The organism is Shewanella sp. SR1 (genome assembly GCF_020447145.1).
Classification (GTDB): Bacteria; Pseudomonadota; Gammaproteobacteria; order Enterobacterales; family Shewanellaceae; genus Shewanella; species Shewanella baltica.
This window is the reverse complement of sequence record NZ_JAJAEF010000020.1, coordinates 1-57671: the sequence shown is the minus strand read 5'-3', so window position 1 is coordinate 57671 and position 57671 is coordinate 1. Positions and strand designations below refer to the sequence as shown.

Annotated in this window: 49 protein-coding genes and 1 other annotated feature (1 of these 50 running past the window's edge); of the genes, 30 read left to right on the top strand and 19 right to left on the bottom strand. The window is 47.1% G+C overall.

Annotated elements, in window-relative coordinates; translation table 11 throughout:
• From KV201_RS17000 to purF, 8 genes are all read left to right on the top strand, one after another.
• Positions 1-626, top strand: the 3' portion of a protein-coding gene (locus tag KV201_RS17000; protein ID WP_226059997.1) for a 4-phosphoerythronate dehydrogenase. It extends 505 nt beyond the left edge of the window; 626 of the gene's 1131 nt are visible here — the last part of the coding sequence; the start codon falls outside the window, past its left edge; the stop codon is at positions 624-626.
• A gap of 2 nt (positions 627-628) precedes the next feature.
• Positions 629-1645 (top strand): aspartate-semialdehyde dehydrogenase, encoded by a 1017-nt coding sequence (locus KV201_RS16995; RefSeq protein WP_006085463.1) that lies wholly within the window; start codon positions 629-631, stop codon positions 1643-1645.
• A gap of 178 nt (positions 1646-1823) precedes the next feature.
• Positions 1824-5264 (top strand): FimV/HubP family polar landmark protein, encoded by a 3441-nt coding sequence (locus KV201_RS16990; protein ID WP_226059996.1) that lies wholly within the window; start codon positions 1824-1826, stop codon positions 5262-5264.
• 102 nt (positions 5265-5366) lie between these two features.
• Positions 5367-6152, top strand: a complete 786-nt coding sequence (truA, locus tag KV201_RS16985; protein WP_226059995.1) for a tRNA pseudouridine(38-40) synthase TruA — start codon at positions 5367-5369, stop codon at positions 6150-6152.
• 44 nt (positions 6153-6196) lie between these two features.
• The gene (gene folC, locus KV201_RS16980; RefSeq protein WP_063884762.1) at positions 6197-7468 is read left to right on the top strand and encodes a bifunctional tetrahydrofolate synthase/dihydrofolate synthase; all 1272 of its coding nucleotides are present in this window, start codon (positions 6197-6199) and stop codon (positions 7466-7468) included.
• Positions 7461-8213, top strand: coding sequence for a cell division protein DedD (gene dedD / locus KV201_RS16975; RefSeq protein ID WP_226059994.1), 753 nt, complete (start codon positions 7461-7463; stop codon positions 8211-8213). The genes folC and dedD overlap by 8 nt, the downstream gene beginning before the upstream one ends.
• Before the next feature lie 115 nt (positions 8214-8328).
• Positions 8329-8817 (top strand): CvpA family protein, encoded by a 489-nt coding sequence (locus KV201_RS16970; protein ID WP_006082220.1) that lies wholly within the window; start codon positions 8329-8331, stop codon positions 8815-8817.
• 269 nt (positions 8818-9086) lie between these two features.
• On the top strand, positions 9087-10601 hold the full coding sequence (gene purF / locus KV201_RS16965) for an amidophosphoribosyltransferase (protein ID WP_006085457.1): 1515 nt from the start codon (positions 9087-9089) through the stop codon (positions 10599-10601).
• A gap of 193 nt (positions 10602-10794) precedes the next feature.
• Here the strand turns inward: purF and KV201_RS16960 are convergent, their stop codons facing one another.
• On the bottom strand, positions 10795-11082 hold the full coding sequence (locus KV201_RS16960; protein ID WP_226059993.1) for a hypothetical protein: 288 nt from the start codon (positions 11080-11082) through the stop codon (positions 10795-10797).
• Positions 11083-11248: 166 nt separating this feature from the next.
• Between KV201_RS16960 and KV201_RS16955 the strand changes: the two genes are divergently transcribed.
• The gene (locus KV201_RS16955) at positions 11249-13375 is read left to right on the top strand and encodes a DNA topoisomerase III (protein WP_226059992.1); all 2127 of its coding nucleotides are present in this window, start codon (positions 11249-11251) and stop codon (positions 13373-13375) included.
• A gap of 248 nt (positions 13376-13623) precedes the next feature.
• Entirely contained in the window at positions 13624-14793 is a 1170-nt protein-coding gene (locus tag KV201_RS16950) for a porin (protein ID WP_226059991.1), read from the top strand.
• A gap of 113 nt (positions 14794-14906) precedes the next feature.
• On the opposite strand, the gene KV201_RS16945 is transcribed toward KV201_RS16950, so the two are convergent.
• Positions 14907-16433, bottom strand: a complete 1527-nt coding sequence (locus tag KV201_RS16945) for a sigma-54-dependent Fis family transcriptional regulator (RefSeq protein WP_226059990.1) — start codon at positions 16431-16433, stop codon at positions 14907-14909.
• A 165-nt stretch (positions 16434-16598) separates the two neighbouring features.
• On the opposite strand from KV201_RS16945, the gene KV201_RS16940 reads away from it, so the two are divergent.
• Genes KV201_RS16940 through KV201_RS16930 form a run of 3 tightly spaced genes read left to right on the top strand, consistent with a single transcriptional unit; the run spans position 16599 to position 20256 of the window.
• The gene (locus tag KV201_RS16940) at positions 16599-18152 is read left to right on the top strand and encodes a flavocytochrome c (protein ID WP_226059989.1); all 1554 of its coding nucleotides are present in this window, start codon (positions 16599-16601) and stop codon (positions 18150-18152) included.
• A 40-nt stretch (positions 18153-18192) separates the two neighbouring features.
• Positions 18193-19830: a histidine ammonia-lyase gene (gene hutH, locus KV201_RS16935; protein WP_226059988.1), complete on the top strand. Its 1638-nt coding sequence runs from the start codon at positions 18193-18195 to the stop codon at positions 19828-19830.
• Between the two features lie 42 nt (positions 19831-19872).
• The gene (locus KV201_RS16930) at positions 19873-20256 is read left to right on the top strand and encodes a cytochrome c3 family protein (RefSeq protein ID WP_226060007.1); all 384 of its coding nucleotides are present in this window, start codon (positions 19873-19875) and stop codon (positions 20254-20256) included.
• 214 nt (positions 20257-20470) lie between these two features.
• Here KV201_RS16930 and KV201_RS16925 read toward each other — a convergent pair whose 3' ends face one another.
• A complete protein-coding gene (locus tag KV201_RS16925) occupies positions 20471-21760 on the bottom strand; it encodes an alpha/beta fold hydrolase (RefSeq protein ID WP_226059987.1) in 1290 nt (429 codons plus the stop codon).
• A gap of 255 nt (positions 21761-22015) precedes the next feature.
• On the opposite strand from KV201_RS16925, the gene KV201_RS16920 reads away from it, so the two are divergent.
• The 12 genes from KV201_RS16920 to KV201_RS22655 all read left to right on the top strand — a co-directional run bounded on the left by KV201_RS16920 (position 22016) and on the right by KV201_RS22655 (position 34143).
• A complete protein-coding gene (locus KV201_RS16920; RefSeq protein WP_226059986.1) occupies positions 22016-22660 on the top strand; it encodes an MBL fold metallo-hydrolase in 645 nt (214 codons plus the stop codon).
• Positions 22661-22806: 146 nt separating this feature from the next.
• Positions 22807-24546 (top strand): methyl-accepting chemotaxis protein, encoded by a 1740-nt coding sequence (locus KV201_RS16915; RefSeq protein ID WP_071939561.1) that lies wholly within the window; start codon positions 22807-22809, stop codon positions 24544-24546.
• A gap of 389 nt (positions 24547-24935) precedes the next feature.
• Entirely contained in the window at positions 24936-25952 is a 1017-nt protein-coding gene (locus tag KV201_RS16910) for an XdhC family protein (protein ID WP_226059985.1), read from the top strand.
• Entirely contained in the window at positions 25952-26689 is a 738-nt protein-coding gene (locus tag KV201_RS16905) for a nucleotidyltransferase family protein (protein WP_226059984.1), read from the top strand. The genes KV201_RS16910 and KV201_RS16905 overlap by 1 nt, the downstream gene beginning before the upstream one ends.
• Positions 26690-26692: 3 nt before the next feature.
• A complete protein-coding gene (locus tag KV201_RS16900; protein ID WP_226059983.1) occupies positions 26693-27211 on the top strand; it encodes a (2Fe-2S)-binding protein in 519 nt (172 codons plus the stop codon).
• Between the two features lies 1 nt (position 27212).
• Positions 27213-29459, top strand: a complete 2247-nt coding sequence (locus tag KV201_RS16895; RefSeq protein WP_226059982.1) for a molybdopterin cofactor-binding domain-containing protein — start codon at positions 27213-27215, stop codon at positions 29457-29459.
• Between the two features lie 211 nt (positions 29460-29670).
• Positions 29671-30162: a DUF1097 domain-containing protein gene (locus KV201_RS16890; RefSeq protein WP_006085447.1), complete on the top strand. Its 492-nt coding sequence runs from the start codon at positions 29671-29673 to the stop codon at positions 30160-30162.
• 104 nt (positions 30163-30266) lie between these two features.
• Positions 30267-31721: a methyl-accepting chemotaxis protein gene (locus KV201_RS16885; RefSeq protein WP_071939555.1), complete on the top strand. Its 1455-nt coding sequence runs from the start codon at positions 30267-30269 to the stop codon at positions 31719-31721.
• Between the two features lie 678 nt (positions 31722-32399).
• Positions 32400-32861, top strand: a complete 462-nt coding sequence (locus KV201_RS16880) for a hypothetical protein (protein WP_226059981.1) — start codon at positions 32400-32402, stop codon at positions 32859-32861.
• Positions 32795-33610 carry a hypothetical protein gene (locus KV201_RS16875; protein WP_226059980.1) on the top strand — a complete coding sequence of 272 codons (816 nt, stop codon included), beginning with the start codon at positions 32795-32797 and terminating at the stop codon, positions 33608-33610. The genes KV201_RS16880 and KV201_RS16875 overlap by 67 nt, the downstream gene beginning before the upstream one ends.
• Positions 33611-33709: 99 nt before the next feature.
• Entirely contained in the window at positions 33710-33928 is a 219-nt protein-coding gene (locus KV201_RS16870) for a hypothetical protein (RefSeq protein ID WP_226059979.1), read from the top strand.
• Positions 33929-33936: 8 nt separating this feature from the next.
• Positions 33937-34143 (top strand): KTSC domain-containing protein, encoded by a 207-nt coding sequence (locus KV201_RS22655; RefSeq protein WP_220773395.1) that lies wholly within the window; start codon positions 33937-33939, stop codon positions 34141-34143.
• A 292-nt stretch (positions 34144-34435) separates the two neighbouring features.
• Here the strand turns inward: KV201_RS22655 and xthA are convergent, their stop codons facing one another.
• From xthA to KV201_RS16785, 16 genes are all read right to left on the bottom strand, one after another.
• Positions 34436-35248 (bottom strand): exodeoxyribonuclease III, encoded by an 813-nt coding sequence (xthA, locus tag KV201_RS16860; RefSeq protein WP_226059978.1) that lies wholly within the window; start codon positions 35246-35248, stop codon positions 34436-34438.
• Positions 35248-35547 carry a YciI family protein gene (locus KV201_RS16855; protein WP_006082200.1) on the bottom strand — a complete coding sequence of 100 codons (300 nt, stop codon included), beginning with the start codon at positions 35545-35547 and terminating at the stop codon, positions 35248-35250. Before KV201_RS16855 ends, xthA begins: the two co-directional genes overlap by 1 nt.
• Positions 35547-36092 carry a septation protein A gene (locus tag KV201_RS16850; RefSeq protein ID WP_012587356.1) on the bottom strand — a complete coding sequence of 182 codons (546 nt, stop codon included), beginning with the start codon at positions 36090-36092 and terminating at the stop codon, positions 35547-35549. The genes KV201_RS16855 and KV201_RS16850 overlap by 1 nt, the downstream gene beginning before the upstream one ends.
• A 120-nt stretch (positions 36093-36212) precedes the next feature.
• Positions 36213-37337, bottom strand: coding sequence for an IucA/IucC family C-terminal-domain containing protein (locus KV201_RS16845; protein ID WP_226059977.1), 1125 nt, complete (start codon positions 37335-37337; stop codon positions 36213-36215).
• A 141-nt stretch (positions 37338-37478) separates the two neighbouring features.
• On the bottom strand, positions 37479-39704 hold the full coding sequence (locus KV201_RS16840; RefSeq protein WP_226059976.1) for a TonB-dependent siderophore receptor: 2226 nt from the start codon (positions 39702-39704) through the stop codon (positions 37479-37481).
• A gap of 95 nt (positions 39705-39799) precedes the next feature.
• Positions 39800-41728 carry an IucA/IucC family siderophore biosynthesis protein gene (locus KV201_RS16835; RefSeq protein ID WP_226059975.1) on the bottom strand — a complete coding sequence of 643 codons (1929 nt, stop codon included), beginning with the start codon at positions 41726-41728 and terminating at the stop codon, positions 39800-39802.
• Between the two features lie 9 nt (positions 41729-41737).
• Positions 41738-42448 carry a GNAT family N-acetyltransferase gene (locus KV201_RS16830; protein WP_226059974.1) on the bottom strand — a complete coding sequence of 237 codons (711 nt, stop codon included), beginning with the start codon at positions 42446-42448 and terminating at the stop codon, positions 41738-41740.
• Positions 42448-43953, bottom strand: coding sequence for a lysine N(6)-hydroxylase/L-ornithine N(5)-oxygenase family protein (locus KV201_RS16825; protein WP_226059973.1), 1506 nt, complete (start codon positions 43951-43953; stop codon positions 42448-42450). Before KV201_RS16825 ends, KV201_RS16830 begins: the two co-directional genes overlap by 1 nt.
• Before the next feature lie 871 nt (positions 43954-44824).
• Positions 44825-45109 (bottom strand): DUF2798 domain-containing protein, encoded by a 285-nt coding sequence (locus KV201_RS16820; protein WP_006082193.1) that lies wholly within the window; start codon positions 45107-45109, stop codon positions 44825-44827.
• A gap of 236 nt (positions 45110-45345) precedes the next feature.
• Entirely contained in the window at positions 45346-45756 is a 411-nt protein-coding gene (locus KV201_RS16815) for a glycerate kinase (protein ID WP_226059972.1), read from the bottom strand.
• Between the two features lie 383 nt (positions 45757-46139).
• A complete protein-coding gene (gene trpA / locus KV201_RS16810; protein ID WP_226059971.1) occupies positions 46140-46961 on the bottom strand; it encodes a tryptophan synthase subunit alpha in 822 nt (273 codons plus the stop codon).
• 5 nt (positions 46962-46966) lie between these two features.
• Entirely contained in the window at positions 46967-48157 is a 1191-nt protein-coding gene (gene trpB / locus KV201_RS16805; RefSeq protein ID WP_226059970.1) for a tryptophan synthase subunit beta, read from the bottom strand.
• Positions 48158-48353: 196 nt separating this feature from the next.
• Entirely contained in the window at positions 48354-49841 is a 1488-nt protein-coding gene (gene trpCF, locus KV201_RS16800; protein ID WP_226059969.1) for a bifunctional indole-3-glycerol-phosphate synthase TrpC/phosphoribosylanthranilate isomerase TrpF, read from the bottom strand.
• Between the two features lie 4 nt (positions 49842-49845).
• The gene (gene trpD / locus KV201_RS16795) at positions 49846-50919 is read right to left on the bottom strand and encodes an anthranilate phosphoribosyltransferase (protein ID WP_226059968.1); all 1074 of its coding nucleotides are present in this window, start codon (positions 50917-50919) and stop codon (positions 49846-49848) included.
• Positions 50916-51518: an aminodeoxychorismate/anthranilate synthase component II gene (locus tag KV201_RS16790; RefSeq protein ID WP_226059967.1), complete on the bottom strand. Its 603-nt coding sequence runs from the start codon at positions 51516-51518 to the stop codon at positions 50916-50918. Before KV201_RS16790 ends, trpD begins: the two co-directional genes overlap by 4 nt.
• A 9-nt stretch (positions 51519-51527) precedes the next feature.
• Positions 51528-53222, bottom strand: coding sequence for an anthranilate synthase component 1 (locus KV201_RS16785; RefSeq protein WP_226059966.1), 1695 nt, complete (start codon positions 53220-53222; stop codon positions 51528-51530).
• A gap of 98 nt (positions 53223-53320) precedes the next feature.
• Positions 53321-53428: a sequence feature (Trp leader region), on the bottom strand.
• A gap of 210 nt (positions 53429-53638) precedes the next feature.
• On the opposite strand from KV201_RS16785, the gene KV201_RS16780 reads away from it, so the two are divergent.
• From KV201_RS16780 to rluB, 5 genes are all read left to right on the top strand, one after another.
• On the top strand, positions 53639-54499 hold the full coding sequence (locus KV201_RS16780; RefSeq protein WP_041411197.1) for a PHP domain-containing protein: 861 nt from the start codon (positions 53639-53641) through the stop codon (positions 54497-54499).
• Positions 54496-55116 carry an L-threonylcarbamoyladenylate synthase gene (locus KV201_RS16775; protein WP_006082184.1) on the top strand — a complete coding sequence of 207 codons (621 nt, stop codon included), beginning with the start codon at positions 54496-54498 and terminating at the stop codon, positions 55114-55116. Before KV201_RS16780 ends, KV201_RS16775 begins: the two co-directional genes overlap by 4 nt.
• A 159-nt stretch (positions 55117-55275) precedes the next feature.
• On the top strand, positions 55276-56064 hold the full coding sequence (locus KV201_RS16770) for a ScpA family protein (protein ID WP_011847143.1): 789 nt from the start codon (positions 55276-55278) through the stop codon (positions 56062-56064).
• 3 nt (positions 56065-56067) lie between these two features.
• On the top strand, positions 56068-56664 hold the full coding sequence (gene scpB, locus KV201_RS16765) for an SMC-Scp complex subunit ScpB (protein WP_226059965.1): 597 nt from the start codon (positions 56068-56070) through the stop codon (positions 56662-56664).
• Positions 56657-57532: a 23S rRNA pseudouridine(2605) synthase RluB gene (gene rluB, locus KV201_RS16760; RefSeq protein ID WP_226059964.1), complete on the top strand. Its 876-nt coding sequence runs from the start codon at positions 56657-56659 to the stop codon at positions 57530-57532. The genes scpB and rluB overlap by 8 nt, the downstream gene beginning before the upstream one ends.
• Positions 57533-57671 lie beyond the last annotated feature (139 nt).

The window sequence follows — 57671 nt, the reverse complement described above, 5'->3', positions numbered from 1 at the left end:
CCGATATCATCAGTTTACATGTGCCCATCACGCGCACTGGCGAGCATAAAACCAAGCATTTGTTCGATGAGGCGCGCTTAAAGGCACTCAAACCCAATACATGGTTAGTGAATTGCTGCCGCGGTGATGTGATAGATAATCAGGCGCTTATTAAAGTGAAGCAGCAACGTGACGATCTTAAATTAGTGCTCGATGTGTGGGAAGGCGAGCCAACACCTCTGCCCGAGTTGGTACCATTGGCAGAGTTTGCTACGCCGCATATCGCAGGTTACAGTTTAGAAGGTAAGGCGCGCGGCACTTTTATGCTCTACCAAAAATTATGCCAGTTGTTGAATATTACTGCCGATAAAAGCCTGCTGGATCTGTTGCCAACCTTTAACATTAAGGCGGTCGAACTTGCGACCGCGCCGAATGAAAAAGCGTTATTGCAGCTCGCGCGTTTTGTCTATGATTTGCGCGATGATGACAAGATGTTCAGAAATACATTCTTAAATGAGAATGGCTTCGACACTATGAGAAAAAATCACCAACATAGACGCGAATTTAGTGCATTGGCGCTGGCTTATGACGGTCAATCTGAGGTAGATTGGTTGTCCAATTTAGGTTTTTCAGGAGTCGGTCAGTAGCTATGTCACAGGAATTTAATGTTGTCGTTTTAGGTGCATCGGGCGCAGTGGGTCAAACAATGATAGAGATCCTCGAAGAGCGTAATTTCCCGGTTGCAAATTTGTACCCTTTAGCCAGTAGCCGCAGCGCCGGTGAAACGGTCAGCTTTCATGGCAAACAAATTACCATTCTCGACGTAGAAACCTTCGATTGGACCCAAGCTCAAATTGGTTTCTTCTCCGCAGGGGGTGATGTTTCCGCCAAATGGGCACCGATTGCGGCTGAAGCGGGTTGTGTTGTTATCGATAACACCTCGCATTTTAGATACGACATCGATATTCCTTTGGTCGTACCCGAAGTGAATCCACATGCTATCGCCGATTTCCGCAATCGCAATATCATCGCTAATCCAAATTGCTCAACCATTCAAATGCTAGTGGCGCTTAAGCCTATTTATGATGCCTATGGTATCAGCCGCATTAACGTGGCAACGTACCAGTCAGTTTCGGGTACAGGTAAAAAAGCCATTGAAGAGTTAGCGCATCAGTGCACTAAACTGCTGCAAGGTTTGCCTGCTGAAGCCGAAGTTTATCCAAAGCAAATTGCTTTTAACGTATTGCCGCAAATCGATAAATTTATGGATAATGGCTATACCAAAGAAGAAATGAAAATGGTCTGGGAAACCCAGAAAATTTTCGGTGACGATGAGATTTTAGTGAATGCAACCGCCGTACGTGTACCTGTGTTTTATGGTCACTCGGAAGCCATTAATATCGAAACTCGTCAGCCTGTCGATGCAGAAGACGTTAAAGCTTTACTGCGTAATGCCGAAGGAGTGGTATTGTTTGAGTCAGATGATGACTATCCAACGGCTGTAACCGATGGTGCTGGTACCGATCCGGTTTATGTTGGCCGCATTCGTAAGGATATCTCTCATTCTCACGGGATTAACCTGTGGGTGGTGTCAGACAATATTCGTAAGGGCGCAGCCTTGAACAGTGTGCAAATTGCCGAGATCTTAGTGAGAGATTATTACTAAGCACGAGATTGCATTTTATGCCCATTGAAAAAGCCTGCTGTCAGCAGGCTTTTTTTGTTTTACAATTGTGAACAGTAGCAGGGCAGGGATTTCTGGTTTATAGTAATCTCAATAAATACAATTGCCTAAAGCCTGTTATCAGCGAGATAACTTTATAGCGCTTCAAAGGGAAGGATTGATGAAATTTCGCACTTCGTATCTTGTGGGTCTAATGGCCACTGTTTTAGCTGTTTCTTCTACCGCTTATTTTATTGATCCCGCCGTTGCAGCAGATACGCCAAGATTAAAACCCTTAAAAATCATGGGGCCAGACGGACAGATCCGTCAAGTTAATCATCAATATGGCCCAACGACATCCAGAGACACTTTTTGGAGCATAGCGCAAAAAGTCCGTCCCGATGCCAGTGTTAGCGTCTATCAAGTGATGGCCGCGCTATATGATGCTAACCCCCATGCGTTTAACTCTTCCAGCTACAACAGTTTAGAACGTGGCATGATCCTGCTGATCCCGTCTAAAGAAGTCATGCTGTCGATTCCCAACAGTATGGCGATAGCAAGAGCAGAGCAAAGCGACAGACAATCCCGTGCGCCAGCGAAAGCGGTGCAGAAACCTGCTGCTAAAGTCACCACGCAAGCGCCTGTTACTGCTCCTGTCGTGATTGCTGAAACCAAAGTGATCACTGAAACCAAAGTGACGCCGCCTAAAGTGCCAGTGGTAGAAACGCCGGCGCCAGACAAGCCTAAGATGCTGAGCTCTGATGTAACGTCGCGCTTAGAAGCGGCTGAAAGTAAAAATCTGTCATTAACCGATGAATTAGCTCGCACCCAAGATCAACTCACTGTCCGCACTTCAGATGTTGAAGCGCTAAAAGTGAAAGTTGAAGAATTGAATCAACGCATTGCCGTGCTAGAAGAAACCCTGCAAGCCAGCAAACTGCAAAATCAAGCTTTGAAAGCCGAAGTTGAAGCCGCCCAAACGCCAGAGATGGCAACGGGAACGGCTGAAGCTGAGACTCAGGCGCCTGCTGAGCCCGATGATTTATGGCGTAATATCCTCAACAGTCCAGTGTTAATGATTGCTGCTGCTGTGATCCCTGCCTTGTTCTTGTTACTGGCGGTGTTCTGGTTGCTGCGCCGTAAGCGTAATAAAGAACGTCGTGAAATGCAGGCGCAAGAAGCGGTGATGGCCGCGGGTGCTGCTGGCGTTGCAGGTACTGCCATCATGGACATGGATGATGACGACTTAGATGATATGGCGGTGCATTTAGATACCGACCATGCCGACTCTATCGATAGCTTGCTTGATATGGGCAGCGTCGATTTACAACCTGAGCAAGATTTGACTGACTCAAACGATCAGATGGATATGGCGTCTGAAATGTTTGTCGATCCGGGTCTCTCTGCCGAAGCTGAGGTTGAAGACGAAGGGCAATCTCTTGATGACCTGTGGGCCGAAGCCATGGGCGATCAGGAAGAGGATATTGTTGAGGAGAAACCTAAATCTGACAATATTCTTGAGGAAGCCGATCTCGATGCACTATTAGCGGGCCTAGGTTCAGAAGACAGCACTGAAGCTGAAGACGATTTAAGTGAATTAGAGCGAAACTTTGCTAGCGATTTAGCTGAAGAAGACGTTGAAGTAGAAGATACTCAAGCTGCCAATGAAGCCGTCGCCGATGACGATGATCTCGATGCCTTACTTGCCGAGTTTAGTGTTCCTGCTGAAGATCCAGAAACGGCAAAAGAACCTGCAACAGCATCTATTGAGTCTGACGATGAAGATCTTAGTGCCGCCATCGCCGCAGAACTCGATGATGAGCTAGATGATGAACAGGGCGGAGAAGAGGTTGATGATATCGATGCCCTATTGGCCGATTTCGATAAACCAACGCCAGCCGCAGAACCTGAAGTCGAATCTGATCTTGGCGCTGAAATTGCCGCCGAGTTAGATGCCGAACTTGATGAGCTGGGCGTAGAAGATACCGATGACATCGATGCCTTGTTAGCAGATTTCGATAAACCAGCAGAACCTGAAGTTGAGCCAGATCTTGGCGCTGAAATTGCCGCTGAGTTAGACGCTGAGCTTGATGAACTGGGCGTCGAAGACACTGACGATATCGATGCGCTGTTAGCGGATTTTGATAAACCAGCAGAGCCCGAAGTCGAGCCTGATCTGGGGGCTGAGATTGCCGCCGAGTTAGATGCTGAGCTTGATGAACTTGGCGTCGAAGACACTGACGATATCGATGCGCTGTTAGCCGATTTCGATAAACTAGTAGAACCCAAAGCTGAACTCGATCTTGGCGCTGAAATCGCCGCCGAGTTAGACGATGAACTGGATGAATTAGGCGTAGATGAATCCGATGATATCGATTCGTTGCTGGCGAGTTTTGATGCTGAGCCTGAAATCAAAGTTGATGCAGAAGACAATGCACAAAACGATACCGCAGATGATGCGATAAGTGCAGAAATTGCTGCAGAGCTAGAAGCTTCGTTACCGGAAGATATAAAAGGCGAAGCGTCAGGCGATGAAGATTTAGATGCGCTTTTAGCTGAATTTGATGTGCCAGAGCAACTCGATGCCGATGAAGATGAATTCGACTTCGATATGGAAACGGCGCAGCTTGATGCGGACGATAACGCCACAGATGAAGACAATTTACTCAAAGGTATTGGTGCGTCTCACTCGATTGATGGCACTGATGATACTTTCTCGTTAGTTGAAGAGTTGGGTGAAGATGATGATTCTGACGCCCTGACTACGGCAGCAGCCACTTTGGCAGCCGCTACCGCGGCAGCGAGTGTTAAGGAAAAAGAGTCTTCTTTCTTTAATGATTTAAAAGCCAATAAGAGCAAAGATCCCCACGTGCTTGATTGGGACTCAGAGCTTGATTTTGCGCCTAAGGCCAAACCTGCTGCGACGCCAGCCGATGCCGCCGCTGAAACGGATGTCGATGATGTCGAGCCTAATGCCGATGCTTCGCTAGCTGATACGCCTACTCCGGATGATGCGACTCAAGAGAAGCCGATTAAGGCGACGCGTAACGATCTTGATTTTAGTGAAGATTTTAAACTCGATACCCAAGAGGATGCTGACGATTCTGAGCAAGGCCTCGATTTAAGCGACGACAATGTACTTGCTGCTTTCACGGCCAATACCGATTTTGATGACGATGAAGATGTACTGACGTCGGAAGACAGTTTCTCACTCGTCGATGATCTCACAGTCGATGAAGCGTTAGCTGCACTCGATGCTCAAGAGTCGCGCAAAGCGCAGAAGAAGTTTGTTCCTGAGCATGATTTAACGAATTTCCAAAATGAAAACGGCTTTATCGACATCGACAAGTTGTTGAATGATGCCGATGAAGACGGCACTGATACCGATTTGTATTCGGAAGTCGATGTGGAAATGAGTGATGTCGGAGCCTTAATCGGCGATGCCGCGATGATTGATGTCGATGATGAAGAAAACTCAGTCAACGCTAAGCTGGATTTAGCCCGCGCTTATATCGAAATTGACGACAGCGACAGCGCCAAAGCCCTGCTCAAAGAAGTGCAAATTGACGGTAACGAGCGCCAGCAAGATGAAGCTGGACGTTTACTTAAAGAGATGAGTTAATCCCGATTGAGAGAGTTTCAACCTAACGGCGCCTTCAGCGCCGTTTTTTTTATGGGCTGCTGTGATAAAATGCGCCGCTAAATCAATTGTGAGGAAAAGTGGATGCGGATTGCATTAGGTATTGAATATGACGGCAATGGTTATTTTGGCTGGCAACGTCAGGCCGAAGTCGATTCAGTACAAGCGCAATTAGAACGGGCGTTATCGATAGTGGCCAACGAGCCTATCGGCGTCTTCTGCGCTGGCCGTACCGATGCGGGCGTGCATGCCACGGGCCAAGTGGTTCATTTTGAAACCCATGCCATTCGTAATGAAGGCGCATGGACCTTAGGGGTGAATGCCAATTTACCCGACAATATTGCGGTGCGTTGGGTTAAAGAAGTCGACGACAGTTTTCACGCGCGCTTTTCGGCCACAGCCAGACGTTACCGTTATGTGATTTATAATCACAGTTTTCGCCCTGGGATTTTACGCCATGGTGTCAGCCATTATCACGGCGATATTGATGCAGACAGAATGCACCAAGCGGCGCAGGCACTCTTAGGTGAGCAAGATTTTACCAGCTTTCGCGCAGTCCAGTGCCAGTCAAAAACGCCGTTTCGTAATGTACATTGCGTTAATGTCACGCGCCAAGGCATGTATGTGATTGTTGATATCGCCGCCAACGCCTTTTTACATCACATGGTGCGCAATATCGTCGGTTCATTATTAGAAATCGGTTTAGGCAATCAGCCGCTGACGTGGATGGGTGATTTGCTCGCGTTAAAAGACAGAAACCAAGCCGCAGCAACGGCTAAACCCCATGGGCTTTATTTAGTTGATGTGACTTATCCAGATCAATATCAATTGCCTAAGCTCGCCCTTGGGCCATTATTCATGTTGGATTGAAAAGATCTTATTTGAGAGATAATCGAATACGAGGATGTACGGACATGCTAACAGCGCCAGCGTCAAATGCAGCATTGGAACAGTGGTTGGATTATTTGTTATCCATACATCCAACCGAAATCGACATGGGATTAACCCGTGTTTCTAAGGTCGCGCAAACCCTTGGCCTATTAGATTTAGGCCAAAGCAAGATAGTCACAGTGGCAGGGACGAATGGTAAAGGCACGACTTGCGCCATGCTGGAAAATATTCTGCGATTATCCGGTTTGACTGTGGGCGTATACAGCTCGCCGCACATGCTGAAATACAACGAGCGAGTGCGTATTAATGGCAGCGACGCCAGTGATAGCGCCTTTGTCGCCGCCTTTGAGCAAATTGAAGCGGCGCGCGCCGAGATTTCCCTGACCTTTTTTGAATACGCTACGCTTGCGGGCCTGATACTGTTTAAAGCCGCTAAGCTTGATGTAGTCATCTTAGAAGTCGGTTTAGGTGGACGGTTAGATGCCACCAATATTATCGATGCCGATATCAGCGTGGTGACCTCGGTCGATTTAGATCATGAAAGTTATCTGGGGAATACCCGTGAACTCGTCGGCCGTGAAAAGGCGGGTATTTTCCGTCACGGTAAAGCTGCGATTGTTGGCGAGCCCAACTTGCCGCATACCGTCAATGATGTCGCCAATGAGGTTGGCGCCATTTTGTATCGCGTCGGCAACGAATTCAGTTATCAAGTCCATGGCAATCTGTGGGACTTTCAAGGCCAAGTGCTCAAACTGCACGATTTAGCGTTACCGACCTTGCCGCTACCGAATGCGGCCACGGTATTGGCTGTAATTGAACAGGGTTGGCCGAATATCGCGCCCGCTATTATTGCCGAGGGTATTAGCACGGCTCGGTTAACCGGTCGATTAGAGCGGGTGAGTGAGCAGCCGTTAGTACTACTCGATGTGGCGCATAATCCCCATGCGGCGCGTTTTTTGGTGCAGCAATTAGCGCCAATGGTTGTAGGTAAGCGGGTGTTTGCCCTTTGTGGCATGTTGAAGGATAAAGATATTGCGGGCGTGTTGCCTGTGATCCATCCTCTGGTCGACACTTGGTATTTAGTGAGCCTTCATGGTGAGCGTGGCGCGAGTTCTGCCATGCTGCGCAAAACCTTAGCACCCGAGGCCAGCGCATTTGAGTTTGAGGGCATAGCTGAGGCATGGTCGGCATTAAAAGCGCAAATTAACCCAGATGATGTGGTAATTGTGTTTGGCTCCTTTTACACTGTGGCAGGTTTTAAGTCTCAATTTATGCAGGAAGTCCGTTTTGTCTAGCCAGTTTCATAATCGTTTAGTCGGCACTGTGGTGCTGGTTGCGCTTGGAGTGATTTTTTTGCCGGATATTTTGGATGGCAAAAAAGATCGCCAAGAAGAGCAATTTTCTGAAATACCTTTGCGTCCGACTGTGATTGAGCAGCAAAAAGCCGACGATGATATGTTTGAAGTCTTGTCGGCCGAAGATGCTGCCGCGCTGAGTGGGGCTGATGTTGCCTTAGCTGAGACAGGCAATAATGCCGACAGTGACAAGTCAGCTGCCATCGCTAAGCAAGACGTTAAGGCGGACGTTAAACCTGAAGTGAAGAAGCCAGAGGTTAAGCAAGCAGAAGTTAAAAAGCCTGAAGCGAAACCAGAACCTAAAAAAGAGCCACCTAAGGCGACGGTAAAAACGGAGCCCGCTAAAAAAGCTGAGACTAAAGCGCCAACCGTCGCTAAGACTGAAAAGCCCAAAGCAGAAACGCCAAAAGCCAGTGCTGCCAGCCGTGACAGCTTAAAAAGTGGCTTTACCTTGCAGCTCGGCAGTTTTAACAATGCAACCAATGTTAAAGCCTTGATTGCACAGCTACGCAAGAGTGGTTTTAAAGCATACACTATCCCTGAAAATCCTAAAGATGGCGTATTAACCAAAGTGTTTGTCGGGCCAGATGTGTCTGAGGCAAAGCTGAAGAAAATACAAATTGAGGTGGAAAACCTCACGCGTCTTAAGGGCTGGATTGTTCCTTTTAATCCCTTAGAATCTTAATGGTGATATAAGATCAGCGACTGAAAATGATTTATTTACCTCTCTAGGGGTGAGAATCGTTTCAGTCTCTGGTAGAATCGCGCCGTCTTAAAGCCCATGTCGGAAAGCCATCTCAATGGTTTGGATTGATTACGCTATCATATTCGTCATCGGATTATCGACTCTCATCAGTCTAATCCGCGGATTCGCCAAAGAAGCCATGTCCTTAGTGGTATGGTTCGCGGCTTTCTTTGTTGCCAGCCAATTTTACCAAGATCTTGCCGTTCACTTAACTCAAATGAACGATGAGATGCTGCGTAATGGTGTTTCTATTGCCATCCTCTTTATTACCACTTTGGTACTCGGCGCCTTAGTTAACTATATTCTCGGACAACTTGTTGTCAAAACCGGATTATCTGGCACTGATAGGCTCTTGGGCCTGTGTTTCGGTGCTATTCGAGGCGCGCTAATTGTAAGCGCCTTGCTGTTTTTTATGGATGCTTTCACAGGTTCACCCAACACCCAATGGTGGAAGGACTCTGTGCTAGTGCCCGAATTTGGCGTTGTCATTCAATGGTTTTTTGACTATTTGGAAAACACCTCCAGCTTTGTACCCAAACTATAAGAAAGAAAATTAATTAATCCTAAGTGATGGAAAGTAGCAATCGCTTAGGTATGTACGTCACTCCTGTTCAAGGGCTTATGCCTAAAAACAGGGTAACTGTGAGCGCAATAGCAAGTTTAGGCGTGCGATTGCGATTAGCAGGTTAGTGACGGGATACCTTGGCGACCGATAGGTAGCACTTAAGCCGAAAGGCTAGAGGTTTACTTTATCATTTGCTTATATTTCAACATGAAAGGGCATAGAACATCTTACAATGAGGAAGCTTACCCATGTGTGGTATCGTCGGAATAGTTGGCCAATCATCGGTTAATCAGACCATTTATGATGCACTGACAGTGTTGCAGCACAGAGGTCAGGATGCGGCAGGTATTGTGACCATTGATCGTGGTGCTTTCAGACTGCGTAAAGCCAATGGTCTGGTCAAAGACGTTTTTGAAGTCAAACACATGCAACGCCTACAAGGTAATGCAGGTATTGGCCATGTGCGTTATCCAACTGCGGGCAGTTCAAGCGCATCTGAAGCGCAGCCTTTCTATGTTAACTCGCCATTTGGGATCTCTTTAGCCCACAACGGCAACTTAACCAATACAGTCGAATTAGCCGAAGGGCTGATCAAAAAACGTCGCCATGTGAACACCACTTCGGATTCTGAAGTGTTGCTCAACCTGTTGGCTGACGAACTGCAAAAAACCACTAGTTTGACCCTGACGTCGGAAGAAGTGTTCGATGCGGTTGCTAACGTACACCAGCAAGCTCGTGGTGCCTACGCGGTTGTGGCTATGATAATCGGCCAAGGCTTAGTCGCGTTCCGTGACCCATTTGGTATTCGTCCTCTGGTGTTAGGTAAGCACGAAACGCCAACGGGTACTGAATACATGGTCGCTTCTGAAAGCGTGGCACTCGATGCCGTCGGTTTTGAAGTGATGCGTGATGTGGCGCCAGGTGAAGCGATTTACGTGTCAATTGATGGTCAGCTGTATACCCGTCAATGTGCAGCAGAACCTAGCTATGCTCCTTGTATCTTTGAATTCGTTTATTTTGCCCGTCCAGATTCGACTATCGATAAAGTGTCTGTTTATGCCAGTCGCGTAAACATGGGCGCTAAGCTTGGCGAGAAGATTAAGAAAGAATGGTACGATCACGATATCGATGTGGTGATCCCTATTCCTGAAACTTCTTGCGATATCGCGCTAGAAATTGCCCGTTGCATGGACTTACCGTACCGCCAAGGTTTTGTGAAAAACCGTTATATTGGCCGTACTTTTATCATGCCGGGTCAACAGGAACGTAAGAAGTCAGTGCGTCGCAAGTTGAATGCGATTAACACTGAATTCAAAGGCAAAAATGTCTTGCTGGTGGACGACTCTATCGTTCGCGGTACGACGTCTGAGCAAATCATCGAAATGGCCCGTGAAGCGGGTGCCAAGAAAGTGTACTTTGCCTCTGCCGCGCCGGAAATTCGTTTCCCGAACGTGTACGGTATCGACATGCCAACGTCAAACGAGTTGATCGCCCATGGCCGTGATGCCGATGAAATCGCTAAGTTAATTGGTGCCGATGGCATTATTTTCCAAGACTTACCTGATTTAATCGAAGCGGTAAGAATGGAAAATCCAGCGATTAAACGTTTCGAAACTTCAGTTTTTGATGGTCATTACATCACTAACGATGTAGATCAAGCGTATTTAGATCACTTGACGCAACTGCGTAATGACGATGCTAAAGCGGATCGAAACAAAGATATCGGTACTAACTTAGAACTGCATAACGTCTGTCACCCATAAGGTGAAACGTTAGGCGGATAAAAAGCCAGTGATGCCAGTGATAACGTCACTGGCTTTTTTATGGATTTTTTATGAATTGGTAACCGCCACTTGGGAAAGGTGCCGCGATTAGGTGAGGGGAAACTTCTCTGAGTGTTAGTTCTCGACATCCGCATGCGAGGCTGCTGATCTTTTCAGCCATAGGTTAGTTGGCTCATCCCCAGATCCACAGCAGCATCCACACCCCGAATAAGCTGCTTAAGCTATGGCGGGTGACTTGGTGTTTTAGCAGTAGCGATAAACTCACCGCAATGGGCATTACTAGCATGAATCCCCAAGCTAAAGGCATGTCGATGATTTTCATTTGTCCCAGCCAAGTGCTGGTGAGCATGCTTATCGCGAGTAACATTAGACTATGAAATAGCAGTAACTGATTAAATCTTAGTATCAATGCCGGACTGATTGTTATCGCCTGCCGCGCATTTATTGCAAACTGTCTCATAGCCACTCCTCTAAAATTTAGTGCATTCTAGTAGTTGTTGAGAACTATTCGCAATTGAATTTACACTTGAGCTTTGGTATTTAAGCTCAGTTTGTCACAGATATTTGCACTCAACGGGCGTTTGGGCTAAATTGTACTGTAATTATATCCAGTGCTTGGTGTTTGTATGATCCTCTATATCGCAGAAAAACCTAGCCTAGGGCGGGCCATTGCCGATGTATTGCCTAAACCCCATAAAAAAGGTGATGGATTTATCGAAGCCGCCAATGGCGATTGCGTGTCTTGGTGCGTAGGTCACTTGCTCGAACAAGCAGAACCTGATGCCTATAATCCCGAATTTAAGTCGTGGAAATTCGAGCACTTGCCAATAGTGCCAGAAAAGTGGCAACTAAAACCTAAGGCCGCAACTCGCAGCCAACTCACAGTGCTGAAACGATTAGTCAAACAAGCCAACACGCTGGTCAATGCGGGCGATCCCGACCGCGAAGGGCAGTTACTTGTGGATGAAGTGATTGCCTATCTTGGCGTGACGGGGGATAAGCTACATCAAACTCAACGTTTACTGATCAGCGACTTAAACCCACAAGCCGTAAAACGTGCCCTAACGCAGCTGCGCAGTAATCGCGAGTTTATTCCTTTGTCCACATCGGCCTTAGCCCGTAGTCGTGCCGATTGGCTCTACGGCATGAATATGACCCGCGCGTACACTATCCAAGGTAAAAAGGTTGGTTATCAAGGCATATTGTCCGTCGGCCGAGTGCAAACGCCTTTACTCGGGCTAGTGGTGCGCCGTGATGAAGAGATTGCCAATTTTCAATCTAAACCTTTCTATGAAGTGCTAGCGCATTTGGTGACCGAAAAGCAGGAAGCCTTCAGTGCTAAGTGGCAACCCAGCGAAGCTTGTCAGCCGTATATGGACGAAGAAGGGCGAGTACTAGCCAGAGGGTTAGCGCAAAATGTGGTGAGTCGCATCAGTGATAAACCTGCCTTAGTGACTCAATTAGTGGCTAAGGACAAGAAACAGAATCCGCCTTTGCCCTACAGCTTGTCCGCGTTGCAGATTGATGCGGCGAAACGGTTTGGCATGAGTGCTAAGGACGTGCTCGATACCTGCCAGAGTTTGTATGAACGCCATAAACTCATTACCTATCCCCGTTCCGACAGCCGTTATTTGCCCGTCGAGCAACATAGCCTAGCGCCGTCGGTTCTTAAGGCGATTAGCAGCGGTGCCGCTGAGTTACTGCAAGGCGCCGATGCCCCCGATCCACGGCTTAAATCTAAGGCATGGGATGATAAAAAAGTGGATGCCCACCACGCCATCGTTCCTACCGAGAAAACGGCTAACTTATCCAGCTTAAGTCAGCGTGAGAGGCAGTTATATCTTCATGTGGCCCGCCAGTACTTAGCCCAGTTTTATCCGGCCTATTGTTACAGTGAAACCACAGTACAAGTGACAATTGAGGGCGGCTTATTTAATACCAAGGCGCGTCAGGATAAATCTCTTGGCTGGAAGCAGCTCTTTGCCCGCCAAGAGCCAAATGGCAGTAAGGCGAGTGGTAACAAGTCGACGGAAGAAAGCGCGGGTAAGGATGATGAGGAGAATGATGAGTTTATCGGCCAATTACCGCCTCTGAAACTAGGGCAGGCTTTGCATTGTACTCGAGGCGAGTTACTTGAGAAAAATACTCAGCCGCCAAAGGCCTTTACCGATGCCACTTTACTCGGTGCTATGACGGGGATTAGCCGTTACGTAACCGACCCTGAGATCCGTAAAATTCTTAAAGAAACCGATGGCTTAGGTACTGAAGCCACCCGTGCAGGCATTATTGAATTACTGTTTAAACGCGGTTTTTTACAACGCTTAGGTAAATCTATCGTTTCGACGGATGTGGGTAAGGGATTAATTAACAGCTTACCCGCGAGTGCAACAACGCCTGACATGACAGCCCTTTGGGAAGCCAGCTTGAACGGTATTTGTCATAAAGAAACCTCCTATCAAGCCTTTATGCAACCGCTGCTCGGCACTTTATCCACGCTTATTCAAAACGCAGGAGCACAACTGCCCACCGCGCTTAATGGTTTAAAAGGCCAAGGTTATCGTAAAACGACTGGGAATAAATCTGGTTATCGCAAGTCGTATTCTAAAAAATCAAGTTCAGCGAAAGGCATCGGCACAACAAAAAACGATGGTTCCAACAACTATGGTTCCAAAAATACCAGTTCTAAAAGTTCGGTAACTCGATCAACCAGTCCTTCCGCTTCTAATAGCCGCAAATCTACAACAGCAGTGTAATGACACAGTTGTAGCATACATGTCGTTATTGTCTGTTGATGTAATGACGACATTTAATTTATTTAACGGTATTTAACAACCGACAATCACGGCATTTCGAGATTGCCTGATCTACTTCTAAAAAACACCTTGATTTTCAGCTTTCCCTGCCTGTGGCATATAACCTGCTTACTATTAGTTGGGGAAAATAATATATCAAATAAATCATGTGATTATATGTGATTTCGCTGAATTAAAAGGTGGATGAAATGAAAAAGACATTGCTTGCTTTGATGATCCCAAGCTTATTGTTAACGGGAGCTGCTCAGGCAGCTGAGCTGTATAATGACCAGACGAACAGCGTTAATATCATAGGCTGGTTAGGATTTGCTGCGTTGAATGATGGTCATGAAACTTCCGTGATCGATAATTTTTCTCGTGTTGGTTTTCGTTTTGACCGCCATGAAAAAAACGGCTGGAACTCCTTTGCCCATACCGAATGGGGTATTAACATGGTGACCAGTGATGACGGTCTTATATACACAGAAGGCCAAGGTGGTGGTCAGTTATCGGCATCTAAAAATTCAGATTTTCTTTTCAATCGACTGGGTTATGTTGGGATGTCCCATGCGAAATGGGGGACCATAACTTTTGGGAAGCAGTGGGGGGCTTATTATGATGTGGCTTACACAACAGATGTGCTCAATGCATTTACGGGATGGTCTGTGGGTGCTTATACCTTTGGTGACGGTGGCTTAACAGGGGCGGGACGTGCCGATGCGGCACTGCAATATCGTAATACTTTCGGTAATCTACATGTCGCAGTACAGTATGCTTCAAAACAAAACAGCGATGTTGCCTTGTATGATAGTCAAGGGCATTCGTTGAGTGATGGTTCAGAATTGAGTTTTGATCCTAGCTATGGTGCCAGTTTGACATATCAATTTACTGATAAATTTAAAGTATTAGCTGGACTTAATCGTGGCGATTTTACTGGGAATCTTGCGGGTAAAGAGGTTGATAACACAAACCAAATTATTGGTATTGGTGCACAATACGGTAGTTTCTATCAATATTCTCCTGGTCGCGATGCAGACGGTTTATATGTAGGTTTTAACGCCCATAAAAGTGAGCAAAACGAATTAGTGGGTGGAGATTTATATGACTCAACTGGAGCAGAGTTTATTGTTGCTTACCAGTATGATAATGGTTTCGTTCCGAGTGTATTACTGACATATCAAGATCTTGATACTGATGAAGATACAGCGATCCAAGGAAAATGGACACGCCAATTTGCTGTGTTAGGTCTGCACTATCGTTATAGCCGCGATACCATTATGCATGTCGAGGCAAAAATTGATTTCAGCAGCATGGATGATAAAGCCTATGAAGATCTGCAAGATAACAACTATGCAGTGGGTATTCGTTACTTCTTCTAGATTCTATTGTTAGCCATTGAGTTTTCAAAGGTCACTATGTGACCTTTGTTATTTGTGTACCGCGTTAACCGACGTCTTCTTTTTGTTATAGAGTCATCGTTGCCGATGAAAGATTACACAATACCCAGTTTCTTCATCTTGCTGCGCAGGGTATTAGCATTGATGTCCAATAACTCAGCCGCACCTCCGGGACCATAGAGTTTTCCACCTGTAATCCGCAGTGCATGACTAATATATTTTCTGGTCATAACATCAAGGGGCACAAGTTTATCGCTCGCATAGTTTGGATCTATGATAACGGTTTGATTTGCTTGGGTCGTAATTTCCTCACCTTGATGTGGAGCAAGGAAGCCAAAATCTAACGGTCCTGAAGGTTGTTGTATTATCGCCCGTTCGAGCACGTTAATGAGTTCTCGGACATTTCCTGGCCAAGCGTATTGATTCAGAATATTCAATTGTTCCGGTGTAACTCTTGGCAATTGAGGTAGGTTAAACTTTGCACTTAGTTGCTCAATAAAGTGCTGTACTAGTAAAGGAATATCTGTACGTCTTTGCCTTAATGACGGAATTTCAATAGGGAAAATAGCTAAGCGATACCAAAGATCTTCCCGAAACACTTCTCTGTGTATCATAGCTTGTAAATTTCTGTGGGTGGCAGCCACTATACGAATATCAAGCTGCACAGCATCATGTCCCCCCACACGGGTGATACAGCTATTTTGAAGTACACGGAGTAATCGCACCTGTGCGGATAATGGTAGTTCACCTATTTCATCGAGGAAGATAGTGCCGCCATTGGCTTGTTCGAAGTAGCCAATTTTACGGGACTCAGCCCCAGTAAATGCCCCTTTTTCATAACCAAAGAGTTCGGAGTCAATCAAAGTATCTGGAATGGCGCCGCAGTTGACCTTGATAAAGGGCTTGTCCGAACGTTCAGAAAGTTCGTGAATAGCATTGGCTATCACTTCTTTACCACACCCCGTTTCACCCAGCATTAGGACGGTCGTATTAATCTTGGCAATAGATTGCACTTGCTGCATGACGTGTTTCAAGCCTGAATTGGCTCCCACTACGCCATTTTGGACATCCAGTGTTCTGCGAAGATTCACATTCTGCTTTGAGAGTGCTTCATTTTCTTTAAGTAAGTTACGCCCGCGTAAATTGAGTGCAGTGATTAAGGCTAATGCATGCATATGCGGAGCAATTAAATCAGCATGACGAGGGCGAAAAACGCCTGTCGTTTTGGCATAAAATCCGACTATCCCAAGGTGGGTATTTTCTATAGACATTCTCAAAATGATCAGCGAATGAATACCACTGATCACCTTAGGCGCAACTAAAGCTGTGATTGGGTCGTGCTCAATATCATTAACAATTCTCACGCGCGGGCGTTGAGGATCATCTAAGCACTGAGCCAGTTCTTCAGGGATAGATATTTGCCTATCTAAGGTGCATGATTGATTAGCATTGACATGAGCAATAAATTGTATGTCATTAAATTTTTTGCGAAAAATATTAATAAATAGCCCATCAATAGGCAGCTCATCTCGAATAAACTCGAAGTAACTTTGCAGGGACTTCTCGAGTTGTAGGCTACTGCATAATCTCAGTGTCGATTCGTGATAAAAGTGTTTTTCCATTGATATTTCATGTTAATCATTAAGTATCGTGATTGTAGATCTTTATATTTCGTGATTCCGTGCCTCCAATCAAAGTTCCCCACTTAATTACCTCTTTTTAGGTGCTTGGCACAGCGAATGCACTTTCATGCTGACAAGTTCCAGTCATCATTGAAGGAAGTTAGCATGAGTAAAACTCAAAATATTGATTCGGGCCGTCGGCAGTTACTAAAAGGTGGTGTTGTTATGGCTGCAGGCTTTGGGGCTGCAATAGCCTTACCTGCAACAGCAAGTTGCGATACTGCTCCTGAAGCATTCGATGAGATAGTTGATGTACTCGTTGTCGGTAGTGGTTTTGCAGGGATCTCTGCGGCACTGCAAGCGAGGGAGGCGGGTGTCAGCGTTATGGTGGTGGACAAGATGCCTGTCTTTGGTGGTAACTCAACTATCAATGGTGGTGCCATGGCTGTGGCGGGGTCTGAGTTGCAAAAACAGGCCGGAATCAAAGACTCTGTCGATGCCATGGTTGCCGATATGTTAGGTGCAGGGCGGGGCATGAACGATGTTGAGATGTTAAAACTTGTTTGTAATGGTACGGCTGAATCCTGTCAGTGGTTGATTGATTATGGGGTTAATTGGAAACCTTTCGTTCAGCATTTTGGTGGCCACTCAGTACAACGAGTCTTGCAAACGGTTGAAAGTTCTGGCGCGGGTATTATCAGACCATTGATTAAAGCTGCAAGAGATAAGGGCGTGGTGATGAGAAATCAGACCAAGCTCGAAGGCTTTGTGAAAGATCTCGATGGTCGTGTGATTGGGGTCGAAGTTCGTGAAGGTTTTTATTTCCCTAATGAGCGAACCGGTAAAATACGTCGCATAGGCGCGCGTTGTGGTGTTGTCATGGCAACGGGTGGTTTTGGCCGTGATATTGAATATCGCATGATGCAGTTACCTGAGTTAAATAATGACTTAGATTCAACCAATCATGCAGGCGCAACGTCAGAAGCGCTAAAGCAAATGATGCTCCTGGGCGCTAACCCCATTCATTTAGACCAAATTCAACTCGGCCCATGGGCATCTCCCGATGAAAAGGGCTTTGGTACCGCATCCCAGTTCAACACGATTGCGACCTATCCCCACGGTATTGTGGTGGATGTGCGCACTGGTGAACGTTTCTTCAATGAACTTGCAGATCGTAAAGCTAGAGCTGACGCCATCATGACTCGCCGTGATGAACATGGTCAGCCTGTTTATCCTATTGGTTTCACTAATGCAGAAGGGGCTAGTAAGGCGCAAACCTTAGATTGGGGACTGAAATATAAGGTGATTAGTAAAGCAGAAACCTTAGAGGAACTTGCGACTATCTATGGCATGCCAGCGAACGCGCTAAAGGCGCAAGTCGCCCGTTGGAATGAGGCGGTAAAAAGTGGCTCAGACAAAGAGTTCGCGCGTCCAATGCAAGAGGCCATAGTGCTCGATAAAGGACCTTGGTATGCCGTCCGTATGTGGCCAAAAGTTCACTATTGCATGGGCGGCGTTAAAGTGAATACCCGATCAGAAGTACTGCATTTAGTCACAAACCAAGCCATTCCAGGGCTGTATGCGGCAGGCGAAGCTACGGGTGGGATCCATGGTGCTAGCCGTTTAGGTGCTTGTGCTGTTGCTGAGGGGGTTGTCACAGGGCGTAACGCAGGCCGAAATTGTGCAGCGGCAAAAGCGATAGTGCTTAAGCAAGCATAATTAGATTTTATTAAAAATAACAATATATTGGAGAATGACAATGAATAAATCTGTTTTGATGGCATCGTTTACTTTGAGCCTACTCTCAGGGAGTGCTTTAGCGATGGATCAAGTCGTCCTTGATGGCAAACATCTAACGCAAGAACAAGCATGGGCGATTGCCGATGGCGCTAAAGTTAAAATAGCATCCCAAGCTAAAACTCAACTCGTTAAGGCTAATGGCTTATTGATGGAAGCTGCTCGTTTAGGTAAGCCAGTTTATGGTCTAACAGTGGGCGTTGGTTTGAACAAAGACCACAAGTTATTTGATGCCAATGGCAAGCTGAGTGATGCAGTACTAGAGGCATCTCGTAACTTTAACTACAGTACCTTTCGTGCCCATAGTGCAGGAGTCGGTGACGCAGCACCTATCCGTTTAACACGATTAGCCTTAGCGGTGCGCTTAAATACTATGCTCGCAGGGCAAACTGGGGTTCAACCTCTTGTTGCTGAACTTTATGAGGCTTATCTCAATAAGGGATTAACGCCTGTCATTCCAGTAAATGGCACTGTAGGTGAAGCGGATATTTTGCTCTCATCCCATGTCGGGTTGGCTATGGTTGGTGAGTGGGAAGTATTCTATAAGGGACAACGTGTTAGCAGTAAGGATGCTATGGCGGATGCCGGAATTACACCACTTGTGCCTATGGGTAAAGATGCGCTATCTATTCTGTCTAACAACGCTTTTGCCGTAGCTTATGCAATGCAAGGGCAGCAAGCGGCAAAACAGCTATTATCCGTGTCCCCGACACTGTTTGGATTAAGCCTTGAAGGATTAAACGGTAACGTTGCTCCTTTTTTACCACAAACCAATGATATTCGTCCTTTCCCTTATATTAAAGCCAGCACAAGTGACATTCTAAAACAGTTAGATGGTAGCTATTTATGGCAGCTTAATGATGAACGTCCGCTGCAGGATCCTCTAAGTTATAGAACGACAGCATATACTTTAGCGAGCGCTGAGCATGCTTTGGCTGAGCTGAATGATGTGGTCAATATTCAAATAAATCATTCGGATGATAACCCCGCCGTTATTGTTGGTGCATCCAATGAGTATACGAAATTTCCACAGGTTGCTAAGTACATGGTCGAAGGTCAAGGTGGCGTGTTCCCAACCACTAACTTTGAACCTCTACCTGTCGCACTAGCAGTACAAAATTTGAGTGTGGCACTAACACATGTATCCCATAACAGTGTCATGCGCACTGTCCATTTATCCGATGATCACTTTACTAAACTGCCACGTTTTTTAAGTGCTCCAGGAAATAATGGGCATGCTTTTGGCGCGATTCAAAAAGCATTTGTAGATATGCAGGTTCGTAATAAACAGTTGGCGACCCCAGTGTCATTTGATGGGATCTCAATTGCGGGGGGTATTGAAGATACTTTCACTAACCTTAAGTTTGCCGCTGACAATTTGATCCAGATTGTCGATAACACCCGCGTGATTTACGGTTTAGAGCTGCTGCATTCAAGTCAAGCGATTGATCTACGCAAGTTGTCCAATCCAGATCTTCATTTAGGTAAAGCTACCGAAGCCATGTACAAGGCATATCGTGAAAAAGTGCCATTTGTAGTAAAAGATCGCCCTTTCACGCCTGATATCCAAGCCTCAACTGAATTTATCGCTAATTATTAATATGTTATGCGGGGCAGTTTGCCCTGCCATAGGAAGAGTATGATGTTAAAACCCTTATATACACTTTTACTTGGCTGCATGCTCATACTGCCAATAACAGCTAATTCTATGAATATTAAGGATTATCATAAGGAAGTTATGACAGGCTCGAATGGTAAGGTTGACTGTACAGCCTGCCATGGTGATACCAAGCGTAAGACAATACCCGATGCAACTGTGTGTAGTCGTTGTCACGGCTCACCCGAAGAGCTAGCTAAGCTGACTAAGCGACCTGAAGGCGCAGGACATTCTGTCGAGCCTAATCCTCACGATAGTTTACATTATGGTACTGATTTACCTTGTACTTACTGTCATCAGGAGCATAAAGAAAGTAAAGTTTATTGTAATCAATGCCACGAATTTACTTACCCTAAGATGAAGCGATAGTTCTAAGACTGTTACACGTTACTTCCCTGTCTATTTGACTATTTTGGTCAATGCACTCGCCTAAGGTGAGTGCATTTTTTTGCAAAAAAAAAGAGTAAACCAAAACGGTTTACTCATACGGAAATAGGTCGTTGAAACTTGCCAAAATCACTCAATAGATGAGGAGCAGGTTTATAATGTCAGCGTTAACTTAATTAGCCCTTAAAATTAACCTTTATCTTAAGGTGTCACCTCGGTTTAAGCTGATGAGCTTATCCAGTATGTGCTCACCATCCATGCGAATGCCGTTGTGTTCATATTCTGACGTTAACCAATACTTTAGCCTGCCGACCTGTTGCGCAGTTTCTAGGCTGTATTGCATCTCGACAAACATATCTTCACTGTAAATGGCTGCGGCAACGGGGACGCGGTTTTGCGCCAGTTGTTCAAGATTATACAGTGCAGGCCAATCTGATTTATGGGCAAGGATTTCTGCCGCGGCTTTAAGCGGTACTAAATGACTGAATTGGTCAAACATCCAAGGGTAAATCATCTCGCCGGTGAATAAAAACGGCTTACCTTGCTGATAGTTAAAGGCGGGGAATTGTTGCCTCACTCTGTGTGCCGCCCATTGTGAAGCCGAGTGTTGGCAGTAAATGGCCTCATGCAGCAGGGCAAAAATCGGGTTAGTGTTGTAATCGAGCATTTGACCGAAATGATTTAAAAATAAGGGGTTCACGACTGTCCCAGAAGCCGTGTTGATTAAGGCTTGCTCAAGCAAATAATAAACCGATTCAGGCCCTTGCTCCATTCCGATATTAATACCCAGCAGTTGCAACATTTCAACAGTGAGGCGTTCTCCCGTTGCTAAATACACTTCATTTTCAAGCAAGTGTTTTGCTAAGCGAGTAACTAAATGTTGGGCATCGTGGAAGCGTTGGAAAAATTGTTTATTCTTCGCCAGTACGCGTTGATAAGTCGCAAGGTAGACTTCATCGGCGCTGCGGGTTAATGACGGTATGCCACCTGTAATATAGGCCTCGCTGACACCTTGAGGGGCGGCGCTTAAATAATGTAATACGCAAAATCCCCCGAAGCTTTGGCCAAGAATCGCCCATTTATCGGCGGGACAAAGCTGGGCACGAATCGTCTCGGCATCACGAATAATATTGTCAGCCCTGAAATGGCTTAGGTAATCCGCTTGAGCTGCGGGCTCTAAGTGTTGCAGGCTTTGGTAATTAATCGGTGTTGATAAGCCTGTGCCGCGCTGATCGAGTAATAACACCCGATATTCTTTTAATGCGCGGCGGATCCAGCCGCTGTTGCTGGCGGGGCGCATGGCCGCAAATCCGGGACCGCCTTGGAAAAACACGATATAAGGTAGCTTTTTATCTTTGTTTTCTGGGCTACAGAGTTCTCTGGCAAACACTTGGATTTGCTCTGCAATCGGATTTTGATAGTTGAGGGGCAAGGTAAAAGTATGTTTCTTCGCCAGCACTCCGGCGAGAATAATATCGGGTTTCATCAAACAACCTTAATGGCAGAGGATCATGTTATTGTGATTGGCAGATTGTATACCCAAATAACCTGAAGATGCAGCAACCTAGGCTAGTTGAAACTCGTATCTTCAACTACCTTGGGTATAGACCAAATAGTTTATGCAGCAGGCTAGGATTATTTGATTAGCTTTTGGTGAAGATCAATTTTTCCATTTTAAATTTGAGCCATGATGAGTTTCTTAGCGTAATCTATCGCTTATGGATAACACGAGATTGAAGCTATGAAGTATCAGATTATTCCAGTGACACCTTTTCAGCAAAATTGCAGCCTGATCTGGTGTGAAAAAACCAAGCGAGCTGCGGTCGTGGATCCTGGTGGAAACATTGACAGGATCCAAAATGAAGTGACGAAACTTGGACTCGTCCTCGACAAAATTATTCTTACCCATGGGCATATCGATCATGTCGGTGGGGCAAAAGCCTTAGCGCAAGCCGCCAATGTGCCGATTATTGGCCCGCATATCGCCGATAAATTCTGGATTGAAAACTTACCTAAGCAAAGCCAAAACTTCGGTTTTCCCCATTGCGATGCCTTTGAACCGGATCAATACCTGCAGGATGGCGATAACGTGCAAGTGGGTGAACAAAGTTTGTCTGTGCTACATTGCCCTGGGCATACGCCGGGACACATTGCCCTTTTCTCTGCCCAATCTAAATTGGCGTGGGTGGGGGATATTTTGTTTAGAAGTTCAATCGGCCGCACCGATTTTCCTCAATCAAATCATCAGGATTTAATTCACTCGATCACCGAAAAACTGTGGCCATTAGGTGTCGACGTCGAATTTATTCCGGGGCATGGTCCTATGTCGACCTTTGGTGAAGAGCGCGAGCATAATCCCTTTGTCGCGGACCAACTTTTACTCTAAGTGTCACGTTATTAAGAACTGTTTGATTTGTGAGCGATAATCACTCGCAAATCAAACGATTATTTCCACGAATTGCCCCACTTTTACCGATGTTTTCTGATTTTCCTTCTAGACTTAAAGCAGTTCTTCCGTCTATTGGGGTAAGTATGAAAACAAAAACCATGATGAGTGTGGTATTTTCGACCATAGTTGCGAGTGCCGTGATTTCTGCGGCACTGAGCTTCAATGTGAAGTCTAAAATCGATCTCTTTAATGATGCCGCCAGCATCCGATATCAGTCCTATCAACTTGCCGACGAATTAAGGCAAGGTTCCGATGACTTAACACGTCTCGCCCGTACCTACGCCGTCACAGGTGATGAAAAATACGAAAAAATGTATATGGATATTTTGGCTATCCGTAATGGTGAGAAACCCAGACCCGAAAAATATCATCAGATTTATTGGGATTTGGTGCTGAGTTATGGCGATAAGCCAAAGCCAGACGGCGCGAGAATTGCTATAAAAGAGCAAATGAAGTCCCTTGGTTTTTCCGATGAAGAATTCCGTTACCTCGAACAAGCCCAAAAAAACTCAGATGCGTTAGTCGCCCTCGAAGTGAAAGCCATGAATGCCGTCAAAGGTATCTTTATGGACCCCAACACCCAAACCTACACGATAAAAGGCGAGCCGAACTTAACCATGGCGAGGGAGTTACTACATAGCGACCAATACCATAGAGAAAAAGCCAAGATCATGCAGCCGATTGATGAGTTCTTTACGGCGTTGGATAAACGTACCGATGGTGAAGTTAATGGTCGACTCGACTCCTTACATGCGGCATTAAACTGGTCACAGTTAGTATTGTTCATCGTGATTCTAGCGGCCGTTGGTGGATTCATTATCGTTAAGAGCCGGATTGTGACTCCCTTAGTGCAGACCTGTAGTGAGTTGCTCGACATTCAGCGCTCTAAAAACCTTGCGCGGCGGATTTCTGTTACTACTCAGGGAGAGATTGGCGAAATCGTTAATCAAATCAACTTGTTTATCTCTTCCCTTGCTAGTTCCTTATCGACAACGGATGGTATTGCAAAAGAGGTCGCTGATTTAGCGAAGCAAACCAAGGCATCAATTCAAGTTTCGCGTGAAAGCTCAAATCGGGTGGCGAGAGAACTGGACGCCAGCGCCAGTGCGATGGAAGAAATGACCACGACGTTAGTGCATGTGAGTGAGAGTACGTCGAACGCTGAAAGCCGCGCCGCTGAAAATGAAGCGCATGTCACTGTAGGTAAACAGACGGTATCGGAAGCGTTGAAAGCCATGTCGGTATTGGAAACTGAGTTTACCAATACTCAAGACTCTATGTCGCATTTAGTGAACGAAAGTACCCAAGTCAGTAATGTGTTGAGTGTGATTAAGGCGATTGCAGAGCAGACGAATTTGCTGGCACTGAATGCCGCGATTGAAGCCGCAAGGGCCGGTGAGCAAGGGCGAGGTTTCGCTGTGGTGGCCGATGAGGTTAGATCACTAGCCCAGCGCACCCAAGATTCCACCAAGGAAATCGATGATATTGTCGCAAGCCTTCAGAGTCGTACAAATCAAGTGGGTACATCTGTGACTCAAGCGGCGACGCTTATGCAAAAGGCGGGGGTAGAGCTGCAACGTATCGTGGCTGTATTTGAGGATATTCGTCATAGTACGGAAGCGATTCATGGGATCAATACTCAGGTTGCCGCTTCAACTGAGGAACAGTCCTTGGTTTCTAAAGAAATCGCTTCGAGTATGATGGTGATCCGTGATAATTCTCGTGAAGTATCACAAATTATCGAGCAGATAGAATCGACCTCCATTAGCCTAGACAATCAATCCCAAATACTACGTACTAAGGCGGGGGAATATCAGTTTTAGATGAGATGTGGTTGATTTACGAACGAACGCCACTCAAGACACGGATGTCAATCCTTCCTCTTTGAATCCTCCCCTGAACATATTTTCTGCTTCGACACTTTTTGACATCTATTACTCCTTTCAATACGCACACGCCTTTGCTAACTTGGTTGTCCATGTGTTTAATGTCGAGCGTTTGGCGAAGCTGTTTTTATCGACAACTGAAACTCGCATCAAACCTTGATAACAAAATAGACGTCGATAGCTGTGATATTCATCAGCGATCTTAACCAGCGATTTTTTAGTTTTGACAGTTTTTAGTTTCGACGGTTATTTGTTTCGATAGTGTCGACAGTAAAAAAGTGCATTAAGTCTTTTCAAATATCCCTAACCCAATGGAGTCCTTGCGGATGGATCACCAAATCGAAGATTTACTAGAGCATTGGTTACCGCTGGCGGATGACGCTTGGGTGCTTGCGGTGATCACCCAAATTCAAGGCTCTGCCTATCGCAAACCCGGCGCCATGATGTTGTTCCATGAGTTTGGTCAAGGCGTGGGTATGTTAAGTGGCGGCTGCTTAGAAGCCGATCTCCGCCGCCATGCCCAAAAGGCCATGCAGACAAAGCAAGTCACGTGCGTGACCTATGACGCGAGCGATGAGTCCGATGCCAGCTATCGACTCGGCTGTGGCGGCATAGTAGATATCATGTTGATCCCACTCTTAAAAGAGAATCATGATCTTGGTTTGATTGAGCTAGTACAGGCATTTCGCCACGGTCGGTCGGGTTTTTATCAATTGCCATTAGTCAAGGCGGGGACGGATGCGCGCCAATATCAGGCCGCTTTCTACCCCGAAGCGTTGACACCGTTCCCCGCCAGCGATTTTGTCCGCACAGGCGTCTTCACCCAAGAGGCGGGAGAATCGCTGATTATTCCGCTGAGACCGAGATTCCACCTTGGGATTTTTGGCGGTGGTATCGACGCTAAGCCCATTGCCGCCATGGCCGATACCTTAGGCTGGCAAGTGACAGTTTTTGATGGTCGTACCGCCTATGCCAGAGCGGCGGATTTCCCCCATGCCCATATCGTGAAACTTACCGCAGGGGAATTAACCGCGAATCATATCGCCCAATTGGATTGCGCCGTAGTGATGAATCATAACTTGGGCTTAGATGCTGCGGCATTGAAGGTCATTCAAGCCCACCCACTCGCCTATGTCGCCTTGCTTGGCCCTGCCCATAGACGGGATAAAGTGCTTGGGATGGCAGGGCTGAGTACTGAATCTTTTTCTGGGGTGTTTTCTGCCCCCGCTGGGCTTGCCCTTGGCGGCGAGTTACCGAGCGCAGTGGCGTTAAGTATTTTGGCCCAATGCCACGGCGTACTCCATGGTGCGACCTTAAAACATCTCGATGAGATAATGCGTTGATGACATTGCCGCCAGTGCCAAAGTCTGCAGCGCTAACGTTGGCAGAGCAAACGCCACGTTCATCCAAGCGGCTGTTGATCGTGGTACTTGCGGCGGGTGAAAGTAAGCGCTTTGAGGGGGTTAAGTTAGCGCAGCTTATACCATCACTTAGCGCTACAGAAACTCGCGAACAAGCCATCATTTGCACCCATGTTGAGCTTTTACAACAGCTTCATTGTCAAGATTTAGATTTGGAGCGCCAAGACACACATTCGCCCCAGTATATGCCTTTGTTAGTCATACTCGGTGCTCACCAGCACGTATTGCAATCGTTATTGGCTGAACTTAACTCCCGCCAACCCTTTGATATTTTGATTAATCCGCATTGGCATACTGGTTTGGCCTCCTCTGTGAGTTTGGCGGCAAGTTATGCCAAGGAGCAAGGCTTTGATGCCATGCTGCTAACGCTCGCTGACCAAGTGGCTCTGAGTGCCGATGATTATCGCCAACTGATTTTGACATGGCATGAAACGGGTAAAGACGTTGCCGCCCATTATTTGGATGATTTAGGTGTACCTGCTATTTTTAATGCCTCTACATTGCCTTTGTTCACTCATTTGAGTGGTGATCGCGGGGCGAAATCTATTTTAAAACAACAAGCACAGCAGGGAGCGTTAGTCGCTATAACACTACCCCGCGCCGCAATTGATATTGATACCCAAGCCGATCTTGCGTCGTGGTTGGCACTTAAGGAGTGAGTTATGGCAGAAGTTTTATCAACCAAAGCAGTCGTCAAGGAAGCGAATACCGCCGCTTCCTCTCAGACACTTTCAACCCAGACACTGACCATCAACGGTAAATCATTTACCTTAGATGCCGATCCTAAAATGCCAATCCTGTGGGCACTACGGGATATTTTAGGGCTCACGGGCACTAAATATGGCTGCGGTGCAGGGCTATGCGGTGCTTGCACTGTGCATTTAGACGGCCAACCCGTACGCGCTTGCTTAACCAGTTTGGGGCAGGCACAGGGAAAACGACTGACAACAATTGAAGGGCTGGATAATCAAAAGCTTAAAAATGCTTGGGCCGAACATAACGTGCCCCAGTGCGGCTATTGTCAGGCGGGCCAATTGATGTCGGCTGCGGCGTTAGTGGCGCAGCATCCGAAACCTTCTGAAGAACAAATTAACTCGGCCATGTCGGGTAATATCTGCCGCTGCGGCACATACCCGCGGATTAAAGCGGCACTGCATAACTATGCCAAACAGGAGGGCTAATATGAGTACTTTTACTGCTGTAGAAAATATCAGCCGCCGCGACGTGTTAAAACTGTTTGGCGCAGTGGGTGGCGGATTAGCATTAGGGGCGAGTGGATTAACTTGGAGTCCCATGGCGCTGGCGCAGGATAAAGAAGCGCGGCTGAATCTGTTTATTGCCATTGGTGAAGACGACAAAGTGTACCTCACCTGCCATCGCTCCGAGATGGGACAAGGGATCAGAACCGGTATTCTGCAAGTATTAGCCGAAGAGTTAGAAGCGGATTGGGATAAAATCGTCCCCATTCAAGGCTTAGCCGATAAACGTTATGCCAGCCAAAACACTGACGGTAGCCGCAGTATTCGCGAAAATTACGACCGCATGCGTCAGATGGGGGCGATGGCAAGAACCATGCTAGAGCAAGCCGCCGCAGCGCGCTGGAAAGTCCCCGTGAGTGAGGTGCATACCGCCGACCATAAAGTGTTGCATGCTAAATCGGGTCGCTCGGCCAAGTTCGGCGAGTTAGCTTTAGCCGCATCAAAGCAGCCAGTCCCCGCCGTTGAGTCGTTAACCTTTAAAGAGGTTAAAGATTTCAAGCAGATTGGCGCATCACGCCAAATCGTTGATATGGATGCCATGTTAAGCGGCAGCGCGATTTATGGTTACGATATCAAACTCGATGGCATGCTCTACGCCAGCATCATGCGTCCGCCCGTGCTTGGCAGCGATGTGGCAAGCTTGGACGATACTGCGGCGCGCAAGGTGGCCGGCGTAGTGGATGTGTATCGTTTGCCCGCCGCTAAGGGCGCACCCGCGTTTCAGGCTTTGGGCGGCGTTGCAGTTATCGCCACAAACACTTGGAGTGCCCTCGAAGGCCGCAAAGCCTTAAAAGTCACTTGGACTCAGGCCGACAACAGTCAGCATGATTCAAGCGTCTATTTGAAAGAGCTTGTCGAGCGGGTACAGCAAAGCGGTAACGTTGTGCGTCAAGCTGGTGATGAAATCAAAAACTGGCCCGAGGCGAATACGTTAAAGGCGGTTTATACCGTGCCTTATTTAATTCATTCTTCTATCGAGCCGCCCGTTGCCACCGCCAATGTCACTGAAAAGGGCTGTGAAATCTGGGCATCGACCCAAACGCCGCAAAGTACCCAGCAAAATGTGGCCGCTGCGTTGGGTATGGCAGAAGATGCGATTAAAGTGAATGTTACCCTATTGGGTGGCGGTTTTGGGCGTAAATCTAAACCTGATTTTAGCGTTGAAGCCGCGCTGTTATCTAAGCAATTCAAGCGTCCAATTAAAGTGAGTTGGAGCCGCGAGGATGAAATCCAAAACGGTTACTACCATGCTATCAGCGCCCAGTCCTATCAGGCGCTGTTCGATGCCAATAACAAACCGACCGCGCTTTTAGCCCGTACGGGATTCCCATCGATCAGTTCAACCTTTGCCGAAGGGGTGGAATATCCTTCTGGCGGTGAGTTGGATTTAGGCTTTGTGGATGTGCCCTTTGCTTTGCCGAATTTAAGATACGAAGCGGTAAAAGCGCAGGCGCATAGCCGTATTGGTTGGATGCGCTCTGTGTGTAACATTCAGCACGGTTTTAGTGTCGGCAGTTTTGTCGATGAAATGGCTCATCGTTCTCAGGTTTCTTGCCCTGCAATGTGGCGTAGCCTGTTAGGTGAAGCAAGGCGTGAGACCTTTACCGACCAACAGTTTAAATATGGCAACTATGGCGAAGATCTTGATCGTCATCCCGTGGACGTGAGCCGCTATTTTGGGGTAATCGACGCGGTCGAAAAAGCCCAAGCTAAGGCGCCTAAGGCGGGTAAAAATCAGGGCTGGGGGTTTGCCGTACACCGCAGTTTTGTCAGTTATGTCGCCGTGGCCATGCTGGTGGAAGTGAGTGAGGATAAACAGCTTAAAGTGCTGAATGCCATCGCTGCTATCGATGCGGGCACGATAGTCAATCCAGATAGGGTAAAAGCCCAGACTGAAGGCGCGATTGTATTTGGCCTGAGTTTAGCCTTGATGGGGGAAATCACTTACAAAGAGGGCAAAGTACAGCAATCGAATTTCCACGATTATCCTTTGCTGCGGATCCCCCAAACACCCGATATTGAGATCATCATTATTGCGTCCGATGCTGCGCCTGCAGGCGTAGGTGAGCCAGGTGTTCCGCCCGTTGCCCCAAGTTTAACCAATGCAATTTTTGCGGCGACGGGGCAGAGGATCCGCGATCTTCCCGTGAGTAAACTATTGCGAGTGTAAGTGACGGCAAGAGAGTTAACTGAACGCCGTTTGAACAAAAAAGCGCCTAATAAGCGCTTTTTTCGTTTTTTTACCACAAAAAATTTGCTTGTTAGCGATTTTACGGGCATTAATGCCGAAAATTAGCAATAGATCAGGTTTTTGTTACCAGAATAGAGGTAATTTAACTAACAGATAAACTTCCGTGAATAGAATTATAAAGGGGTCATCCATGGAAAATCGTTGGCAAGTCGCTATTTCTGCCGGCCTATTGGCGGCTATTTGGTGTGGCGTTGCAGATGCCTTTCATCTGGTCACTTGGATTGGCTTTTTAGGTTGCAGCACTTTTTTCGCTCAACCCAAGGCTGGTTTTCAAGGCGTGATGATGGCGTGGTGCACGAATCTGTCCGGTGTGTTTTGGGCTTGGCTCATTATCTCGGGTAGCAGCTTTTTTATCTCACCCGTATTTGGGTATATTTTTACCGGCATAGCCACTTCGGCCATGTGTTTACAGGCTAGTTATCAAAAGCTTAGCTTTATTCCCGGCGCATTTATTGGCTGTTGCACTACCTTTGCTATGGCGGGTGATGTGGCCAATGTCGTGCCGTCGTTGATCATTGGTGGCTTATTAGGTTTTAGCATGAGCCTGTTAACGGGGCAGTTGGTTAGCTTGACACAAAAGTGGTCTGCCGCCACGCGTAGTCAAGTGGCTAGCGCGGATTAGCATAATACCTGCTCAGATCTTATTACTGACATAGCTGTCGAGGCGATCTGGGCTATAATGCTGATTTAGTGCCAAATAGCATTTTGTTCTTAGGAATTATCAAGATGAAACAAATCCAGTTTCGCACCATTGATGCCATATTGATCAAGTTCAGTCTCAACGGAAAGTTTTGGGTAGTGTGTTCTATGGTGGCGTTGATCACGGCCGCCGTGGCACTCGTCAACTATCAACACGCGCACCGAAACGTCGAGCAAGCTTCTATTGCCCGCGTTCAAGCAAGCGTCGATACCTTAGCGCAAGTTGCCACGGCGCAAAAGCTAGAGGCTGATGCCTTATCACAATTTGCCAGTCAATACGGTTTAACCGTGACTTCAAGGCAAAGTGAAGCGCAGCGTCAAGGGGATAAAGTGACGGCCAGCGCCAGCGTGTCAGGCATGCAAGCCTTACAACTGACGCAGAATGTCCATGAGTGGGAAGTCGATGCGCGCAGCGATGCTAACTTTATGTTCTGGTTAGCATTAGTGGGCTTGTTGCCCTTATTCCAACTGAGTTACTGGATTTCGACCTCACTCGGCGGTGGCTTGTGGGACATGTACTTAGCCATCAAACGCTTAGCTGATGGTGATTTGAGCTTTAGATTAAACTTCTTTGGCACTGACGATTTCAGTTTGATTGCCCGCGAAATTGACCGCTGCGCCGATAACATGAGTGAAATGGTGTCGGCCATTGGTAAAAATGCACAAACCTTGTCATTAGCATCCGATGAATTTAATCAACAGGCGGCCACCAGTGATGAGCTGATTGGTTTCCAACATCAATTCCTCGATTCCGTTGCCGTGGCGATGGCGCAAATGACTTCAGCGATTGAAGAAGTCTCTATCAACGCGAGCAACACTTCGCTGCAGACTAAAGAAAACTCAACCCAAATGTCGGCCAGTCGTGGGCGCATTAGCCACACAGTGGACAGTATTGGCTTACTTTCAACTAAGATTGGCGCAGCGTTTTCATCGGTTGAACAATTGTCTAAGGATGCGGCGAGTATCGATGCCGTGGTCACGACGATTAACAGTATTTCGCAGCAAACCAATTTGTTAGCCTTAAATGCGGCCATTGAAGCGGCACGTGCCGGTGAGCAGGGGCGTGGCTTTGCCGTGGTGGCAGACGAAGTGCGTACCTTAGCGGGTCGAACTCAACAGGCCACGGTAGAAATTCAGTCTATGATTGAAGGCTTACAGTCTGGCACGAGTCGTTTATCTAGCATTACCATGGAGATAGTCGATCAGGCAGATGAAGGCCGCAGCGCGATTATCGCCGTCGGTGACGATGTTCAAGGTATGGCGCAATCGGTGAATGCAGTATTTGATATGAGCAGCCAAATTGCCGCATCGGCGGAAGAGCAGAGTGTCGCCGCGCGCGACATTGCCGGACAATTGAATGAAATCCGCCATCAGTCGGAAACCATCAAACAAACGGCCCAGCGCAGTGTGACCTTAGCCAATGATCTGCACCATGCCTCGGTCGAGCTAGATGGCATTTTAAAGCAGTACCGCACTAGCTAGTTTCACCTTTAATGTGAGTCGTCGGCATGGGTTGTTGAGTAATAACGCCCGATACTGAGTCTCATGTTAAGTATTCGCGTATCATCTGAAAATGGCGGAAATCGTAGATTTCCGCCATTTCATTCTCTAAATACCTCAAAAGCGAGCGATATATTGCCAGTTGCGCAGTATTCATTGTTATTGTTTCCACTATGACTCGCCATAAACTCGTCCCTGAGGGCTCGACGACGGCATCCATGCCGCCAACGGTCACAGTTGCATCAATACCAATCCTCACTAACCCTATCGCTGTTCGATTAGCTAAAAAGCTATTGCCTCAATCCGTGTTTCGGCTCGTTAGCTCAATCGAAAATTCCCACTCCTGTTGCCATACAAATTCTTATCTATTTGCCTATGTCTGGCCTTACCATAAATCGACTAACAATGTGTGGGTATATAGTCGTATTTAAATTTAGATAGTTAGGGGGGGATTTGAATACAGAATCAGTGCGCACTAACTCCATCAACAGCAAACAAAACTCTATAAAATCAGGTGACTATAATAGCTGATTTTTAGTTAATAGGTTTGGAAAACGCGCATGCGCATTTTTCCAGATGGTGTATTTGGTAGAAAGCTGATAAGTTCTTTGCATACAGATAGTTAACCGTGCGCGTTTTCACTGATCCAACGAGGTAAAAATGGACGTTCTAGAATCCTTCCATGAAGAAGAATGTCTTGACTTTGAGTTGATGGAAAGGTTCTCAGAGTTGTTGCTGAATAAATTAACTCAATGGGCAAATAATGAGATTTTCCATCCGATTGGTGGGGAATTAACCACAAATACTCCTTTGAAAGACTCTGTTAACGCAGCAGCTATTGTAAATAAGTTATCCCCCAAAAAACCTACAATCATCATTCACTTTGGAATGATTAAAGAAATCTATCGTGATGCCTTAACATTCCCAATTTACTCTGAAAAACTAGCAAGTAATACTCATAATTTTAAAAACAAAAATTGGGATGCTTTTAAAGGAGCCAGATTTAAATTTGAATCTGGTGTACCTGATTTAATGGAATATGAAATTAGTCATATATGCGCATTATTTTCCTCGGTTTGGCTGGAGATTTCGAAGAAAAAAGCAGTAAAAACCCATCATTAAAAAATGAAAAACGGTTAAGTTTACTCAGGAGAACAGTACCAGTTAGATTTTTAATGTTTGAACTTATGTTATCTTGGGTATTTTTCCATGAGCTTTCTCATCTAATTCAATGTCATTACAAGCTTAAAGAAAATACATCTAATAATTTTGAATTTTACGAAATAAATGGCGAACCTTCCGAAATTGATATTGGGGGACAATCAAGAGAAATTCTTGCGGATATTGAAGGGCTAGATCTTACTATACGATATATGGAGAGAGAAGGTTTTTGCGGGCCGAATTCAATGTATTTGTTACTTTGTTCAGTTACTTGCATGTTTAATAGGTTTTGTGAAAAGAGTTATTCTGAGGAGTTTCATGAGGTGAAAGGCGTACATCCTCACCCTGTAATAAGAGATGATTGTATGCATGCTTACTTCTGTGTTTTGCTAGGAAAAACTACGCCACTCGTGTGGAAGCATAGTATTAGAGAATCAATTCTAATGGGGTACGCATATCTTACTATACGTTCAGGGATGGCCGCTTGTCTGTTTTGGGCAAATAAATACCAAGAATTTGATGGTCATGATTACCCATCGTATATGACGTTGCAAATGAAAACTAGAACAGATTCGGCTGAAAAGTATAAGTTGCATCTTGGCGGCCTAGCCCATGAACAATTAGAGGCTATTTGTGGCGGACATTTGTACAAAAATACAATTACCGACCAATTATTTGGGGAAGAGTTTTTTAAGCATAAAATAACCTAACAAACACAATCAGAGGAACGGTTTTAAGCTGCTTTCGCTTCGCTACATCAACTTAAGACACGTCTGCTGTTGTGAGCGTTAAATGTACAGGGAGTAATCATGTATACCGGATATTGGATTGACGTTAATGACATTTGGGGGCCTGAAGAATCGGGCAAATTCTGGATCGACGATGGTTGGATCTGGGGGCCATACAATTCTGGAAAGTGGTGGATTGAAGACAACTGGATTTGGGGTCCAACTGATGGTGGTAAGTTTTGGATAGACGATGGTCATATTTATGGCCCCTCCAATACACTACCTTGGCTTAAAAAGTAGGAGCTCAAATGACTGAGTGGGTAAATGTTAGGTCTACGGCTATACGCCGTATTGGATATGACTCAGATTCAATGCGCATGTATATCGACTTTGAAGATAGTGACCCTGTCTATACATTTTGCAGAGTTCCTGAGCGTGTATTTAAAGAGTTCGTGAATGCTCGCTCAGTTGGTCAGTATTATCATCAATATATAAAAGATCGCTACGATTGCTAAAAACATTTAACAAGGCCAAGCACATCGTGCAATGCAATAAACGCATTGCACTGGACGGCCTACACTACGTTTCGGCAGCCCGTGTTGGCACCGTTATCTCCAGAGAAATTTTAATCTGAAACTGACGAGTTAGAGCAAAGGAGCTATCACGCTTTTGTCCAGAGGTTAGCTACGTTCAGTATCAAATCTGACTATTCATCGAGCGACAAAAATAAACTATGTTGCACCCATAAAAAAACATCGGTTTAGGCCGATGTTTTTGATATCGATATCCAGGGTTAACCCTAGCGGATTAAACCTCTTTGAACGTGCTCCAGATGGGCGCGTGATCTGAGGGTTTATCTATGCCGCGAAGATCGTAATCGACGTCGGATTCGACTAAACGTGCTGCCAGTGAAGGTGTTGCTAAAATCACATCAATACGCAGGCCGCGGTTGTCATCGAAACCTTTGCTGCGGTAATCGAACCAAGAATAACGTTCGATGCGCTCTGGGTGTAATTGACGGAAAGTGTCGACTAAACCCAAGTCTTGCAAGGTTTTTAACCACTCACGCTCTTCCGGTTGGAAGCTACATTTACCCGTTTTCAGCCAACGCTTACGATTGACTTCACCTATGCCTATGTCTAAATCGGTCGGTGAAATATTAATGTCACCTATGATGGCGATATCTTCATCGTTGCTGTGATTTGTCTGCAAGTAGTGCATTAAGTCCTGATAAAACTTACGTTTAGCAGGATATTTTGTTGGGTGATCTATGCTTTCGCCCTGGGGGAAATAGCCGTTGAATACAGTTAACGGACGACCATTCGCTTGGGTAAATGTGCCGATAATCATGCGGCGCTGGGCATCTTCGTCATCGGTTGGAAAACCTTTTTGCAGCTTTTCTGGCGCGACTTTAGACAACATAGCAACGCCATAGTGGGCCTTGCCGCCGTGGTAATGCACTTGATATCCCATGGCTTCGACGTCGGCTAATGGAAACGCTTCGTCGTGCACTTTGGTTTCTTGCAGGCCGATAATGTCGGGCTGGTGGCTATCAATCAAGGCTTGTAATTGATGCAAGCGCGCGCGCAGACCATTGATGTTAAAGGACACTATTTTCATTAGGGCAGGACTCGTTTGAAAGGTTTAACGACAACGCTTTTATACACGCCCGCTTCGATATAAGGATCGGCATCGGCCCAGTGTTTTGCTGCCACTAAGGATTCAAAATCGGCGACAACCAGTGAACCACTAAAGCCAGCATCACCTGGGTTTTCGCTGTCAATGGCTGGATGTGGGCCAGCGATCAGTAAACGACCTTCATCGGCGAGGGCTTGCAGGCGAGCTAAATGGGCAGGGCGAGCGGCTAAACGTTTTTCTAAACTGTTCTCAAAATCTTGAGCTGAAATCATATACCACATTATTTGAGTTCCTTGCGTTGATCTTCGGGAAGGTGTTTATAAAGATAAAATACGGTCAGGACAGTATTAATTAAGGTTAAAGCGGTTAAACCAAACACTTTAAAATTGACCCAAGTTTCTAATGGCAAACTAAAGGCGACATAGATATTGACTAGGCCACAGCTGGCGAAGAAGACGACCCAATACCAAGTTACGCGAGCCCAAATCTTGTCTTCTACTTGCATTTCTTTGCCTAACATCGACTTTAATATCGATTTATTGAGCAATTGGCTGACACCTAAGGCGATGGCAAACAAGCTGTAGATGATGGTCACTTTCCACTTAATAAAAGAATCATCGTGGAACACTAAAGTGAGTGTGCCAAACACTGTCACCATAGCAAAGGTAATCAAGTGCATCTTTTCAAGTTTCTTATATAGCGCATAGGTCACGATCAATTGAAGCGCGGTGGCTGCGATCAATGCGCCGCTGGCGATATAAATATCGAAAAATTTATAGACAGCAAAAAAGATGACGAGGGGCAGGAAATCAAGCAGTTGTTTCATAATTAATCGTGTTAAAGAGACATAGGCTTGAGTGTAGCATGTGCAACATAAGGGCAAAAGCATCATGGGCCTAGGATTGCGATCTTGCCCATTAAACCGATTTAATCTTATAAGCTAGCTTCACGTTGGCTTGGCGGCGTTGACGTTAACCTTTGCACGACTTAACAGCGGGCAATCGTGGCATTGGCCTGTGTTGGCGAGTTGATACCTTAAGCAGCATATACGGCGAATGCAGTGGATTTTTGGACTCGATGCTGTACTCGTTACTATTCTCGCAACTGTATTCGGTGTTGCGCTGTTGTGCTCAGGTTCGATGAGTAAGTTAATGCTGTTATACAGCGGATTTATGCTGCCATCTAAAAAGGTCGTGCGGCGAAACAGGGCTTGTTTTAGTTGCTGGCAGTGCGGCTCAGTGAGTCCCAGTTCCCCAAGATACCAGTGGATCAGATAGCCTAAGTGGCTCCAATATAACTTGGCGGGTACAGGGCTCAGAGTGAGCAGGCGCTCAACACTCGGCTGCAGTAAGTTTAAGATAAAACCTTGTAGGACAAGTTCTTTATCAACTGGCGGCTTATATGGGCTTAATGGCGAGTGTACCTCAGTGTCTATCTTGATACTTGGCTTAGTGTTGGTTTGGCAAAGTGGCTCGATGCCGTGATGTTTTTTAAAGGTCAAAGCGGTAATTGGCTGGTATTTTGCGATGTTAAATTCAAATTTGGCCACTCGGCCACTGGGGTGTACCTGCATAAACACGGATTGTGGCTGCCAGTGAAGAGTCTCTACATCGGTTTTTGGGGCGTTGAAAATCCACTCCATCATAGGCGGAACTAAGAGGCCGAAATACCATTGGCTCCAAAGTGAATGCAGTGCTTTGCGAGTGTCTTTTCTACTGGGCACAGCGTTTTTACTGACCAAAGCGCTTTTACTGGCGAAAGCAGGCGTTCGGCTGGTTGCAGCTGTTTTATCCGTCTCGGTTTCGTTTTCGGTTTTAGTTTCAGTCTGATTTTCGGCGCTAGGGTGCGCTATAGCAAAACGCGCAATGAGTTTTTGATAAGTATCGGCGCAGCTCCATTCATCGAAACTGAGTCCCGTGGGTGAGGTCGTTGCGCTAAGGTGCTCGCCATAGAAGGGCGCCCGCTCATGTAACAGCTGATTGAGTGTCAAAATGGTGTGATTCAAACCGTCGTGGCTGAGCGAGGTATCGCGCAATAGTTGCAGTCTGGTGTCTCCTCGTTGGCTTGCCATAATGACTCCTTAATGGCTGTGATTGATTGCCGCTGTGATTGATAAGCCCCGCTATTATTGATAAGTCCAATAGATGAGGACCTTGTGAGCCCAAGATTTGGGCTCACAAGGTTTTTCGAACTATCTCAATAAAAGTCTGACTTAGAAGCGATAGTCCAAGGTTAAGCTGGCACTGCGCGGCGTACCGTATTGAAATTGGCTGTATTGACCGACTTGGCTGTAGTAGGTTTTATCTAAGGCGTTGTGCAGGTTGGCGCTAAGCTTAAGTTGCTCGGTGAAGGCGTAACTTGCCATCAGACTCGCCAGTGCATAGGAGCCTTGCTCTACTTCGACTTTGCCAAGTGGCGAATTAACCGTTTGGTAGACTCGGCTCTGCCAGTTAACCCCCGCACCAATTTGCAATTTATGCCAATCACCACCAAAGGTATAAGTGGTGAAGAGTTTTAACTGCTGACGTGGCGAGATGGTACTGATGCGTTTGCCTTTAGGATCTTCGCTAGTGAACTGGGTGTAGCCTAAGTAAACATTCCAGTCATCAGTGATTTTACCTGTTGATTCAAATTCGAATCCCTGTGTTTTTGTACCGTTTACGCCTTCATACACTTGCGTTGTGGTTCCTGGGATCACATCGCCAGTGCTGACTCCAACATTGTCTTGCCTGATCTCAAACACCGACAGCGACATATCTAAGGCCTCATCGAATAGACTCGCCTTAATCCCGCCTTCGTAGTTTTTCCCTTTGACCGGTTCTAGGTAGCTTTTATCGATTCTTTGCTTAGTTTGCGGTGCAAAAATGTCGGTATAACTGGCGTAGAGCGAATATTGCTCGGTCAGAGCGTAAGTGAGGCCGAAGTAAGTAGTGAGTTCGTTACTGATGTTGAAATCGTACAGGCTGCCAAAGTTATCTTGGTCGGTTTCCCACTCATTGAGACGTAATCCGACGAGGACAGCTAAAGCATCGCTGAGATTAAGCTGAGTCGCCACATAGGCTGCACTCTGTTTGGTTTCACCAAATGAGCCAGTGGTATAGGCCTCCTTCCATTGAGGTTTAGGATATTGGAAGTTTGGATCGCGAAAATCCCCCAGTGGTGGTACTGCAGCAGTGGGGTAATAATAGGGATTGGCGAACTCTTGTCGCTGACCATTCCAGCCAAACATCAATTGATGTTCCTGACCAAAGAGCTGGAATTGTCCTTCGGCGCGTAAATCCACATTGTGTTGGGTGCGACTGCCGTCGACATAGGCGATAGAGCCTGCTGTTGCGCCGATATTGGTCATAGGATCGGGATAGCCCGTGGCCCATAGCACATCGAACTCAAGTGAGTTGTCGCCATAGGTGTAGGTCCCTTTTAGGTTCCAGCCATTATCAAATCTGTGTTCTAGACTTGCAAAGGTGTTGAGGCCTTGGGTATGCGCCGAGCCCCAATCGGGCGCCGTTGAAGTGGCGCGATCATAGTTAGTGCGACTGCCATCGCTGTAAAATAGCGGTAAACCGCCCGACATAGTGCCGCTCGGTGTGGCATCTTGGTAATCGACACCAAGGGTGAATAAGGTGCTATCGCCAATATCGGTTTCGACTATGCCGTATAGCGTAGTGCGCTGCTGCTCATACCTGTCTTGGAACGAATCCTTATCCTGATAGGCGGCTACTACGCGACCGCGCACCGACCCTGAGTCATTTAAGCCGCTGGAAACATCGACCATACTGCGCACATTATTCCATGAGCCCACACTTACCGATGTGCTGCCCATAAACTCTTGAGTTGGGCGTTTACGGATAAGGTTAATCGCCGCCGATGGATTACCGGCTCCCGTCATGAGTCCCGTCGCGCCGCGTACCACTTCAACTCGCTCATAGATGGCGGTGTCGATGAGATTATCGCCATAGTTGAAGCGGGTGTCGTAGGTGGTTGGCACACCATCGTACAGTATGCTGGTCACGGCAATGCCGCGGGCACTAATGCTGTATCTGTCGTTATCCATAGGGCGGGCATTGATCCCGGCAACGCTGGTCATGGCATCAATCACGCTATTAAGCTGTTGATCGTTCATCATTTGGCGGGTGATAGACGTGACCGACTGCGGCGTTTCTAAATAGGATAAATCGAGCCCTGTCGCTGTGTTCATCGCTTGGGTTTTATAGCGATTGTCGTGTAAATCCTTAGCGCCAATGACATTGATGATTTCAATCTCTTTTTGGTGCTTCTTGGTTTTACCATCCGCATCCACAGTGTCTGCTACGGCATGAGGCACACTGGCTAACATGGCTGAGCACAGCAATAGCTTTGGGTTAACGATGGCTTGTCTGCAGACGAGTGCGATGCTGGAGAGAGGGAAAGTCTTCATAATGGTGATCTTTAATTCCATTTAGGTTGGGGTTAAATAAAGCGGGCCAACAAGTGGCCCACACAAACGTTTCGTCAAGTTTCAGAAAGTGTCGGGTCTATGCGTTTTGTTGCGCGTTAACGTGTTTTCGACTCAGCGCTGCCAAGTTTGGGGCGCTTAAAGGCATGGCTTTGCCTAAAGGCCGCCAAGGGATTATCGATACCGCCGGCGAAGCGCAGGTTTTTCTCCCTGTCGGCGAGGTCTATCATTTGTTGGTTGTTATTCAATTGGATACGATTGAGGCAGGTGCGTACAAAGCTGTCCTTAAACAGATCGTATTGGGCAAACTTGGCGGCCAAATGTGGATGTTGAGCTTGGTAGTCACGTACATTGTCCGCCACTAATTCCCAGAATTGGCTTTCACTGACACTGGTTTGCTCATCTAACAGCGGTGCTAAATAGCGGAAAATACAGTCAAAAATATCCAGTAAGATGTAGTTAAGCTTCATCTCTTCTTCAAGGCTTACCGCAAGGCGTTTTACATCATCAGGCAGCGGCGAGGTGCCATTGAGTACCGCGACTTCTTCGCCTATGTCTTTCATTAAAATCTTGACTGGCACATATTCATCCAGCACTAAGATCAGGTTTTCACCATGGGGCATAAAGACCAGATCGTAGGCGAAAAACGCGTGCAATAAGGGCGACAGATACAAGTTGAGGTAACGGCTCAGCCAGTCTTTTGCTGGCAAGCCTGAGGCCGTTATCAAGGCCGAAATCAGCGCTTTATCTTCATGATCCGTGTGCAGTAGGGCAGCCATGGTCATCAGATTTTGCTTAGGCGCAATGTGCGGCAGTGGGCTTTCGCGCCATAGTGCAGAGAGCATTTTTTTGTAGGCGCTGTCTTGGGTGAGTGCCTGCTCATAATAATGGTGGTGGTAACCTATGGCGGCAATTTCTTTAAGGATCACAAAACCTTGTTGAGTAAAGTAAGGGTCGCTCTCAACCAAGTTCGCCACCCACGCATTAATTTGCGGTGTGCAGCTCATGTATAGAGGCGACAGGCCGCGCATAAAGCCCATGTTTAAGATGGAAAGCGCGGTTTTGACATAGCACTTTTGTGGCGATGAAAGATTGAAGAAAGTGCGTATCGATTGCTGTACTTGGTACTGTTCGCTACCTTCGCCAAGGTAAACCAGATCGCCACGGGCGATGTCGCCGGCAAAGACGCGGGCGATTTTTTCACGCCACTGCCAAGGATGCACAGGCATAAAGTAGAAGTCCTGTGGATCATGCTGCTGGGTTTTAAGATGCTGCTGAAAATCAGTGAACTGCTGGCCAAGCTCCTCCTTGAGTAATGCGTCGTGACTCAAGTTTTCGAGGGCGGCAAACGTAGTCTTACTTTTACGTACTCCTAGCCAGACTAACTGCATCGGCATCGCGCTTTCTGGGGCAAATTGACGATAATCCTGCATATCAAAGCCAATCCGGCCGTTATTGGCAATAAACACCGGATGGCCTTCAGTCATACCCGCTTCTATGCTCTGATAATCGGCTCGCGCCAGCGTGGCGGCGGGGATCGCCTGATGCGCTAACTTGTACGCCTTGCTGTAGAGGGTGCTAGTGATTTCCTCTAAATACGTGGGCAGTAAGGTTTCGCTGATCCCTAAGTCATTTTTAAGGGAAATGATCAGCGACATCGCATCGAGGGCTTGCTCTTGTCCTGCGAGTGAAACGCGGATGGAATCAGCATCGATAGCAAGATGATCGAGCTGATAGTGCCGCGCACTAAAATAGTAAGTGCTGTCTTTGAGCCGCAGTTCATAGTGGTTAAGCCCCGCTTTTTGCCCGTATAGGGTCGGCGTGATGATTTTCTCGTGGGTGAATTCGCAGAGGATTTTCTTCACTAAATGCCGATTAGCCGCTTGCCAATAGGCGGGGGTCAAATGTTCCGGCATAGAAGTTGATGTTGACGACAGCGAAGGGTTGAGTTGAGGCGCTGCTGCGTGAGTTGTATGATCCTGCGTTGGCAATGGATCCATTAGTAAGGCTTTTGTGGGTAAGTTCATCTAGTTCACCTAAAGAGTCGATAATGTCATGGGAGAGGTTACGGGCGCCGCGAGCGAGCTTGGCTTTGTTAGGCTTGGGCTTGCTAAGTCTTGTTTTGCTAAGGTTGGCAGCGCTGGGTTTGGCTGAGCTAAGCCCATCGAAGAGGGTGTGCTCGATGCCAGCTGGCGTTCGGCCGCAGTGCAAAATCCGAGGTAAGCTGCTTTAGTGCTTAATTGAATCGCTTTTTCATAGCGAATGCCCACTCGGCTATTTAAGCGATGAATTTTGCTATTGAGTTGATCGGGTTCAACCACTAGGCGGTTAAAGGCCACTTTTTCAAGCACGAGCTGCGCTATCGCATCCATCACTTTGAAAGATAAGCCGTTGATTGGGCTGCCATCGGGCGGCGCGATAATCAGGTGCATACCGCAATCCCCCGGCGCAACACGATAGTGGTGACCGATTTCATCATGGGCGGGATCGTAGAGCTCCACCATAAAGAGTGATTTACCCTGCCACTCACCCATCAAGGCAAACTTGTGCTGCGTGGCTGCCATAAGGTTCTCTATGGCGGCGAGATTCAAGCCCTGCATGCCCCAAAACTGCGCGTACTCTTGGTTAAACCAAGACTGCAGTGTTGGCAAGTCTTGCTTGAGATCTAACGCTCTGAACTGGAAACCATTGATGCTGGTAATAGCTGATAGCTGCGTTAAACAATGGCTGCTAAATTGACTCGCCATTATTGCGCCTCCTTGTTTGGCGCCATCAAGACCGACATATTGGTTCCCGCGCCTGCGCTCATACTCGAAGTCGGCGTTTGGGTTGGGTAGAGATGCGGCGATGCATCAGTGGTATTGTTGTGCGGCGACGTCTTAGGGAAATGTTTAGGGTTAAGATTCAGTGTGTTAATTGCATTGCTGCCGCAGGGCTGATGATTGGCAAGTTTGGCCGGATCGAAGGTTTGAAAGGCGATGTGTTCTTCAATGTGGTAGGGCGCATAGCCGAGCACGGCCTTTAAGATGATGCCGTTTCGATAACAGCCCATGCCAAGATCCGGTGAGCTTACCCCATGGGTATGCAAACCCACATTTTGGACAAAAATATCCCCGCGAATATCTATGCTGTAGTCGCGTTGTACCGCAAGTTGTCCTGCATCATCGAACTCGATCTGTTGCTTTATATCTTTGATAAATTGAGGTAAACGGTAGTGATAGCCAGTGCCTAATACCACAGCGCCCGTGGTTTGGCTCAAAGGGGCATTTTGTTCTTGATGCTGGAAATGTAATTTGAGTGCATCTGGGTCAGTTTGAATACGGGTTAACGCCACATTGGTCATCAATTGGCACTGGAAATCCGCAATCAAGCGCTTTTGATATAACAAGTCATAGATGTCGTTGATAAGCTCTGCATTAATGCCCTTGTAGAGCGATTTTTGATTGGCGATCAAAGCACAGCGTTTTTCCGGTGTTAGTTCGTGGAAGTAATCGACATAATCTGGCGAGGTCATCTCCAACGTCAGCTTAGTGTATTCCAAGGGATAGAAACGTGCTGAGCGCGTCATCCAGTTCAGTTGATAGCCATAGGTATCAATGTCTTGCAGTAGATCGTAAAACACTTCCGCCGCACTTTGGCCACTGCCAATGACAGTGATGGCGCTCTGACTCTGCAGGTAGGTTTTTTGCTGCATATAGCTGGCTGTATGCATGACCCGCGCATCTTGAATGGGGCAATCCTTTGGCAGATAAGGCTCTGTTCCTGTGCCTAACACTAGCTTTCGGCATTGATAGGTATGGGTTTTGCCACTGCGTCTATCAAAACCTGTGACTCGATAAATACTTTCACCGGCGTTGTAATCTACTTGAGTGACTTTAAAGCCAAATTTTAGATTGCTGAGTTGTTGGCTCACCCATTGGCAGTACAAGTTGTATTCGTGGCGGGGTAAAAAGAAATTCTCACGAATGTAAAATGGATAAAGTCTACCCGTCTTTTTGGCAAAATTAAGGTAACTGTAACGGCTGGTGGGATCGGCCATAGTCACCAGATCTGACATAAAGGGTGTTTGCAGTCTTGAGGATTTGAGTAGCATGCCTGGATGCCAGTCAAAGCTGGTTTTAGCATCTAAAAATAAGCAGTTAAAGCCGTCGATAGGTTCTGATAAGGCGGCGAGGCCAAGATTGAATGGGCCAATGCCTATGCCGAGTAGATCAAAGATTTCGCGATCCATTTCCCTTTGTTGAGTAGTCACTTACGCCTCCTTTGGCAGCATGCTGTTGCGTGTTGCCGATCCAGTAATCAGTTACCTAAGGACACAAACCAAGTTAATGCGGCAGTCAAAATAGCCTGTTTGGCTATCTATCTTGCTGTGGTTAATTCGCTATGTTTAGCGCAGTCCTTAGGTCATTTTTCCTGCTGCCTCTGTCCCGACAACGGCGAGTAAATTAGCACGTGAAAATATTCAAATGCAAACCATTCTCATTTGAGCGATGGTGAGGGTTAATACTTTTAACTTACGGATAAGCGGGCTAAGTACGGTTAATAACGTATGCGCCGGCAAGATAATTGGCTGACAAAAAGGCTAAACTTAAGGGGTGTATAATCGAGGGGATTACGAGTGAGTTGACTTTTAAGGCTATAAATACAGTAGGTTATATCGATTCTTGTGTTAGTTTATTAATCGAGGGGAATTGATTTAGATTGCGGCAATGTCGGCTGAGTCCAATGGGAATAGGTGCCGCTAAACAGTCAGTGTAAATCCATTGTAAAGCGCAGGTTGGAGCCTCGCTGAAGGCGCTGGGTAAATGAGTCGGGTGTGGGTTAAGTTTAAATGCATTGGCTCAGATACATTGGCCCAGATGTATTGGCCCAGATGTATTGGCTCTGATAAATGAGTTCAGAGGCATTGCCCCCAGATGTATTCGCTTAGCTTGGTATTTTCTCAGAGAGCTATTCGCTTAAAACTGCTATTGGCTGGAGCTGTAAATAGGGCGGTTATCTCGGTATGGATAGCGGCAGTGCGCGTTTATTAAGGGCATTAACTTAAGCTAAAGCCGTCCTAAGACGGCTTTGAAATGTGGCTGTTAACTCAGAATGCAAGTTCGAAAGGCTAAATCGTAAAGCTAGCGTAAATCGACAAAGTGTCCGGTAATTTTACGCACTAATGGCAACACCATCAGCAGTGTCGGGAAGGCGACCACCCATGAGATCAGCCAGGCACCGAGCCAGAGTTCGATAAACTGCGGTGAAGCGCCAACGCCATTGAAAGTGCTAATTCCAGACACGATACAACTCATTAGAATAGAAAGAAAAAAGGGCATTACAACCGTGGCGTACTTGGCTGGTAATTTAGGCGTGCCCAAAAAAGTACGAGGTTTGTCATCGGGCAAAGATTTAGAAATAGTCATCGGATCCTCTATTGGAAATTCATCAGGCGAATGATTTGTCACAGGCTAATACTGTCACTTCTGTTATCGACTTCATTTGCTCTCCCCATTGGGTTCAATAGCTGAAGCAAGGTATTTAAGCGATTGATGAAGTTTAGCCCGCGCGGCGACATTCTAGGTATTGCACCGATAAAGCGCAATCATTAAAGCCCAAGCTAGCCTATCTGTACGTTCACAGTTAGCGCAGGGATCAGCACTTAATTCATTCCATTTATTACCCAAAGCTCGCCCGTCACATTGACCCAGTGACCGAGCGAAATAGGGGATTTGCCAAGTTCATTATCAAAGGGGAGTGCAAGGTTTGAGTGCGACAGGTAAATCGTATCTTCGGGTGTTTGGCTGATGTCGACGATTTGTCCTGAAGTTTCAAAGTTCAATTGAATTGGTAGGCGTGGAGCTTGCTCAATGATGTCAACTTGAACACTTGCTAGTCGGCCGAGTAATTCAACCGTCACCCATTGGTTAACCGGAAAGCGCATTTTTGCCTGTTGAGCGCTGCCTTGGTAATAAAACCAAATCGGCGCGCCATTGTCGCATTTGCCTGCGACTTCACCTTCAACACCATTGCCACATGGAGTTAGCTCGAGTATATAGATCCGATACTGCATATAAAGTCCATTTCATTTCGATACAGACATGCTACCGAGGAACTGTGACTAAATAACTGCGACTAAATAACCGCTAAGCTATCAGTTTGATTTCTTGTCACGGTAGGGGTGGTGTTTGAGGCGTGATTGTTGAGAAAGATAAAAGCCGTAAGAGAACACCAACAGTGAGGTGAGCAAGGCAGGGTAAACATAGGAGTCGGTCAATCTAAAGCAAAATAAGTGAGGCTGCGAATGTGCCCCACTTATTCTGTTTATTTTTCTCTTTCTTCGCGTCTTAAGTACTAGCGATTCAGGCTAGCGATTTAGGCTATCAATTTAAATCAGTGACTTAGTTTATCAATTTCAATCAGTAATTTATCTCAGAGATTGAAATCTTGATTAACTTAGGTCGCCGCTTTCATGGCGCGAGTAAAATCGCCAAGTGTCGCCAGTAGCTTAGCTTCATCGTGCTGGTGGGTTTCGATGATCTTCACAACGGCAGAGCCAGAAATTGCCCCTGCAGCGCCTGCTTTGATGGCGGCGGTTACTTGAGCGGGTTCGGCAATGCCAAAGCCGAGTAGCGGTGGCGGCGCATTAAAAGTTTTCAATTTGGATAGAATTTCTTCCACCGGAACGCCAGCTTTAGTGTCTGTGCCTGTCACCCCTGCGCGGGATAAGAGATAGGTGTAACCTTCGCCGCTGGCGCTAACCAGTGCAAGGGTTTCACTGTCGGCATTGGGCGGCGCGATAAAAATGGGTGCGATACCATGGGCTTTAGCGGCTTCGCTAAAGGGCGCCGATTCTTCCACTGGTACGTCGGCAATAAGCACTGAATCCACACCCGCTTGCTGCGCTTTGGCGTAAAACGCATCTATGCCATTAGCAAAAACTAAGTTCGCATACAGCAGCAAACCGATTGGCAGTTCAGGATATTTAGCACGCACTTGCGCCAGTAATTCAAAACACGCCGTTGGAGTCGTGCCCGCAGCTAAAGAACGCAGGTTAGCACCTTGGATCACAGGGCCATCGGCCAAGGGATCGGAAAACGGAAAGCCCAGTTCTAAGGCATCGGCACCGTTTTGCACTAAGGTATCGATAATTTTCAGTGATAACTCAGGGCTAGGATCGCCAAGAGTGACGAATGGGACAAAAGCGCCACGACCTTCGGCTTTGAGTTTGGCAAAGGTGGCTTGGTAACGGCCAGTGTTGGTAGACGTGTCACTCATGTTTATTATTCCTCTTTACCATTCAAAATGTCAGAAACGGTGAAAATATCTTTGTCGCCACGACCGGAAAGATTGACCACTAAAATGGTTTCCTTGGTGCACTCGCGTGCCATTTTCACTGCATAGGCGATAGCATGTGCCGATTCCAATGCAGGGATAATCCCTTCACAGCGAGCCAATTGTTGGAAGGCTTCCAAGGCTTCATCGTCGGTAGCCGATTCATAACGGGCGCGGCCTGTGGCATTAAGATGCGCGTGCTGCGGGCCAACGGATGGGAAGTCCAATCCAGCTGAAATCGAGTAGGATTCTTCGATTTGGCCTTCGCTATCTTGCATCAAAGGCGCTTTCATACCGAAGAAAATCCCTGTCTTACCGTGTTTAAGCGGCGCGCCGTGCATTGGCGTGTCGATGCCTTTACCCGCAGGTTCGACGCCAATCAGTTCGACACTTGGCTCGTCGATGAAGTCAGCAAACATGCCGATGGCGTTGGAACCGCCGCCCACACAGGCGATAACCGCATCAGGTAGGCGACCTTCACGCTCTAGCATTTGCTTTTTGGTTTCTTCGCCAATAATGCGTTGGAACTCACGCACTATGGTTGGGAACGGATGTGGCCCCGCAGCTGTGCCGAGTAAATAGTGGGCTTTTTCGTAGCTGCCAGACCAGTCGCGCATTGCCTCGTTACAGGCATCTTTTAAGGTGGCAGAACCTGAGGTGACAGGAATGACTTCCGCGCCCATCAACCGCATTCTAAATACGTTCGGTGATTGGCGCGCAATGTCTTTTGCACCCATATAGACTTTACATTTTAAGCCTAACAGCGCGCAGGCAAGGGCGGTGGCAACGCCGTGTTGTCCTGCGCCAGTTTCAGCAATAATTTCCTTTTTGCCCATGCGTTTAGCAAGCAGAGCTTGGCCTAACACTTGGTTAGTTTTATGGGCGCCGCCGTGGAGTAAATCTTCTCGTTTGAGGTAGATTTTCACCATAGGGTTGGGGCTTAAATTGCGGGTTAAGGTCAGTGCTGTTGGGCGACCCGCGTAGTTCTTTAGTAAATCGGTAAATTCGGCTTTAAAGTCGTCATCTTCCTGCGCTTCCACAAAGGCAGTTTCTAATTGCTTAAGGGCTGGCACTAAAATCTGTGGCACATACATGCCGCCGTATTCGCCGAAATAAGGGTTAAGCTTTAACTTTGACATACCTTTTTCCTTATCTTATCAATCAGTTTGTCAGTGGCTTCGATTGTGCTAACAGCGTCTTGGTGTTAACCGCATCATAGTGTTAACTGAGCCGTTATCTATTTGGCCACTGGCATTAATAGGTTCATATTTTTTGTCGAGCATCACGCTTGTCGAGCACCAACTGCATCTAGGGCTTCTTGCTTAGCGCGATAGGCTAGAGACGTAAATGGGTAAAAGCCGTTTGGATCAGTTGCGCCGATTTAATCCCTGCGGCGGTTTCTAGGCCAGAATTAAAATCTAAACCGTAAAATCCTTGGGCATTGGCACTGGCCGCATTGTCGGCGTTGAGTCCGCCCGCCAACATGGCATGGGCCTTTTGCTGGCCTAAGGACTTCACATCAATATTTTGCCAATTAAAGGCTTGGCCCGAGCCGCCAAATTGGCCTGCCGTTTTACTATCAAAGAGATATCGCGATGCTCCCTGAGGTATGTTACCAAGCTCACCCGTTTGCGCATCGACGCTGACGGCTTTCCAAATTTGGGTGGTGAGTCCCGCTTCCTCAAGTCGCTCGGCGAGCTGTGCGATTTCAAGTTCAGTCTCAGTGCCGTGCAGTTGTACGGCAGATAACTGCAAACTGGCGGCGATATCGGTGATGGTGCTTGGCGCGGCATTAACAAACACGCCGACGAATTCAATGGCGGGGGCATCGGATGCGCGATACGCCCTGAGCAGTTGTTCTGCGCCATCAAGGGTTAAGGCGCGCGGGGATTTTTCAGCAAAAATCAGCCCACCATAGACAGCGCCTGCTGTTGCCGCGGCGCGGATATCTTCCACACGGGTGAGGCCGCAGACTTTATTGTGACCGAAGATCAATTTACGGCAGGCCAAGTCGATATCAGCCTCGGCCATAATCGAGCTGCCGACAAGGAAGCCATCAACCAGCGGACTCAGGCGACGCACTTGCTCATTGTTGTAGATGCCAGATTCGCTGATCACCACGCGGTCGCTGCCAATGTGTGGCGCCAGCGCTTCTGTGGTAGCGAGATCGGTACTTAAATCCCTTAAGTTACGGTTGTTGATGCCGATAATCGGCGCATCTAATGCGATGGCGCGCTTAAGTTCATCTTCGTTACTGACTTCGGTCAGTACATCGAGTTGATACTTAGCGGCTTCTTTCGCTAGACGTTGATATTGTTCATCATTAAGCACGGACAACATTAACAGAATCGCATCGGCGCCTTGGTGAGCGGCGAGTTTGATTTGGTATTCGTCCACAAAAAAATCTTTGCACAGAATAGGTTGGTTGACCCGAGCGCGCACCTTAGGGATATAGTCCATATCCCCTTGGAAAAATTGCTCGTCGGTTAATACCGAAATGCCCGCCGCATATTTACCGTAAATATCGGCGATGGCTTCTACATCAAACACATCGCGGATAAGCCCTTTGGACGGACTGGCTTTTTTGCATTCTAAAATGTAACCCGCCTTGGGTGCCTTGAGTGCGGCAAATAAACTGCGGTCAGAGATTTTTGGCGATAGACTCGCCTCAGGGAAACGCAGCTTTAGGGCGGCAATATGGGCCGCTTTGGTATCGACGATACGGGTTAACACATTACTTTTTGGCATAGCGTTTGTGGCTGCCCCTAGCTGAGTGCGCAGGTCTTGATTCATTGCTGTTGGAGTCACTTCTACTTGAGACATTCGCTTATCTTCCTCTTTCTTGACCGTTGACTAGGGCTTCACCGCTGACTTTTGCGAGCTGGCTTAACAATTCAAAGGCTTTGCCGCTTTGAATGGTAGCGAGCGCCAGTAAGGTTCCGGCTTTGACTGAATCAGCAATTCCACAGACATATAAAGCACAACCGGCATTGATGGCGACCGCATTGGCGTGTGCTTCAGTGCCACGGCCTTTTAAAATCGCCTCGGTAATCAAGGCATTCTGCGCGGGCTCGCCTCCTTCTAAGTCTGTTATCTGCGCTAAAGGTACACCTAAATCGGCGGGCGTGAGTTGATACTCAATAATGTCGCCGTCTTTTAACTCAGCAACTTGGGTGTTGCCGTGCAGCGCGACTTCATCTAAACCGCTGCCGTGCACTACCATAGCGCGTTTTGTGCCAAGCGCCTTTAATACTTTCGCTATCGGTAAGACTAACTCAGGGCTATACACGCCAAGTAGCATAAACTCAGGCCTTGCAGGGTTGATAAGCGGCCCTAACACATTGAATAAGGTGCGCGTTTTCAGTGCTTGTCTTACGGGCACCGCATGTTTTACCCCGCCATGGTAGTGGGGCGCAAACAAAAAGCACAGATTCAATGCGTCGAGGCAACGACTGGCAGTCTCTGGCGACATAGTTAAGTCGATGCCAAATTGCGCCAAAAGATCCGATGAACCCGATTTACTCGACACGCTACGATTACCGTGTTTGGCGACCTTAGCGCCTGCCGCCGCGGCAACAAAGGCAGCAGTGGTGGAAATATTAATGGTATTAAAGCCATCACCACCCGTGCCAACAATATCAACTATGCCATTATGAAGCGGATTGTTGTTTTGCTCAGGGCAAGGAAAAGGTTTGGCAGCGGCGCGCATGGCATCGGCTGCGCCGCTGATCTCATCAATAGTCTCGCCGCGCATTTTCAGCGCAACTAACATTCCTGCCATTGCCGCTTCACTCATTTCTCCGCGAATTAACGCGCCAAAAAGTTCGGCGGTTTGCTCGCGGCTTAAACTTTCACCTTGGTATAAAACGTCGAGTAGAGGCTGAATAGGGTTGGTACTCATGCGCTTACTCCTGTTGTCATGTCTTGGGTAAGAAAGGCTAAGGTTTGAATGAGCAATGTGCTGCCTAAGGTGGTGAGAATCGATTCAGGGTGGAACTGAAAGCCAACGGCTCTGTGCTCAGGGTGCAGAATCGCCATCGGCATAGCGTCAGTGGTTGCGATCACTTGCAAGCAATCAGGCACGTGAGTGGCGACGAGACTGTGATAACGGGCAACGGGCAGGGGAGAGGGCAAACCGGCAAATACGCCAGTGCCATCATGGAAAGTCGGGCTTGCCTTGCCGTGCACCACAAAAGGCGCGCGCGCCACTGTGCCGCCGTAATATTCCACCATAGCTTGATGCCCAAGGCAGATACCCAGCATAGGCACTTTACCGGCGACTTTGGCGATAAGCGCCATCATAGAGCCTGCTTCATGGGGCGCACCAGGACCGGGTGATAACACTAGGGCTGCGGGTTCTTGTTCGTTAAGCAGTTTTTCGGCAATAAAATCGGCGGCAACATCGTTGCGGTAAATCACCACTTCACAGCCTAGGTTGCGAAATTGATCCACTAGGTTATAAGTAAAGGAGTCAAAGTTATCGAGTAGATAGAGTTTCATGTTTGGCTCCTATTTATATTGTGCTGAAGTGGATTGCACAAAAGTGGATTGAGCTGACGCGTCATTTACTGGCGATTCATTGACTCGCAGTCCTGCACCCATTTTGATTGCCGAAATCACGGCTTGGGCTTTTTGACGGGTTTCATCTGCCTCGCTTTGGGGATCCGAATCAAATACCACGCCCGCGCCCGCTTGAATAAAGGCGGTACCATTTTTAACAAAGGCGGAGCGGATCACGATGCAAGTGTCCATATCCCCAAGGGCATTAAGGTAACCCACAGCGCCGCCGTAGCTGCCACGGCGGGCTTTTTCTGCTTGGCGAACCAGTTGTGATGCGCTTACTTTGGGGGCGCCAACTAAAGTACCCATATTCATACAGGCCTGATAAGCATGCAGCGCATCTAAATCTTGGCGCAATTGACCCGTTACGCGACTGACAAGGTGCATCACGTGAGAATAGCGATCAACTTTCAATAATTCAGTGACTTTACGGCTGCCGCTTTGGCTGATGCGCGCGATATCGTTGCGAGCTAAATCGACCAACATTAAGTGTTCTGACAGTTCTTTTTTATCTAAACGCAGTTCAAGTTCAATGCGGCTGTCTAAGTCAAAATCAATCTCGCCCGTGGCGGTTTTGCCGCGTTTACGGGTGCCGGCAATCGGGTAGACTTCGACTTGATTACTGCTGGCTTCGTATTTGAGTGCGCTTTCGGGTGAGGCGCCAAAAAGGGTGAAATCTTGGCCCCTGAAATAAAACATATAAGGGCTTGGGTTTGTCAGGCGCAGGGCACGATAAGCTCCTAAGGTATTCGGGCAAGGCAAACTAAAGCTACGCGATGGCACCACTTGGAAAATATCGCCAGCAATAATGTGTTCTTTCAAATCGATAACGGTTTGTTTAAACACCTCATCGGAAATATTGACTTGCTCAGTTGCGTCGATGGCGACCAGTGTCGGCACATCGGCAGGTGAATTACCGAGGGTTTTACATTGTGTACTTAACTGCTGTACTCGTTCGCTCAGCGCAGTAGTGATGGCGGCATTCTGGCTGGAATCACGACTGAAATTATGGGTAATGATGTCGGCTTGTTTCAGTTTATGGTCGATAAGGATTAAGGTTTCTGCGAGGTAAAATAAGTAGTCTGGGCAATCATTATCGCGGTTCGGCACGGCAGGCAGCGGTTCGACGGTATCAATCAAGTCGTAGGCCAACACGCCACCTAAAAACAGATCCTCAAAGGCGGGTTTACTTTGGCTGTCAGTATGAGTGCCACAATCAATTTGCTGGATAAACATCCGCAGGCCATCGAGTGGCGAAGTTGATTTTAAGCGTGCATCTTCATCCTGCAACTTAGTGTCTTTTTGCAGCGTCACCACTAAGGTCAAGTTATCACGGACTAGATTGGCACTCATATCAGCACGATCGCCGCTCGCACTGAAGAAGGTTTCGATTGGGGTAAGTAAGCTCGCGCCATTGTCGGTCAGTGCGGTAAAGGTCAGTTGATAACCGTCGCAGCGGATCATCATGGCGGCATGGGTCATCACCATGCTTTTTAAGTGATCTTTACTGTCGATTTCGGCCGATTCCAGCAACATAGTATGGGACGCATCTTGGGTAATGTGCTGATACAAGCGCAGTGGATCACTGTGATAGGTTAATGCCGCCTTGAGTGTGCTTGAGCGTGCGAATGTCTGTTTGGGCATGTTCATACTCCAGCTACCTTATAAAATGTCTTTAACATCATGAGTTATCTCGCTTTCTTAATCTTGTTACCCGAGTCTGCCGACATTTTTCGCACCTAACAAAAAAGCCCGCATTTCTGCGGGCTTCTTGTTGATTCTGGTCACTTTCAAATGAGCACAGAGCTTCACACCACCCGCTAAGTTGGGAAGTGCCACCACCAAATGATGTTTAATGAAGCGTTAATGTGTGTCATTCAAAAGGGTCTCGCTAATTCAGTAATTGGTGTATAGAAAACCTTAGCTGGGGTCGAATGTCAATTGAATATTTTTCATTTTCTATGATTTATTCACTTTTATGACGTAGAAAATTTAAGTCACACAGCCACAAAATGCGAGATAGCAGCGCATTTATTAACAAATTCACGTACAATAGCCCCATGAATACTCAAAGCATATTGGCTGATCTGCACAGCCACACGACCGCATCCGACGGTCAGTTAACTCCGTCTGAATTGGTGGCTAGAGCCCTTGAAAAGGGCGTGCAGTTATTTGCGATTACTGACCACGACACGGTAGCAGGTTTACCCGAAGCCCGTGCCTTTAATCTATCGCAAGCAGAACCATTGAAATTGATCTCTGGCGTAGAAATCTCTACTCGCTGGAACAGTTATGATATCCACATAGTTGCGCTTAACTTCGATGCGGATAATCCTGCGTTATTAGCATTTTTAGAAAACCAGCGTGAGTTACGTGAATTACGCGCTCAAGAAATTGGCCATAGATTAGCCAAGGCCGGTATTGAAGGCGCTTACGAAGGTGCCAAGGCGTTGGCGGGTGAAGCGGCATTGAGCCGTGGACATTACGCCCGTTGGATGGCTGAAAATGGTCATGCTGTGGATATGCCGAGCGTGTTTAAACGCTACCTTGCCCGCGGTAAAACCGGTTATGTCCCCAATAATTGGGGTGATATGGCCAGCGCCATCGATATCATTCATAACGCGGGTGGATTAGCTGTGTTGGCGCATCCCAGTGGTTATAAGTTATCGGCAAAGTGGCTTAAGCGCTTAGTGCGCGAATATAAAGAAGCGGGTGGAGATGCCATGGAAGTGGTACTTGGCCAGCAAACATTAGACGACAGGGCCAACCTTGTGGCCTTGAGCTTACAAAATCAATTGCTTGCATCGATAGGGAGTGATTTTCACTTTCCAAGTAATTGGATCGAATTAGGAAAAAATCTGTATCAGCCCCAAGGTATTGATTGGGTCTGGCAATCGGAATCTTGGGTGGAACGACCATGAGTCAGTTTTTTTATGTACATGAAGTAAATCCGCAAACACGCCTTATCAGTCAAGCTGTTGCCGCCTTAAAAGCGGGCGGTGTGATTGTTTATCCCACCGATTCGGGCTATGCCTTAGGCTGCTTGATTGGTGAGAAAGACGCGATGACGCGGATGGCGAGAATTCGTCAAATCGAGAACGATCATAACTTTTCATTGATGTGCCGTGATTTATCCGAGCTTGCGACCTACGCCAAAGTGGATAATCAGGCGTATCGCATCCTAAAAAGTTGCACGCCTGGGCCTTATACGTTCATTTTTAAAGCGACCAAAGAAGTGCCGCGTCGTCTGCAAAATGACAAGAAAAAGACCATAGGTATTCGCGTGCCCGACAATGTGATCGCACTGGCGTTGCTTGAAGCCTTAGATGCGCCGCTGATGTCGACCAGTTTAGTGATGCCAAATGCAGAATTTGCCGAGTCTGATCCTGAACAAATTCGCGACTTGCTCGAGCATCAAGTGGATGTGATTATCCATGGCGGTTATTTAGGTGAAAAACCGACGACAGTGATTGATATGTCTGAAGATGGTGCCGAAATTTTGCGTGAAGGCGCGGGTGATATCACGCCGTTTCTCTAAATCTGCCGCATTAGATTTATCGCGAATGGATGCGGGTAAGTGAGTCGGATAGTGGTAGTCAACATTTGGCAGTTTTATCGTCGCAGGTTTACAGGTATAATCGCGCGTTTGGCGTTAGCCTAAGTTGGGTAGCGCAGTGTTAACGGAGCAAGATAGCGGATGCAGGGCACGCAACAGAGTTTACCCTTAGCCGTTATTCGTGGTCAGGCAATGACCGAAATGCCGCTGGATTTGTTTATTCCGCCGGAGGCATTAGAAGTATTCCTTGAGTCCTTTGAAGGCCCATTGGATTTACTTTTATATTTGATCCGTAAGCAAAAATTAGACGTTGTCGATTTACCCATTCAGCAAATCACCGCGCAGTATTTAGAATATATTACGTTGCTGACTCAGGCTCGAATTGAACTTGCTGCCGATTACTTAGTGATGGCGGCAACGCTTGCCGAGATTAAATCCCGTTTGCTGCTGCCGCGCATGGTGGCTGAAGATGAGGTTGAGGAAGATCCTCGGGCGCAATTGATCCGTCAGTTGAAAGCCTATGAAGTGATTAAAGAAGCGTCGCAAAAACTCGATGATTTGCCGCGGCTCGAGCGGGATGTGTTTCAAGCCAAAGCAGTGGCAGCACCTGACATTAAGCCGTTAATGATCCCGCCAGAAGTCTCGTTGTTTGAAATTGCCCGCGCCTTTGGCGATGTGCTCAAACGTATCGATGCCAATGAAGATCATCACGTTAAGCGTGAACAGTTATCGACGCGTGAGCGCATGAGCCAGATTTTAGCCATGCTGAACTCGGAAGATTTTACGGCATTTGAACGTTTATTTACCGTAGCTGAAGGCCGTGCAGGCGTGGTCGTGACCTTCTTAGCACTGATGGAATTAGTCAAAGAATTATTGGTTGAATTGTACCAAACAGAACCGTTTTCAACTATTTACGTTAAGGCCTATTAATTGATGCAGATAAATCCGACTCAATTAAAACAGCTTATTGAAGCGAGTTTGTTTGTATTGGGGAAACCCTTGTCGGCGAAAATGTTGAAAGACACTGTATTGGTGGATTTCACGGTTTCCAGAGACAAAATAAAAGCTGCATTGGATGAGCTGCAGCAGGATTATCAAGACAGAGGTGTGCAACTTGTGAAAGTCGCTGGAGGTTATCGCTTCCAGACCTTAGACGTCTTGAGTCCTTTTTTGCAGCCCCTGTGGCAAGAAAAGGCGCCTAAATATTCGCGTGCGACATTAGAAACCTTGGCGGTGATTGCTTATCGTCAACCTGTGACTCGCGGCGATATTGAACAGGTGCGCGGTGTGGCCATTAGTAGTCACATCATAAAAAGTTTGTCAGATAGACATTGGATTAAAGTAGTTGGCCATAAAGAAGTACCGGGGCGACCCGCGTTGTATGCCACTACCTTAGAATTTTTAGCATATTTTGGCTTAGACACCTTAGCGGATTTACCGCCGCTGTCGGATACTGAGTCATTGCAGGCGGTTTTTTCAGGTTTGAAATCAGTGCCAGAACAGTCAGAAGAGCAAAATACTAATGAGTGAAAAATTGCAGAAAGTCTTGGCCCGTGCAGGCCATGGCTCCCGTCGTGAGATGGAGGCATGGATTGCTGCAGGCCGAGTTAGTATTGATGGTGAAATTGCTAGCCTTGGGGATCGTATTGAAGCTGGTGCTAAAGTGCGTATCGATGGCAGAGCCATTTCGTTAAAGTCTGCCGAAGATGTGATTTGCCGTGTGCTGGCATATCATAAACCTGAAGGCGAAATTTGTAGTCGTAAAGATCCTGAAGGCCGTCCAACGGTATTCGATCGCTTGCCTAAAGTGCGTGATTCACGCTGGGTTGCGGTAGGTCGTTTAGACATCAACACCTCAGGTTTATTACTGTTTACCTCAGATGGTGAATTAGCGAACCGCTTAATGCATCCATCGAACGAAGTCGACCGCGAATACGCAGTGCGTACCTTCGGTGAAATCCCTGAAGCGACAGTGCAACGTTTACGTACCGGCGTGATGTTAGAAGACGGCCCTGCGCAGTTTGATAGCATCAAGCCAGCGGGCGGCGAAGGCATGAACCAGTGGTGGCATGTGTGTTTACGCGAAGGTCGTAACCGCGAAGTACGCCGTCTGTGGGAATCCCAAGAAGTGCAAGTGAGCCGTTTGATCCGTATCCGTTACGGTATGGTTGAATTGCCAAAATCACTGCCACGGGGTGGCTGGGTTGAATTGCCAATGGAGCAAGTTAACTACTTGCGTAAATTGGCAGGTTTAGAACCAGAAACCCGCACTATGCTTGCTGCCGATAAACACAGCGTAGCCCGTGCTCAGGTGAAGAGTGCTAAAATTCGCCGCGCCGTACGTAAGCATAAAGTAACCGGTTCGGGAAAACCTAAGCCATCGCGTCAGCGCAGCTAAGTTGTTTTATCCCAATGAAAAAGGCCGCTTAGCGTAATGCCGATCAGTTAAGACAGATCGCTTGACGATCTCGCTGAAAAGATCAAAATCCGATGACCTCATGTCATCGGATTTTTTTATGCAACTCTCAGAAGCACTC

Bases quoted from the DNA above. Each gene is read 5' to 3' on its own strand.
- KV201_RS16835 (WP_226059975.1), bottom strand. From the start codon at position 41,728: ATGAACTTACCCACAAAAGCCTTACTAATGGATCCATTGCCAACGCAG.
- KV201_RS16820 (WP_006082193.1), bottom strand. From the start codon at position 45,109: ATGACTATTTCTAAATCTTTGCCCGATGACAAACCTCGTACTTTTTTG.
- KV201_RS16845 (WP_226059977.1), bottom strand. From the start codon at position 37,337: ATGGCAAGCCAACGAGGAGACACCAGACTGCAACTATTGCGCGATACC.
- KV201_RS16915 (WP_071939561.1), top strand. From the start codon at position 22,807: ATGAAAACAAAAACCATGATGAGTGTGGTATTTTCGACCATAGTTGCG.
- KV201_RS16910 (WP_226059985.1), top strand. From the start codon at position 24,936: ATGGATCACCAAATCGAAGATTTACTAGAGCATTGGTTACCGCTGGCG.
- KV201_RS16955 (WP_226059992.1), top strand. From the start codon at position 11,249: ATGATCCTCTATATCGCAGAAAAACCTAGCCTAGGGCGGGCCATTGCC.
- KV201_RS16940 (WP_226059989.1), top strand. From the start codon at position 16,599: ATGAGTAAAACTCAAAATATTGATTCGGGCCGTCGGCAGTTACTAAAA.
- KV201_RS16995 (WP_006085463.1), top strand. From the start codon at position 629: ATGTCACAGGAATTTAATGTTGTCGTTTTAGGTGCATCGGGCGCAGTG.
- KV201_RS16840 (WP_226059976.1), bottom strand. From the start codon at position 39,704: ATGGAATTAAAGATCACCATTATGAAGACTTTCCCTCTCTCCAGCATC.
- truA (WP_226059995.1), top strand. From the start codon at position 5,367: ATGCGGATTGCATTAGGTATTGAATATGACGGCAATGGTTATTTTGGC.
- KV201_RS16890 (WP_006085447.1), top strand. From the start codon at position 29,671: ATGGAAAATCGTTGGCAAGTCGCTATTTCTGCCGGCCTATTGGCGGCT.
- xthA (WP_226059978.1), bottom strand. From the start codon at position 35,248: ATGAAAATAGTGTCCTTTAACATCAATGGTCTGCGCGCGCGCTTGCAT.
- KV201_RS16960 (WP_226059993.1), bottom strand. From the start codon at position 11,082: ATGAGACAGTTTGCAATAAATGCGCGGCAGGCGATAACAATCAGTCCG.
- trpCF (WP_226059969.1), bottom strand. From the start codon at position 49,841: ATGTCTCAAGTAGAAGTGACTCCAACAGCAATGAATCAAGACCTGCGC.
- trpA (WP_226059971.1), bottom strand. From the start codon at position 46,961: ATGAGTGACACGTCTACCAACACTGGCCGTTACCAAGCCACCTTTGCC.
- hutH (WP_226059988.1), top strand. From the start codon at position 18,193: ATGAATAAATCTGTTTTGATGGCATCGTTTACTTTGAGCCTACTCTCA.
- trpD (WP_226059968.1), bottom strand. From the start codon at position 50,919: ATGAGTACCAACCCTATTCAGCCTCTACTCGACGTTTTATACCAAGGT.
- rluB (WP_226059964.1), top strand. From the start codon at position 56,657: ATGAGTGAAAAATTGCAGAAAGTCTTGGCCCGTGCAGGCCATGGCTCC.
- KV201_RS16895 (WP_226059982.1), top strand. From the start codon at position 27,213: ATGAGTACTTTTACTGCTGTAGAAAATATCAGCCGCCGCGACGTGTTA.
- KV201_RS16790 (WP_226059967.1), bottom strand. From the start codon at position 51,518: ATGAAACTCTATCTACTCGATAACTTTGACTCCTTTACTTATAACCTA.
- KV201_RS16775 (WP_006082184.1), top strand. From the start codon at position 54,496: ATGAGTCAGTTTTTTTATGTACATGAAGTAAATCCGCAAACACGCCTT.
- KV201_RS16945 (WP_226059990.1), bottom strand. From the start codon at position 16,433: ATGGAAAAACACTTTTATCACGAATCGACACTGAGATTATGCAGTAGC.
- KV201_RS16855 (WP_006082200.1), bottom strand. From the start codon at position 35,547: ATGTGGTATATGATTTCAGCTCAAGATTTTGAGAACAGTTTAGAAAAA.
- trpB (WP_226059970.1), bottom strand. From the start codon at position 48,157: ATGTCAAAGTTAAAGCTTAACCCTTATTTCGGCGAATACGGCGGCATG.
- KV201_RS16785 (WP_226059966.1), bottom strand. From the start codon at position 53,222: ATGCCCAAACAGACATTCGCACGCTCAAGCACACTCAAGGCGGCATTA.
- KV201_RS16870 (WP_226059979.1), top strand. From the start codon at position 33,710: ATGTATACCGGATATTGGATTGACGTTAATGACATTTGGGGGCCTGAA.
- KV201_RS16780 (WP_041411197.1), top strand. From the start codon at position 53,639: ATGAATACTCAAAGCATATTGGCTGATCTGCACAGCCACACGACCGCA.
- KV201_RS16900 (WP_226059983.1), top strand. From the start codon at position 26,693: ATGGCAGAAGTTTTATCAACCAAAGCAGTCGTCAAGGAAGCGAATACC.
- KV201_RS16885 (WP_071939555.1), top strand. From the start codon at position 30,267: ATGAAACAAATCCAGTTTCGCACCATTGATGCCATATTGATCAAGTTC.
- KV201_RS16930 (WP_226060007.1), top strand. From the start codon at position 19,873: ATGTTAAAACCCTTATATACACTTTTACTTGGCTGCATGCTCATACTG.
- scpB (WP_226059965.1), top strand. From the start codon at position 56,068: ATGCAGATAAATCCGACTCAATTAAAACAGCTTATTGAAGCGAGTTTG.
- KV201_RS16815 (WP_226059972.1), bottom strand. From the start codon at position 45,756: ATGCAGTATCGGATCTATATACTCGAGCTAACTCCATGTGGCAATGGT.
- KV201_RS16770 (WP_011847143.1), top strand. From the start codon at position 55,276: ATGCAGGGCACGCAACAGAGTTTACCCTTAGCCGTTATTCGTGGTCAG.
- KV201_RS22655 (WP_220773395.1), top strand. From the start codon at position 33,937: ATGACTGAGTGGGTAAATGTTAGGTCTACGGCTATACGCCGTATTGGA.
- KV201_RS16920 (WP_226059986.1), top strand. From the start codon at position 22,016: ATGAAGTATCAGATTATTCCAGTGACACCTTTTCAGCAAAATTGCAGC.
- KV201_RS16830 (WP_226059974.1), bottom strand. From the start codon at position 42,448: ATGGCGAGTCAATTTAGCAGCCATTGTTTAACGCAGCTATCAGCTATT.
- purF (WP_006085457.1), top strand. From the start codon at position 9,087: ATGTGTGGTATCGTCGGAATAGTTGGCCAATCATCGGTTAATCAGACC.
- KV201_RS16950 (WP_226059991.1), top strand. From the start codon at position 13,624: ATGAAAAAGACATTGCTTGCTTTGATGATCCCAAGCTTATTGTTAACG.
- KV201_RS16850 (WP_012587356.1), bottom strand. From the start codon at position 36,092: ATGAAACAACTGCTTGATTTCCTGCCCCTCGTCATCTTTTTTGCTGTC.
- KV201_RS16970 (WP_006082220.1), top strand. From the start codon at position 8,329: ATGGTTTGGATTGATTACGCTATCATATTCGTCATCGGATTATCGACT.
- KV201_RS16880 (WP_226059981.1), top strand. From the start codon at position 32,400: ATGGACGTTCTAGAATCCTTCCATGAAGAAGAATGTCTTGACTTTGAG.
- folC (WP_063884762.1), top strand. From the start codon at position 6,197: ATGCTAACAGCGCCAGCGTCAAATGCAGCATTGGAACAGTGGTTGGAT.
- KV201_RS16990 (WP_226059996.1), top strand. From the start codon at position 1,824: ATGAAATTTCGCACTTCGTATCTTGTGGGTCTAATGGCCACTGTTTTA.
- KV201_RS16905 (WP_226059984.1), top strand. From the start codon at position 25,952: ATGACATTGCCGCCAGTGCCAAAGTCTGCAGCGCTAACGTTGGCAGAG.
- KV201_RS16875 (WP_226059980.1), top strand. From the start codon at position 32,795: ATGCGCATTATTTTCCTCGGTTTGGCTGGAGATTTCGAAGAAAAAAGC.
- KV201_RS16925 (WP_226059987.1), bottom strand. From the start codon at position 21,760: ATGAAACCCGATATTATTCTCGCCGGAGTGCTGGCGAAGAAACATACT.